Origin of the sequence: Simplicispira metamorpha (assembly GCF_004341365.1) — a bacterium.
GTDB lineage: Bacteria > Pseudomonadota > Gammaproteobacteria > Burkholderiales > Burkholderiaceae_C > Simplicispira > Simplicispira metamorpha.
In genome coordinates, this window is sequence record NZ_SLXH01000008.1 from 1 (window position 1) to 57,671 (window position 57,671).

Sequence of the window (57,671 nt, forward strand, 5' to 3'; positions counted from 1 at the left end):
ATTTGCAGAAATCGCCCAAAAAGGTGCAGCAGTTTTTTGGGAAGGATTCTGTCAAATATGCCGCTTGATTCAAGTTGTTTTATTTCTAGTCAATAATTTATTGGGCTCCAAAAGTGGCATTGATGAGTTAAAGACGCTTTTTGATCTGTATCAACAAGGCGCACTGACAGCCGAAGAGTTCAAAGATATGAAACAGCATTTGTTGCGCTCTCTTCGCTCCACGCCGAGTGGTTGCTAAATTTATAAAAAATTCGCTGTATTTTTTCTTCCCTAACCTGAAAGGTTTATATGCCCCTTCCCCTCATTATTGGAGTTGCAGCTCTTGCTACTGCTGCTTTTGGTGCCAAAAAAGGTTATGACGGCTACCAAAAGCATTCGGAGGCTGATGATATTGTAAAAGAAGCCAAGTCTCGTTATGACCGGAAGAGAAATTCTTTTGATGGAAAAGAGAAAGAAACTACACTTGCTCTTGATTTGCTGGGGAAAAAAGAATTAGAAATCGGTCAAAGTATTGGTAAATTTAAAATCTTGGCTGATGCACTTTTGAAGCAACTAAATTCGGGTAGAAAAAATAAGCTGGACATTAGCATTCCAAAGCATAAATTGCAAAAAATCGAGGATTACAGTTACACCGCTGTTGGTGTCATGGGTACCGCTATGGGCGCTGGTGCTGCGGGTGCGGCTGCTGGTTTTGCCATTTATGGCGGTGTGATGGCGCTTGGCGCGGCCTCCACTGGTACAGCTATCTCTGCTTTGTCTGGCGCAGCAGCAACCAAGGCTACATTGGCTGCGCTGGGGGGTGGGTCACTGGCCACTGGTGGCCTTGGGATTGCTGGTGGCACAGCCATTTTGGGAGCAGCGGTGGCTGCACCTGTTTTGGCAATTGCGGGTTGGGCTTATGACAGCCATGGTGAGGAAGCGCTGAGAAATGCACGCAAGGCGAATGGTGAGGTCAACGTTGCGATTGAGAAAATGGACAGGGCCTCTCAGCAGCTTGAAGACACTATAGATTATTCGCAAAAAATCAAGCGATCGCTCAATTCTATTTTTGGTCAATTCCAACAATATTTTGATGAACTTAAGAATATAAATGCTTTTATTGAGGATATTAAGGGTCGAAATGTTGATGTGAATTCTGAGATGGATAAACTTGGTGGTAATGCTGTTCGTGTAATTGAAGATGGTTATGCGTTAGCATCTATCTTGGTTGATGTCATTACTACTCCGTTATTTACGCTTAAGAAAATTAATAATGAAGTGGTGCGTAATAGGGATGGTGTGCCCGAAATGGAGAAGGATGCTGATGGTTCTATGATTCTTAATGATGCGGAACTGGAGGCTGCTTTGCGTAAGGCTAAAAATGAAGCTAATGATATAGGGGATGTTAGGTAATTTATTGGTGGTGTCGCCTAAAGATGGCGGCACTTTTTTAGTGTTTTTAAAAAATTTTGGAAAATATGCAAGCTGCTACTAATTATCCTTGGGCTAAAGAGCTTGAGAAAACTGTAATCAATAGTTTGACGACAACTTTTGGGTTGGATTTTCTTCTTTTTAAGGATAAGGTTGGTGGTGATGTTGATACCATCCAAAATGCTCGAAAAAATATTTATGCAACAGATGCGTCCCAGCAAAAATATGAGCAACGCGGTGACTACGACAGAACTGCTTATGACTCTCATAAAAATTTCATAGAAACAGGCCGCCGAGAAAAAGCGGCACATCAAAGTGGAAATTTGCATGATGCCTATCGCAACCAATCGATGGGTTTAAATGAAAGACGTGACCTTGATCACGTTATTTCAGCTAAAGAAATTCACGATGACCGTGGTCGGGTGCTGGCTGGGTTGGATGGCGCTGAGTTGGCAAACCAAAGCAGTAATCTGCAGAGTACACATTTCAGCATCAATAGATCAAAGCAAGCAACTTGCTGTGATGATTTTCTTAATGAATTGCCTGGAAAAATTGAAATATATGAAAATAATTTAAAAAAAGACCAGGAGAGGCTCAAGAATCTTCCTCGAGATACTCCTGCGCAGCGTGATAAAGCCGACAGGCTTGAGTCTGATATTCGCAAGGCTAAAATAAAGATTGATGCATTAAAATCAATCGATGTGGAAGAGATGCGAAAAAAAGATGAAGAAGCACGTGGTAAATATGACTCCGATATCAATAAAAATTATTATAGCGGAAGCAGGTTCATGGTAAGTACGGCTAGTGCGGCAGGTATCTCTGGATTGAAAATGGGTACGCGCCAAATGTTGGGCCTGATAATGACTGAGATTTGGTTTGAATTGCGAGATCAAATCCCGAAAATTCTTGAAAACCTCAAGCAAAAGTTCAGTTTCGATAAATTTATGGAGCACATCAAGAATGCCTTGCAAGGCATTTGGCATCGTGTGCAAAAAAGGTTTAATGATTTTCTAGTAGCATTCAAAGATGGTGCCTTTGCTGGCATCATGTCGAGTGTTGCGACGACTATCTTTAATATCTTTGCTACAGCTCAAAAAATGGCCATTAAGATCATTCGGGAGATCTGGGGGCAATTGGTTAAAGCATTTAAGTTGATATTATTTAATCCTGATAGACTTGGTTTCGTCGATTTGTGTCGTGCGGTGGTCGGAATTCTCTCTGCTGCTGCAGGAGTTGCAGTAGGGTCGCTAGTTCACGCACAATTAGTTCCAATGCTCAGTTTTCCATTTGGTGCTGAATTGGCAGCATTCGCTGGTGCATTGATTACGGGTATTATCACACTGGGGCTTACCTATTTTTTGCTGCATAGTGAAATGGCAAAAAAGATGTGGGATTTTGCCGAGTCCATAATGCCGCATGCTGGCACTGTGAAAAAATACCAGGCCATCAATGCTGAGCTTGATCGATACCTGACTGAGCTGACGCGCATAGAATTTAACCTAGACCCAGAAGAGCTAGCTGTCTTCTCGCACGATTTGGCATCCTGCACAGATGAAGTGCAACGTGGTCTGGTTATTAAGGAAGAAATCACCCGACGTGGTATTGAGCTGCCTTATGAAATAGGCAATCCTGCAAGTACGCGCAAATGGCTTGCGTCATTGGTCAAGTGAAAATATCGGCGCGTGCCCCGTTCCCCTGCACTCAATGCGGCCTGTGTTGCCAGCATGTTTACCTTGCCGAGGAAACACAGTTTCTGGATCGCGGTGATGGAACGTGCAAGCACTACGACATGGAAGGCAAGTCCTGCGCCATTTACGAAGAACGGCCAGATATTTGTCGCGTGGATCGGATGTACGCGCTGCGCTATGCACACAAGTACACATGGGACGAATTCATCGCTTTGAACCTTCAAGTGTGTATCAGCCTTGAAGAGCTATCAAATAAATAGCTGCTTACGCTTGCTGCATAAGGGGTAGAGGCTGTTTTCGCTTGAATTTTTTCCCGTCATGCTGGCGGTGATGATGAACCACCCCGCCCGTTTTGGGGGTAAGCCGTTTCTTCCTATGGTGAAGGATTAAAAATGGCTCTAGAGCGTGTTATGAACTTCTGTGCAAGTCATTGATTTTATTGAAGAATTCCACGATTTCCACTTTTGAAAAAACGTGCGTAAGTGCTTATCACAAAAGAGAATTTTTCAAAGTTCATAACACGCTCTAGCCCTTACGTAGCAAGCGCAAGAAGCTATCAAAAAAGAAGCTGCTGCGCACCGTCTGCCTCCTTACGCTCCATCCCTTTCCCTGCCTCTGGAACTCGCCCATGCCCCACCCGCATCCCCTCCCGCCCGGATTCATTGTTTTGCACGGTAACCGCGCGGAAGACCTGGCGCAGACCCTCATCGCCTGGCTGGGCCGCCACCCGCTGCAGCCCCTCGAAGAAGAGGTGGTGCTGGTGCAGAGCAGCGGCATGGCCGAGTGGCTGAAGATGGAGATGGCGCGCCAGGCCGGGGTGTGCGCTGCGGCGCGGGTGGAGCTGCCGGGGCGTTTTGTCTGGCGCGCCTACCGCCAGGTGCTGGGTGCAGGCGCGGTGCCCCGCGAGTCGCCGCTGGACAAGCTGCCCATGACCTGGCGGCTGATGCAGCTGTTGCCCGGCGTGCTGGCGCAGCCGGTGTTTGCGCCCATGGCCCAGTACCTGCGGCCTACCGCCCAGACCGCTGAATGGGCCAGCGAACCAGCATCCATCGCCCCCGACACCGCCCGCCAACTGCAACTGGCTGCCCAGCTGGCCGACCTGTTCGACCAGTACCAGAACTACCGCGCCGACTGGCTACAGGCCTGGGCCGCCGGGCACGACACCGTCACCACCCCCGCTGGCCAGCCCCAGGCCCTGGCGGACGACCAGCGCTGGCAGCCTGCACTGTGGCGCGCGGTGCTGGAGAGCCTGCCGCCCGAGCAGCGCAGCGCCACCCGCCCCGACCTGCACCGCCAGGCGCTGGCGCGCTTGCAGGGCGACGAGGACTTTGCGGGCCGGGTGCCGCGCCGCCTGGTGGTGTTTGGCATGAGCCACATCCCCGGCGCCTACCTGGAGCTGCTGGCCGCGCTGGCGCCGCACAGCCAGGTGATTCTGGCCGTGCCCAACCCCTGCCGTTTTTACTGGGGCGACATCATCGAAGGCCGCGAGCTGTTCCGGATGGAGCGCCGCCGCCACCACCCGCGCACAGGCAGCCCCAGTGCGCCGCCCGCCTGGGAAGACATGCACCTGCACGCCCACCCGCTGCTGGCCGCCTGGGGCCGCCAGGGGCGCGACTTTGTGCGCCAGCTTGATGCCTTTGACGATGCCGCCGCCACAGCACAACGCTTTCCGCTGCTCAAAATCGACCTGTTTGGCGAGGCCCCCGAAACGGCAGACACGCCCCTGCTCACCCGCGTACAGCAGCGTATCCGCGACCTGGAGCCGCTGGCGGTGCGCCACGACGATGCACCGCTGGCGCGTGACGACCGCTCCGTGGTGTTCCATGTGGCGCACAGCCCGGTGCGCGAGCTGGAGGTGCTGCAAGACCAGCTGCTGGCCCTGCTGGCCCAGCCCGGTCTGGCCCCGCGCGACATCGTCGTCATGGTGCCCGACGTACAAAGCATGGCCCCGGCCATTCGCGCCGTATTCGGCCAGTACCCGCGCCACGATGCGCGCTTTATCCCCTTCGATATTGCTGATCTGAGCGCCAAGGCCAGCAGCCCGGTCATCGTGGCGCTGGAATGGTTGCTGCGCCTGCCCACGCAGCGCTGCGGCCTGAGCGAGCTGGTGGATTTGCTGGAAGTGCCCGCCATTGCCCGGCGCTTTGGCATCGCCGCCGACCAACTGCCGCAGCTCACGCAGTGGATGGGCGGTGCGGGCATCCGCTGGGGGCTGCACGCCCAGCAGCGCGCGCAACTGGGCCTGGCGGAATGTGGCGAGCAAAACAGCGCCTGGTTTGGGCTGCAGCGCATGCTGCTGGCCTATGCCGCCGGGGCGCTTGACGATGCGCCCGCTGCCGCCGCAGGCTGGCAGGGCATAGAGCCTTACACCGAAGTGGGTGGCCTGGATGCCGCCGTGGCGGGCAGCCTGGCCCACCTGCTGCACACACTCGATGGTTGGTGGCAGCGCAGCCAGCAGCAGGCCACGCCCGAGCAGTGGCGCGACCACGCCCAGTGGCTGCTGGGCGCGTTGCTGCGCAGCACCGATGAGGCCGATGCCCAGGCCCTGGCCGCACTCCACGACGGCCTGGCGCGCTGGCTGCGCGCCTGCGAACAGGCCGGGTTTGCACAAGCCGTGCCGCTGGCCGCGCTGCGCCACGGCTGGATGGACGCCTTGCAGCAGCCCAGCCTCGACCAGCGCTTCAGGGCGGGTGGCGTGACCTTTTGCACGCTGATGCCCATGCGCGCGATCCCGTTCGAGGTGGTGTGCCTGCTGGGCATGAACGATGGCGACTACCCCCGCCGCGCACCGCGCAGCGACTTCGACCTGATGAACCAGCGCGGCATGTTCCGCCCCGGCGACCGCTCGCGCCAACACGACGACCGCCAGCTCATGCTCGAAGCCCTGCTGTCGGCGCGGCGCGTGCTGTATGTGAGCTGGACGGGCCGCAGCGTGCGCGACAACAGCGACCAGCCGCCCTCGGTGCTGGTGTCGCAGCTGCGCGACTACATCGCCGCCGCCTGGGGCGACGAGGCCGTGGCCTGCCGCACCACCGAGCACCCGCTGCAACCCTTCAGCCGCCGCTACTTCGAGGCCGCCTCGCCGCTGCGCACCTACGCCCGCGAGTGGCGCAGCGTGCATGGTGTGCTGGACGAGCCCTTGGCGATTGCGCCCCACGATGGCACACAAGGCGCCTCCGTGGTCTTGGCCGATGACAGCGCCCCGCTGGATATGGAGCGGCTGGTGCGGTTCTTGCGCAACCCGGTCAAGGCGTTTTTCAAGGAGCGTTTGGGCGTGGGCTTCTGGAATCCTGAAGACGAGCCGGGCGATACCGAAGCCTTTGCCTTTGACGGTCTGGAAAACTACCAGCTCGTTGCCGCGCAGCTACAGCACTGGCCCGCGCCGCCGCAGTGCGATGCAGCGCAGCTCCAGTCGCTGGTGGCCAGTCGGCTCGGTGCCCTGCAACGCGCGGGCGATTTGCCCATGGCCGGTCTGGGCACCCGCAAGAAACAGGAGCTGCAAGCCACCCTGACTGCCATGGCCAGTGCCTGGGCCGCGCTGGGCCAGGCGTTTGGCCAGCGCACCGAGCGCATCGCCGTGCAGCACCAATCCCAAGGCGTGGTGTTGCGCGACTGGATTGATGGTGTGTACCAGCGCCAGGCAAACGCTGCCCCGGAGGCAGTCCAGGCCGCCGGGGCCAGCCAGCGCGCCTGGGTGCAACTGCAGCCCAGCAAAGTCAGCGCCAAGGGCAAGCCCCGGCCCGACAAGCTGCTGGCGCCCTGGGTGCGCACGCTGCTGGCCGCCGCTGCCGGGCAGCCCTTGCAGGGCTGCGTGGTGGGGCAGGATGCGGTGCTGCACATCCAGCCCATGTCTCCAGCGCAAGCCACCGAGAGCCTGAACACCTTGTGCGCGCTGTGGCAGCTGGGCCAGCAAGCGCCCTTGCCCTTGCCCCTGAACACCGCGCTGGAGATGGCCACCATCACTGCTTTGACCCCGCCCGCCGAGCAGGAAAAAGCCTATGACCAGGCCCAGGCCGCCTACGAAGGCAGCGACTACAGCGACAGCCAGCAACGGGCCGAAGTGCGCGAGATGTGCCTGGCGCGCACCTTTGCCGACTTTGACGCGCTGTGCGCCGCCCGCGCCCCCGATGGCCTGGGGCTGGCAGATTGGGCGCCGCAGGTGTATGGCCCGCTGCTGCAATGGGCCAGAGAGTGCATCACCGTGCAACCGCATGCCCCCGAGGCAGATGCCGACGCCGCACCAGCCCCCGAGGCCGACGCCGCAGCGCCCCCCGCCAAAGTCACAACCAAAGCAAAAACCAAAGCAAAAACCAAGGCCAACGCCGATGCCTGAGCGCACGCCCCTGACGACGGAACCGACCATGCCCGAAACACTGCACCCCCGAAGCTTCCCGCTGTGGGGCTCGCGCCTGATTGAAGCCAGCGCCGGTACCGGCAAAACCTGGACGATTGCCGCGCTGTACGTGCGCCTGGTGCTGGGCCACGGCGCGCCCGAGACGCGCTTTGCCCGGCCCCTGATGCCGCCCGACATTCTGGTGATGACCTTCACCCGCGCCGCCACGCGGGAGTTGTCCGACCGCATCCGAGCGCGCTTGCTGGAGGCCACCCGGTGTTTTCGCGGCGAGGCCGTGCCGCACGAGGCCGACCACTACCTGCAACACCTGCTGGCCGATTACGCCGACCCTGCCGCGCGCCAGCAGGCCGCCTGGCGCCTGGCCATGGCCGCTGAGGGCATGGACGACGCCAGCATCCACACCATTGACGCCTGGTGCCAGCGCATGCTGCGCGAGCACGCTTTTGACAGCGCCAGCCTGTTTGAAGAGGAGCTGGTGGCCGACGAAGAAGCCTTGCTCGCCCAGGCTGTGCAAGATTACTGGCGCCAGCAGTGCTACGGCCTGTCTGCCGACTCGCTGGCGCAGGTGCTGGGCGTCTGGCGCAGTGTGGATGCCTTGCTCAATGACGTGAAAGCGCTGCGGGGCAAAGTGCCGCAGGGCGAGGGCGCTGCGCTCAGTGTGGTGGAAGCGATGGCGCAGGCCCACAGCGAGCACCAACGGCAGTTGGATGTGCTGCGCAGTGACTGGAGTCGGCGGGTGGTGGCAATGCGCGGTTTTGTCAATGCGCAAACCCCACCGGCAGCCCACGGCTGGGCAGCCGGATTTCCTATGGCAAACCTCAATCGCTGGCTGGATACGCTACAGAACTGGACTGAAGGCAAGGACAAGGACGGCGAGAAGCCGACGCCTGTAGTGCTTGACCTGGGTAAGGGCTGGCAGCGCCTCACGCTGGCCGGGCTGGCAGCGATGCGCCAAGCCGGGGCCGGGCCTATCCCGTTCACGCAAGACGAGCAGGAGGCCTTCAATGCCTTCGCCACCCTGCAAATCGCCCTGCAAAACCTGCCCCAGCCCAGCGCCACCGCCCGCCGCCACGCCGCCGCCAGCGTGGCGCAGCGCCTGCGCCAGCTCAAGCAGCAGCAGGGCACGTTCGGTTTTGCCGACATGCTTGAGCGCCTGGACGCCGCGCTGCACAGCGCCAGCGGCGAGCGCCTGCGCGATCGCATTGCTGCCCAATACCCGGTGGCGCTGATTGACGAGTTCCAGGACACCGCGCCCCTCCAGTACCGCATCTTTGACCAGATTTACCGCACACCAGACAACGACCCCGAGCGCGCTTTGCTGCTGATTGGCGACCCCAAACAGTCCATTTACGGTTTTCGTGGTGCGGACATTTACAGCTACCTGCAAGCGCGCCGTGCCACCGCAGGGCGGCACTATGCGCTGTCGGTCAATTACCGCTCTACCCATGCGCTGGTGCAGGCCGTCAACCACAGCTTTTTGCAGGCCGAGGCGCGGCCACCGCAGCAGGGGCAGCCCGGCGGCGCCTTCCAGTTTGCCGCCAGCGATGGCAGCAACCCCTTGCCCTTTGTGGAAGTGGCAGCCCACGGGCGCCAGGAGCAATGGGTGGGTGCGGGCGCCGCCATGCCCGCCATCACGCTGGTGCATGACCTGGAGATGCAAAGTGCGGGCCACACGCGCTACGCCTTTGCCCAGCGCTGCGCCGAGCAAATCGTTGTGTGGCTGAACGATCCGACCAACGGTTTTCAAGAGGAAGGCAAGCCGCTGGAGCGCCTGCGCCCGCAGGACATTGCCATCCTGGTGCGCACCGGCACCGAGGCCGCTGCCATGCGCCGCGCCCTGCAAAAGCGCAACGTGGCATCGGTGTATTTGTCGGACAAGGATTCGGTGTTCCAGAGCGACGAGGCCCGCGACCTGGTGCATTGGCTGCGCGCCGTGGCCGCCCCGCAAGACGCTACCTTGGTGCGCGCCGCGCTGGCGCTGGCCAGCGTGGGGCTGGCGCTGGACGTGCTGGCGCGGCTGGCCACGCAAGACGATTGGTTTGACGAGCAGGCCGACACCCTGCGCGCGCTGCGGCAGGTCTGGGCCAGCCAGGGCGTGCTGGCCATGCTGCGCCAGACCATCCACCGCTTCGGGCTGGCTGCGCGCTGGCTGCAACGCGATGGCGGCGAGCGCAGCCTGACCAATTACCTGCACCTGGCCGAACTGCTGCAACACGCCAGCGCCGATTTGGAGGGCGAGCAAGCCCTCATCCGCTGGCTGATGAACCAGATTGCTGAAAACGCCGAGCAAAGCGACGAGCAGGTGGTGCGCCTGGAAAGCGATGCCGACCTGATCAAGATCGTCACCATCCACAAAAGCAAGGGGTTGGAATACCCGGTGGTGTGCCTGCCGTTTGCCAGCAGTTTCCGGGGGTTTGACAAGCGCTATGTCACATCGGCCCTGCTGCCCACGGCGGGAGGCGAGCGCGAGCTGGTGCTGGACATGAACGACGAGGCCCAGACCCGCTACGAACAAGAGCGCTTGCGCGACGACCTGCGCCTGCTCTATGTGGCCATGACCCGGCCCCGCCATGCGCTGTGGCTGGGCTTTGCGGCGGTCAAGGTGGGCAACGGCAAGGCGTGCCAGACCCACCACAGCGCCATCGGCTACCTGCTGGGTGGGGCCGCCCCGCGTGAGGCAGCCGATTGGCTGGTGCCCTTGCAGGCGCTGGCCAGCGCGGGTACGGGCATCGTGCTGCACAGTGCCGCCGCCCATACCAGCGTGACCCGTCTGGCGCCGCGTGGCCACCCAGCCGCTTTGCAAGAGGTGCCCGATTACCGCGCCGACTTTGATCGCCACTGGGGCATTGCCAGCTACTCGCGCCTGACCCGTGACCTGAAGAGCCCACCGCAAACGCTGGCGCAAAGCAGCCTTGCCACGCCACCACCCGCATGGCCTGCCCATGCGCTCTCGCCCCTGCACGTGCTGCGCCCTGCGGACGATGAAGCGCTGCCCGATGGGGAGGCCGGGGAGGGCACCACGCCCGCGCTGCCCGCTGCCACCGCAGGCGCAGGCCATGCCGCCACGCCGATCTGGCACCACTTCCAGCGCGGGCCGCTCACGGGCAACTGGCTGCACCAGCAACTTGACTGGCTGGCTGACCAGGGCTTTGCCCTGCGCGGCAACGAGCGCCTGCAACAGCGCCTGCAAGCGCGCTGCGAGCAGGGCGGCTACCAGGAGTCGGCCCCCGCGCTGGTCGCCTGGCTGACCGACGTGGCCCACGCACCGCTGCCCGGTCTGGGCGTGGCGCTGGCCGATCTGCCCACCGCGCGCTCTGAAATGGAGTTCTGGCTGCCCGCACGCCAGATTGACACCGCCGCCATCGACACCCTGTGCCGTGATTACCTGCTGCAAGGGGCAGAGCGCCCGCGCCTGCAAACCAGCACGCTGCACGGCATGTTGATGGGCTTTATCGATTTGGTGTTCGAGCACGAAGGGCGCTATTGGGTGCTGGACTACAAATCCAACGCCCTGGGCGCCGACGACAGCGCTTACGACGGCCACGGCCTGCGCGCCGCCATGGCCACGCACCGCTACGACGTGCAGGCCGCCGTGTATGTGCTGGCGCTGCACCGGCTGCTGCAAGCCCGCCTGGGGAGCGCTTACGACCCCGAGACGCAATTGGGCGGCGCGGTGTATTTCTTCCTGCGCGGCCTCCACGGCCCGGCGGGGGGCGTTTACACCCTGACCTTGCCAACGCAGGCCTTGGGCGCACTCGACGCCATGCTCGAACCCTCCCCTGAACCCATAGCCTGAACCCTGTCGCTGGAGCCCTTGCCGATGAATCCCACCCTCCACACCCTGCGCGACTGGTCAGAGCAGGGCTGGCTGCGCCGCCTGGACAGTGCCATGGCCGATTTTGTGGCGCAGCACGATCCACAGGCCGAGCCCGCCTTGCTGGTGGCCACCGCCTTGCTGGCCCACATGGAAGGCCGGGGCCATGTCTGCCTGCCGCTGGCCGATCTGGTGCGCCAACCGCACAGCGCACTGGCCTGGACCGCCCAGGCCAGCGAGGCCCTGGGCACCTTCTGGCCCAGTCTGCCTCCAGAGCCTGCGGCATGGGTGCAAGCCTTGCAGCGCAGCCCCGTCGTGCGCTGTGTGGCCGATGGCAATGCCCCGCCCGACACCGGCCAGCCGCTGGTGTTGGGTGGTACGCCAGAGGCGCCGCTGCTCTACCTGCGCCGCTATTGGGTGTATGAGCAGCAGGTGGCGCAGGCGGTGGGCCAGCGCGCCGCCGTAGCGCAAGCGGTGGACGAGCGCGCCGCCCGCGACTGGCTGAACCTGCTGTTTCCGAAGCCGTCCGCCAACAATGCTGCTTCGCCGCCGCCCGTGCCCGATTGGCAAAAAATTGCCTGCGCCCTGGCCCTGCGCAGCCGCCTCACCGTCATCACGGGCGGGCCGGGCACTGGCAAAACCTATACCGCCGCGCGCCTGCTGGCACTGCTGCTGGCCACCAGCCCCGACCCTGCCCAGCTGCGCGTGGCGCTGGCCGCCCCCACCGGCAAGGCAGCGGCGCGCCTGCGCCAGTCGATTGACCAATCGCTGGCCAGCCTGCAAGCGAGCCTGCAAGGCGCCATTGACCTGCACGCCCTGGCCGAGCGCATCGGCAAGGCCCGCACCCTGCATTCGCTGCTGGGCATGCACCAGGGCAGCCGCCAGTTCCAGCACAACGCCCAGCACCCGCTGGATGTGGACGTGCTCATCGTCGATGAAACCTCCATGGTGCATTTGGAGATGATGGCCGCACTGCTGCAAGCCATGCCGCCCCAGGCCACGCTGATTTTGCTGGGCGACAAAGACCAGCTGGCCTCGGTGGAAGCGGGCTCGGTGCTGGGCGATTTGTGCGCCCACGCCCAGGACACGCGCTACCACCCCGCCACCTGCGACTACCTGCGCGCTGTGGCGGGCGAGGCATTGAGCGCATCGGCCACGCCCGGCAGTGCGCTGGACCAGCAAACCGTGATGCTGCGCCACAGCCGCCGCTTTGGCACCGACATTGGCGCCCTGGCCAAGGCCGTTAACGCTGGCGCTGCTTTTGCCATCCAGACCACGCCAGATGTGCCCTGGGGCGCCTACGACTTGCTCCAGCGCGGCACCCGGCAAGCGCTGGCGGCTGGCACTTGGGCGCCACCCGCACAGGTCGCCCAAGTTCCAGTGGCCACCGACCTGGCAGCCCAAAAAACAGCGCCCCAGGCGAAGGCTAAAGCGTCTGCCCGTGCGCGCCCAGCTGCCGCAGTGCAGGCACCCGATGCGCCCGCGCCAGCCCCCGAGGCCCCCGGCAGCGCAGCCCCTGCGGCGGGCAAGGTGTATTTGCTGCCCACCCCCGTACTGCCCGAGGCCGTGGTGCAACTGGCCCTGCATGGCCGCGCGCTGGCCCCGGCCTGTTATGGCGACTACCTGCGCGCCATGCAACATGGCATGAAGGCGCGGCCCGTACCCGCAGCCCCGGCGACCAACGCCGCCCCGCCCGACGCGGCCAGCGCGGCCCAGACCAGTGCCGTGGATGCCCACACCGCCTGGGTCAAAACCGTGCTGCAAGCGTTTGACCGTTTCCGCATCCTGTGCGCCGTTCACGACGGCCCCTGGGGCGACCGCGCCATGAACCAGCAGGTGCAAAACGCACTGGCCCGCACTGGCCTGCTGCAGCCCCAAGGCGAATGGTTTGCGGGCCGCCCCATCATGGTCACGCGCAACGACAAGGCGCTGGGCGTGTTCAACGGCGACGTGGGCGTGGTGCTGCCCGCGCCCGAGGGCAAAAAAAACCTGCGTGCGTATTTTCTCGATGGCGAGCAGTTGCGCAGCGTCTCGGTCAGCCGCCTGGCGCATGTCGAAACCGCCTTTGCCATGACCATCCACAAAAGCCAGGGCTCGGAGTTTTTCCATACCGTGGTGGTGCTGCCCGACGCCGGGGGCGATCTGCTCACGCGCGAGCTGGTCTATACCGGCATCACCCGCGCCAAGGAGTTCTTGACGCTGGTCGAACCCCGCCCGGGCTTGCTGGGAACGGCCATGGCGCAGCAGGTCAAGCGGGCCAGTGGTTTATCAATCAAATAGGCTTGTAACGCTTTCTGGGTGGGCGCAAGCAGCTATTGATTTAATAGCTTCAACATACGGGAGAGGGCCTGCGCTACCATCGCCGCATGGCTCTTCCTGACCCCGCTACCACCCCCGCCGCAGCCACCCACGCCGCCTTGCCCCTGGACGCGCAAGGCATTCTGGAGCTGGCGGCGCGCTCCATGTTCCAGCTGTTTTCCAGCGTCAGCCAGGGCATGTTTCTGGTGGACCACAGTGGCCGCATCGTCTGGGTCAACGAGGGCTACCGGCGCTTTTTGCCCGACCTGGGCGTGGGCTCGGTCGAGCAGTTTCTGGGCCGCATGGTCGAAGAGGTGATTCCCAACACCCAGATGCGCAGCGTGCTCGACACCGGCAAACCCGTGTTGATTGACCTGCTCACCAACCAGGCGGGCACCTTTGTGGTCAGCCGCATTCCGCTGCGCGACGAGGCCCAGCAGGTCATTGGCGCCATCGGCATCGTGCTGTTTGACCACCCCGAAACCACGCTGCAACCCCTGATCAGCAAGTTTGCGCTGCTCCAGCGCGACCTGGACGACGCCCGGCGCGAGCTGGCCGTGCAGCGCGGCCGCCAGATCAGCGGCGCCGGCAGCGGCGTGCGCCGGGCCAAATACACCTTTGCCAGCTTTGTCGGCTCCAGCCCCGCCGCCGCCGAGGTCAAGCGCCAGGCGCGCCGGGCGGCCCAGTCGTCCAGCCCGGTGCTGCTGCTGGGCGAGACGGGCACGGGCAAAGAGCTGCTGGCGCACGCCATCCACGCCACCTCGGCGCGCTCGGGCGGGCCGTTTGTCAGCGTCAACATTGCCGCCGTACCCGACACCTTGCTGGAGGCCGAGTTTTTTGGCGTGGCCCCCGGCGCCTACACCGGTGCCGACCGCAAAGGGCGCGATGGCAAATTCAAGCTGGCCGACGGCGGCACGCTGTTCCTCGACGAGATTGGCGATATGCCACCCAGCCTGCAAGCCAAGCTGCTGCGCGCGCTGCAAGAGGGCGAGATCGAGCCGCTGGGCTCCAACCAGCTGGTGCCGTTTGACGTGCGCGTGGTGGCGGCCACCTCGCGCGACCTGACCGCGCTGGTGCGCGAGGGCAAGTTCCGCGAGGACTTGTTCTACCGCCTGCATGTGCTGCCCCTGCGCGTGCCGCCCCTGCGCGAGCGGCGCAGCGACATCCCGGCGCTGGTCGAGGTGCTGGGCGAAGACCTGGCCCTGCGCAACGGCAGCGCCCCGCCCGAGCTGCTGCCCGACGCCCTGGCACTGCTGATGGCCCAGCCCTGGCGCGGCAACATCCGCGAGCTGCGCAACGTGCTGGAGCAGGCCGCCATGCGCAGCGACTCCGACACCATCGACGCCGCCCAGCTCACCCGCATCCTGCGCGAAACGGGCGTAGAGCCCGCCGCCCCCGAGCCCGATGCGCCCGCGCTACAGCCCGGCGCGCAGGCCCAGGGCGATTTGCTGCGCCCCCTGGCCCAGCAGGTGGCCGAGCTGGAGCGCCGCGCCATCGCCGCCGCCCTGGCCGCCCACGGCGGCAACAAGCAGGCCACTGCACGCCAGCTGGGCATATCACGCGCCACGCTGTACGCACGTATGGAAAACCCTGCGTAAAACTTGAACGGGTGTCTGCATGGCAGACAGTGGCGATGTCTGTTTTCTGGACACATGGTGCGTTGATCGATCCAGAGGTTCATTGGTTTTTCCAATGTAATCAATGGCTTGTGCGATGTTCGGCAGGATTTTTGGGCTGGCACGGACTGTGCAATGTTCAGTCACCACCACAGGAGACACATCCATGCAACGTCGCACATTGGTCGCACTGGCCGCTTTGGCCGCCACCGTTTCGGCACCGGCCTTCGCCCAGTCGGGTGAAATCCGCATTGCCCACATCTACAGCAAGACTGGCCCGCTGGAGGCCTACGGCAAGCAGACGCAAACCGGCCTGATGATGGGCCTGCAATACGCCACCGGCGGCACCATGCAGGTCAACGGCAAAAAAATCGTGGTCATCGAGAAAGACGACCAAGGCAAGCCCGACCTGGGCAAGAGCCTGCTGGCCACCGCCTACTCCGATGACAAGGCCGATCTGGCCGTGGGGCCGACGTCCTCGGGCGTGGCGCTGGCGCTGTTGCCGGTGGCCGAGGAGTACAAGAAGATTTTGCTGGTCGAGCCCGCCGTGGCCGACTCGATTACCGGCGACAAGTGGAACAAATACATCTTCCGCACGGGCCGCAACAGCAGCCAGGACGCCATCAGCAACGCCGTGGCGCTGGACAAACCCGGCGTTCACATCGCCACGCTGGGCCAGGACTACGCTTTTGGCCGCGACGGCGTCAAGGCGTTCAAAGAGGCCATCAAGAAGGCCAAAATTGTCCACGAAGAGTATTTGCCCACCACCACCACCGACTTCACCGCCGGGGCGCAGCGCCTGATCGACAAGCTCAAGGACTTGCCCGGGCGCAAGGTGATCTGGATTGTCTGGGCCGGGGCGGGCAACCCGTTCAAGATTGCCGACCTGGACTTGAAGCGCTACGGCATCGAGATTGCCACCGGCGGCAACATCCTGCCGGCCATGGCCAGCTACAAAAACTTCCCCGGCATGGAAGGCGCCACCTACTACTACTTCGGCATTCCGAAGAACCCGGTCAACGATGCGCTGGTGGCCGCGCACTACCAGCAGTTCAAGACGCCGCCCGACTTCTTCACGGCGGGCGGCTTTACCTCGGCCATGGCGCTGGTCACAGCCCTGAAAAAAACCGGCGGCGACACCAAAACCAACACGCTCATCAAGACCATGGAAGGCATGAGCTTTGACACGCCCAAGGGCACCATGACCTTCCGGCGCGAAGACCACCAGGCCATGCAGAGCATGTACCACTTCAAGATCAAGGTGGACCCGGCCTTCAGCTGGGGTGTGCCCGAGCTGGTGCGCGAGATCAAGCCCGAAGAGATGAACATCCCGATCCGCAACGCGCGCTGAGGCGGCGGCTACCCCATGCTTGCAACCCAGGACCTGACCATCCGCTTTGGCGGCCACGTGGCGGTGAATGCCGTGAGCTGCGCTTTTGCGCCGGGCACGCTCACCGCCATCGTTGGCCCCAACGGCGCGGGCAAGACCACGTACTTCAACCTGATCTCGGGCCAGCTCAAGGCCAGCGCTGGCTCGGTGCGGCTGGGCGGGCGCGAGCTGACGGGGCTATCGGCATCGGCGCGCACCCGGGCAGGGCTGGGGCGGGCGTTTCAGCTCACCAACCTGTTCCCCAACCTGAGCGTGCTGGAGAACGTGCGCCTGGCCGTGCAGGCCACGCAAGCGGGCAAACACCACCGTGGCCTGAACCTGTGGAGCATCTGGAGCGACCACCGCCAGCTCACCGAGCGGGCAGAAGAAATCCTGCACGCCGTGGCCATGCAAGAGCGGCGCGACACCCCCGTGGCCAGCTTGCCCCATGGCGACCAGCGCAAGCTGGAAGTGGCCCTCTTGATGGCGCTGGAGCCGCAGGTCTATATGTTTGATGAACCCACCGCCGGCATGAGCCACGACGAGGCGCCCGTGATCCTGAACCTGATCCGCGCGCTGAAACAAGACAAAAGCAAAACCATCTTGCTGGTCGAGCACAAGATGGACGTGGTGCGCGAGCTGGCCGACCGCATCATCGTGCTGACCAACGGCACGCTGGTGGCCGATGGCGCGCCCGCTGAGGTGATTGCCTCGCCCGTGGTGCAAGAGGCTTATCTGGGCGTGGCCAAGGAGGCCGCATGAGCATCGCTGTCATGACCGCCACTGGTGCGCCGCAGCGGGCTGTGGGGCCAGCGCAGCCCGTGGCCAGTGCGCAACCCTTGCTGCAATTGCAGGGCGTACACACGCACATTGGCGCATACCACATCCTGCACGGCGTGGATTTGGCCGTGCCCCAGGGCGAGCTGACCATGCTGCTGGGCCGCAACGGCGCGGGCAAGACCACCACGCTGCGCACCATCATGGGCCTGTGGCAGGCATCGCAGGGCCGCATCACCTTTGCCGGGCGCGACATCACGCGGCTGCACACGCCGCACATCGCCCACCTGAACATTGCCTACGTGCCCGAGAACATGGGCATCTTTGCCGACCTGACGGTGAAAGAAAACATGCTGCTGGCCGCCCGCCAGGCGCGCAATGTGGCGCAGATGGATACGGCGCGGCTGGAATGGATTTTCAAGCTGTTCCCGGCGGTAGAGAAGTTCTGGAACCACCCGGCGGGCAAGCTCAGTGGCGGGCAAAAGCAGATGCTGGCCGTGAGCCGCGCCATCGTCGAGCCGCGCGACCTGCTCATCATCGACGAGCCCAGCAAGGGCCTGGCGCCGGTGATGGTCAACAACATGATCGACGCCTTTGGCCAGCTCAAGAAAAGCGGCGTCACGCTGCTGCTGGTGGAGCAGAACATCCACTTTGCCAAGCAGCTGGGCGACAGCGTGGCCGTGATGGACAACGGCCGCGTGGTACACGCCGGCAGCATGGCCGCGCTGGCGCAGGACGAGGCCTTGCAGCGCCAGCTACTGGGGTTGGCACTGTGACGCACCATTTCAAGCCAAATCAGGCTCCAGCCCTTATGCAGTGCGCGCTGGCAGCTATCAAAAACAAAGCACACTGGCCCACCCACCCCACCGTGAGAGGAAGCACCGCATGAGCACCCGCGATCTGGACTGGAAGCCGCTGGCGCTGGTGCCGCTGCTATCGCTCATCGTGCTGCCCTTCATCGGCTCGCCCAGCACCTGGCTGACGCTGACGGTGGCGGGGCTGGCCATGGGCATGATCATTTTCATCATCGCCTCGGGGCTGACGCTGGTGTTCGGGCTGATGGACGTGCTCAACTTTGGCCACGGCGTGTTCATTGCGCTGGGCGCGTTTGTGGCCACCAGCGTGCTGGGCGCCATGGGCGACTGGACACAGAGCGCGCAGCTGTGGCGCAACCTGGTGGCGGTGCTGCCCGCCATGCTGGTGGCCATGGCGGTGGCGGGCGCCGTGGGCCTGGCGTTCGAGCGCTTTATCGTGCGGCCTGTGTACGGCCAGCACTTGAAGCAAATCCTCATCACCATGGGCGGCATGATCATTGGCGAGGAGCTGATCAAGGTGATCTGGGGGCCGCAGCAAATCCCGCTGCCACTGCCCGAGGGCATGCGCGGCGCCGTACTGGTGGGCGACGCTGCCATCGAGAAATACCGCCTGGTGGCAGTGGCAGTGGGCCTGCTGGTGTTTGGCGTGCTGGCCTATGTGCTCTCGCGCACCAAGGTGGGCCTGCTGATCCGCGCCGGCGTGCAAGACCGCGAGATGGTCGAAAGCCTGGGCTACCGCATCCGGCGGCTGTTTGTGGGCGTGTTTGTGGTGGGCAGTGCGCTGGCGGGCCTGGGCGGCGTGATGTGGGGGCTGTACCAGCAAAACGTGGTGCCGCAAATGGGCGCGCAGGTCAACGTGCTGATCTTTATCGTCATCATCATCGGCGGGCTGGGCAGCACGGGCGGGGCGCTGATTGGTGCGCTCTTGGTGGGGCTGATGGCCAACTACACCGGCTTTTTGCTGCCCAAAGTGGCGCTGTTTTCCAACATTGCGCTGATGGTGGCCATCTTGCTGTGGCGCCCGCAGGGCATCTATCCGGTGGCCAACCGCTGAACAGGAGCCTGACATGCTGAACCGACTCCTCTCGGGCGACTACCCGCGCAGCAAGCTGCTGGCGGCGGTGTTGCTGGCGATTTTTTTCGCTCTGGCGCTGGCGCCGTTTCTGTTTCCGGGCGTCAAGGCGCTGTCGGTGGCGGCCAAGGTGCTGATTTTTGTGGTGCTGGTGGCCAGCTTCGATTTGCTGCTGGGCTATACCGGCATCGTCAGCTTTGCGCACACCATGTTTTTTGGCATTGGCGCCTATGGCATTGCCGTGGCCACCACGCGCCTGGGGCCAACCTGGACGGCGCTGGGCGTGGGCCTGGGTGGGGCGCTGCTCTTGTCGCTGCTGCTGTCGCTGGCGGTGGGGCTGTTCTCGCTGCGGGTGCGGGCCATCTTTTTTGCCATGATCACGCTGGCCGTGGCCTCGGCGTTCCAGACGCTGGCCTCGCAGCTGTCGGACATCACCGGCGGCGAGGACGGCCTGACCTTCAAGGTGCCCGCCGTCTTGTCGCCCAGCTTTGAGCCGTTTGACGAGCCGTTTCTGGGCGTGGCCATCGATGGGCGGCTGATCTGCTACTACCTGCTGTTTGTGCTGGCCGTGGCGCTGGTGCTGGCGCTGCTGCGCATCGTCAACTCGCCCTTTGGCCGGGTGCTGCAAGCCATCCGCGAGAACGAGTTCCGCGCCGAGGCCATCGGCTACCGCGTGGTGGTGTACCGCACCACATCCAGCGTGCTGTCGGCGCTGTTTGCCACCATGGCCGGGGCCATGCTGGCGCTGTGGCTGCGCTACAACGGGCCGGACACCTCGCTCAGCTTTGAAATCATGATGGACTGCCTGCTCATCGTGGTCATTGGCGGCATGGGCACCATATACGGATCGGTCATTGGTGCGGTGCTGTTTCTGGTAGCGCAAAGCTATTTGCAGGATTTGCTGCGGCTGGGCAGCGAGGCGGCGGCCAGCCTGCCGTGGCTGTCGGCGCTGCTCTCGCCCGACCGCTGGCTGCTGTGGCTGGGCGTACTGTTTGTTCTCTCGGTGTACTACTTTCCCACCGGCGTGGTGGGGCGCTTGCGCATGGGGGCGCTGCGCCGGGCGGGTTGACAGTTTTTGGCTGGCGCTGTGGCCCGGGGCGCCGGGCGTGGCACTGGCCCCGTATTGCTGCCGTGCCTCTGCCGCATTTTTGCTACCGCTTTTTCACCTTCAAGGGGCTTTGCCATGTCTCCTGCATCGCGCTATATCACCTGCGCTGGCTACGAAATCCATGTCACCGAATGGGGCGCGCCCGACGCTCCGGCGGTGATTGCCTGGCACGGCCTGGCGCGCACTGGGCGCGATATGGACGAGCTGGCCGCGCACCTGGCCGCGCAGGGCTGGCGCGTGGTGTGCCCCGACACCCTGGGCCGGGGCCTGAGCCAGTGGGGCCGCGATCCGCTGCACGAATACTGCCTGCGCTTTTACGCCCGCCTGGCCGCTGACTTGTTCGATCAGCTGGGCATTGCGAGCGCGCACTGGGTGGGCACCTCCATGGGCGGCGCCATTGGCACCGTGTGCGCCTCGGGCCTGTTTGCGCCGCAGCTCAAGGGCCGCATCCAGAGCCTGGTGCTCAACGACAACGCGCCCGAGCTGTCGGCACTGGCGCTGGAGCGCATCAAGGCCTATGCGGGCCAGCCCCCGGCCTTTGATACCGTGACCGAGCTGGAAGCATTTTTTCGCCAGGTGTACCGGCCCTACGGCTGGCTCAGCGATGCGCAGTGGCGCCGCCTGACCGAAACCTCCACCCGGCGCTTGGGCGATGGCCGCGTCACGCCGCACTACGACCCGGCCATGGTGCAGCAGTTCACGCACCACGCAGACGATTACCTGATTTGGGAGCACTACGACGCCCTCGACATCCCCGTGCTGTGCCTGCGCGGTGCCGAGTCCGATCTGGTGCTGCCCGATACCGTGGCCGCCATGCACCAGCGCGGCCCCGGCGCGCGCGGCCTGCTGCAAGTGATCGAGGTGCCCGGCTGCGGCCACGCCCCCGCGCTGAACGTGCCCGAGCAGCTGGCCTGGGTGGCGGGGTTTTTGCAGCGCAGCGCAGCGCCGGGTGAGGGTGGGGGATGCGGCTCTTTGCTACTAAAATAAGAGCTTTTAACGCTGGTGTTGATTGGTTGAGAGGGCAAAAAGGTTGTGCCAGCCAGGCGCTGACCATGCCCGGTGCCAACGGCATGGGCTCTGCACACCATGATGGTTTCTACACACCTGGTCACCGGCTTTTTTGCGGGTGCCGGGCTGGTCAGTTTTTTGCATTTGCACGATATGGCGGCCGTGGGGTTGCTCATCGGCGCCACCGGGGGCGCGTTGTTGCCCGACATTGACCACCCCAAAAGCTGGCTGGGGCGGCGCATTCCGTTCATTTCCATGCCGATTGCGGCCGTGTTTGGCCACCGGGGCATCACGCACAGCCTGCTGGCGGTGGTGGGCCTGGCGCTGGCGCTGCGCTACGGCCTCGCGCAATGGCAATTGGTGGGCACTGGGTGGGCTTTGGTGGCGGTGGGCGTGGCGGCGGGCTACCTCAGCCACATCGCGGGCGACTTTGTCACCCACGGCGGTGTGCCCTTGCTGTGGCCGGTGAAGCGGCGTTTTTCATCCCCGCTGACGTTTTTGACGGGTGGCGCCTTCGAGCGCTTGCTGGGCTTTGCCCTGGCGCTGGGCGCCGGGTGGGTCTTGCTGGAGCATTTCGCCCCCGAGGTGCTGGATTACGTCCTGAAACACACGCTGACCGTGCTGCGCAGCTTGGCCACCTTCGCCGTGCGCGCCATCGGCGCCGTGTGATCCTGGCGTGGCGCCAACGCGCCCAGCCACCAGCGTACAGCGCAAGGCGCGGGCCGCACACCTTGCCAGGGCCAGAGGCCGCGCTGCCGCCTGCCAGCGCGTGCCCTCAGCCTCTCTCAATCGGGCATAGAGCAGTGTCCGCCCGCCGCCGCCTGGCCTGAGCCTGCGGCGATCAGCGGGGGCTCGTTGCGCAAGTCCACGGGCTCAGAGTGCTGGAAGTCCCAGGCCAGAAAGCCCAGCAGCAGCAACCAGAACGCGCTGCGCAAAATCAGGGTGGTGTTCATTGGCAAAGTCTCCTGCGCAGTTCAGAAATGGAAATGGCGGCGCACGCGCAGCCCAATCAGCGTGCCGCCAAAGGCCAGGGGCACCCAGATCCAGCCGTGGATGCTGCCGGTGGCAATGCCGCTGAGCATGGCGCCCACGTTGCAGCCAAAGGCCAGGCGCGAGCTGTAGCCCATCAGCAGCCCGGCGGCCATGCCCACCAGCCATTGCTGGCCCGTCAGGGGCTTGCTGGTTTCGGTTTTCTTGGCGGCCACCCACAGCGCACCGCCCAGGATGCCGATGTTGGTGATGCTGGTCACGTCCAGCAGCACGGTTTGCGTGATGCGCTGGGCGTTGCCCGGCTGGCTCCAGAACCAGTTGGCGCTGGGGTCAAACGCGCCCACGCCCTGGGCGATTTTTGCGGCCCACAGACCAAAACCATAGACCACGCCCCAGGGCTGGCCCGCCAGCAGCAGGTTGGCCGTGGCCAGCAGCGCCAGCGCGATGGCGCCCACCACCCAGCGTTTGTCCCACAGCGGGTGGGCGTTGCCCGCCCAGCGGCGCACGCCCCAGCCCACCAGCGCCAGCGCCACCAGCGTGGCCGCCAGCGCAGGCATCCAGCCCCAGGTGCTGACCAGGCCCACGGGCTCGGTTTTGCCCAGCGCCAGCCAGCCGTCCAGATGCACCGAGCCCAAAAAGCTGCCCAGCGCAAACACCGGCAAGATCGCCATGTTCAGCGGAATGCCCAGCCCGGCCTTGTACAGCGTGCCCGAGCCGCAGCCGTCGGCAATCTGCATGCTCAGCCCGAAAAAGAAGGCGCCAATCAGCAGGCTGACGCTGGGTGGCCCGAGGGCCGCCGTGAGTTCCGGGAACAGGCCCAGCAGCGGCATGGCCAGCACGGAGGCCAGCGCCAGCAGCAGCAACTGGCCCATCACGCCGCGCGCATCGCGCTGCTCGACCAGCATGCGCCAGCCAGTGGTAAAGCCAAAGCGCGCACCGGCCAGGGCCGCGCCCAGGCCAATGCCCACCAGAAACAACAGGCCCTGGCGAGCCGACACGCTCCAGACCAGAAACACAGCAAAAGCCGCCAGGGCCAATACCAGGGGTAAACGCTTCATCGCACCGCGTCCTTCATCAAATAGGGAAACTCAAAAAGCCAACGCCCCGGCCAGAGTGGACGGGGCGGCGCCTGGAAGAAAGTGAAGCGGCTTATTTGAACAGCGATTTGAGCTGCTGCATGCGGCCTGGCACGTTGTCCATGGGCAGGTGGCTGGCGTCTTGCGTCCAGTCCACCATGGAGCCCGCGTAGAGCTTCACGTTCTTCTGGCCCAGCACTTCGGATTGGGCAAACCAGTTGGTCGCGGCCCAGTGGCCGGTGTTGCAAAAGGCCACGGTTTCCGTTTCGGGTTGCTTGCCCAGCGGGGTGCTGGCGGCGGCCTTTTGCGCTTCGGGCACCGACATCATGGCCGTGCTGCCGGGGGCAAACCAGCGCGAATGCTCGACGTTGACCGCGCCCTTGAGCGTGCCCGCCTGCTTGGCGGCGGCGTGTTTGGTCTCGCCCTGGAAGAAGGCTGCGGGCCGGGCATCGACCAGCAGCGCGTTGCCGGACTTGACCTTCTCGGCCACCTCATCGCGGGTGGCGATGTAGCGCTTGTCCAGTGTGGGTGTGAACTTGGAAGCGGTGATTTGCGGCACCACGTTGTCTTGCGGCAGCTTGGCGCTGGCCCAGGCCTGCATGCCGCCGTTGAGCACCGACAGCTGCTGCACGCCCAGCACCTTCAGCGTCCAGTACACGCGGGCGGCGCTGCCAAAGTCGGTGGTGTCGGCGCCGCTGGAGACGACGACGGCGTGGCTGTCCGGATTCAATCCCAGGCTTTGCACCAGTTGCGTGAGCTGGGGCAGGGCGGGCAGGTCGCCGGGGTTGCTGGCCGGGCCGCGCCATTGGCCGTAGGGCGCCGAGACGGCCCCGGGGATGTGGCTCTCGGCATACGCCTTGGGCTCGCGGATATCGATGATGCGCACTTGCGGCGCCTTGGCCTGCGCTTGCAGATCGGCCGGGCTGAGCAGGGGCTGGGCGGCAAACGCGCTGCTGGCCGCCGTGATGGCAAAGGCGAACTGGAGGATTTTTTTCATGGGGGTTCCTGGGTAAAGCGCCACCGGGCAGCGCAACAATGGGTGCGATTGTGGCCGGGTAAGTCCCCATTCCCAACCATCTTTATTTTGGTTGCTTGTTCGTTTTGGTAATAAACAAGGCGGGTCTTGTGTCTTGGGTGCATTTGGGCGTGCTGCACGGCGCTGTTGCGCTGGTGGCGCCCGGGGGCTTTGCCGCAGGGCGCAGGCCGTGTCGCTCCGCCTTGGCTACAGTGCCGCGCCGGGCCATTGCTTGTCCACCGTCCATATTCTTGGGAGTTTTCCATGCGCATGCGCAAAAAAGCCGACCTGCCGCACAAGGCCTGCGCCACCTGTGGCCTGCCGTTTGCCTGGCGCAAAAAATGGGAAAAAGTCTGGGACGAGGTGCGCTACTGCTCTGACCGCTGCCGCAGCGCGCGCGGTGGTGCCAGCGCTGGCGCCAGCACCAGTCCAACCGCCAGCCACAGCGTTGACACCAGCGCCAGCCATGGCGCGGCCCGCAGCGCCCGGCCTGCATCCACCACCAAAAAATCGTCGCGATGAGCACCACCCTTTACTGGCTGCGCCACGACCTGCGCCTGCACGACAACCCCGCGCTGGCGCTGGCCTGCCGGGGTGCCGAGCAGCTGCTGCCGGTGTTTGTCCACCCGCCGCAAGACGAGGCCAGTCCTTGGGGCTTTGCCCGCGTGGGCGCGCACCGCCGGGCTTTTCTGGCCCAGGCGCTGGCCGATTTGCGCGCCAATCTGCAAGCGCGCGGCAGTGACCTGCTCGAATGCACCGGCGCGCCGCAGATGGTGCTGCCCGCCATCGCCCAGGCGCTGGGCGCGGCGCGCATCGTTTGCGAAGACATCGCCGCGCCCTACGAGCAGGCCGAAGTGGCCGCCCTGCGCGCCGCCGGCCTGGCGGTGCAGACCGTGTGGCAATCGAGCCTGCTGTGCCCTGCCGATTTGCCCTTTGCCATCGATGCGCTGCCGCAGGTGTTCACGCAGTTTCGCCAGGCCGTGGAGCGCGCCGCAGTGCAGCCGCCCGCGCCGTTGCCCACGCCGCAGGCGCTGCCACCGCTGCCGTCCGGGATGGATTTAGGGTCAAAACAGGCTCCAGCCCTTATCCAGAAAGCGCTAGCAGCTATCAAACCAGAAGCAAATGTGGCGCCCAACCAGGCGCTGGCTGCCGGTGCAGCAGATGTTGGCTCAAAACAGCCTCCAGCCCCCGTACAGAAAGCGCAAGCAGCTATCAAAACAGGAGTTGATGCGGCGCCGCTGCACGATCCGCGCTCGTCCTTCCCCTACGCCACGCCTGCCTGCCACGGCGGCGAAACCGCCGCGCTGATTCACTTGCGCCAGTACCTGGCGCGCAAGCTGCCACACAGCTACAAGCAAACGCGCAACGGTTTGATGGGGCTGGACTACTCCAGCAAGTTCTCGTCCTGGCTGGCCACCGGGGCGCTGTCGGCCCGGCAGGTGATGGCCGAGCTGCGTGCCTTTGAAGACCAGCACGGCGCCAACGATGGCACGTACTGGCTGTGGTTCGAGCTGCTGTGGCGCGACCATTTCCGCTTGCTGCACCTGCAACACGGCGCCGCGCTGTACCGCGCCCTGGGCTTGGGCGCTGCGCCGCTGCCGCCGCACCACGCTGCCGGTTTTGCCGTTTGGCGCCGGGGCGACACCGGCCAAAGCCTGGTCGATGCTGGCATGCGCGAGCTGGCCGCCACCGGGTATCTGAGCAACCGCCTGCGCCAAATCGTGGCCAGCTACCTGCTGCACGACCTGGGCGGCGACTGGCGCGCTGGTGCCGCCTGGTTCGAGGCCCAGCTGCTGGACTACGACACCTACAGCAACCAGGGCAACTGGCTGTACGTGGCCGGGCGCGGCACCGACCCGCGCGGCGGGCGCCGCTTCAACCCCGACAAGCAGACCCACGACCACGATGCCGATGGCCAGTACCGCCGCCTGTGGGGCACGGCATGAGCGCCGCTGCCTGCGCCCGCCCAGCGCCTGCCCAGCGGCCACCGAGCTCCCTGGCCGCGCATCTTTTGAATCTTCTTTTGTCTGGAGCCCTGCGCCATGCAATCCCTTCCTGACGGTTACCGCGCCCTGGTCATTGGCCACACCGGCGCCATCGGCAGCGCGCTGCTGCACAACCTGCAAGCCGACCCGCGCTGCGCCCTGGCCCTGGGCGTAGGCCGCCGCAGCGACCCGGCCATCGACTTGGCCGACGAAGCCAGCGTGGCCCGCGCCGCGGCCCAACTGCGCGCGCAGGGGCCGTTCCACTGCATCATCCACGCCGCCGGGGTGCTGCACACGCCGCAATTTCAGCCCGAGAAGCGCCTGGCGCAGCTGAACTACGCGCAGCTGGAGGCCACCTTCCGCGCCAACACCTTTGGCCCCGCGCTGGTGTTGGCGCACTTCGCGCCCTTGCTTGCCCGCCACGAACGCAGCGTGCTGGCCGTGCTCTCGGCCAAGGTGGGCAGCATTGGCGACAACCGCCTGGGGGGCTGGTACAGCTACCGCGCCTCCAAGGCCGCGCTGAACATGCTGCTCAAAACCGCCGCCATCGAAGTGGCCCGCAGCCACCCGCGCGCCACCCTGGTAGCGCTGCACCCCGGCACCGTGGATTCGGCCCTGTCGGCCCCCTTCAACGGCGCCGCCATAGGCCGATCCCCGATGGACGCCGCCACCGACCTGCTGCGCGTGCTCGACAGCTTGCGTCCCGAAGACACGGGGAGTTTTTATGCCTACAGCGGCGAGCGGCTGCCGTGGTGAAGGCGCTCTGGAGCGAGAAAGAACCATGATCGACCACCTGCGCGCCCTGCGCCTGTTCACCCGCATCGTGGAGCTGGGCAGCTTCAGCCGGGCGGCTGAGCAGCTGGGGCTGAACCGGGCTGCGGCCACGCACAGCATCCAGCAGCTGGAGCGCCACCTGGGCGTGCGCCTGCTGGCGCGCACCACCCGGCAGGTCACGCCCACGGTGGAGGGCGCTGCGTACTACGAGCGCTGCGTGGCCATCCTGGCCGATCTGGACGAGGCCGATGCGCAGTTCACCCAGGCAGCGCGGGTGCCGGAGGGGCGCATCCGGCTCGATTTGTCGGCTGCCATGTTCCGCAACGTGCTGGCGCCGGCGCTGCCGGAGTTCAGTGCGCGCTACCCGCAGATACGGCTGGAAGTGAGCGTGACCGACCGGCCCATCGACCTGGTGCGTGAGGGCGTGGACTGCGTGCTGCGCGCGGGCGATTTGCGCGATGTGCCTCTGGTGGCGCGCCGCCTGGCCCACCTGCCCCAGGTGACCTGCGCCAGTGCCGAGTACCTGGCCCGCCACGGCAACCCCTACACGCTGGACGCGCTGGCCCAGCACCACGCGGTGGACTACCTCTCGGCAGCTACGGGCAGGCCGGTGCCGCTGGAGTTTGTGGTGGATGGCAAGCTGCTCACGCGCAAGCTGCCCGCGCGCATCGCCGTCAACAACGGTGACAGCTACATCAGCGCCTGCGTGGCGGGTTTTGGCCTGATCCAGACGCCGTATGCCTTTGTGGCCCCGCTGCTGGCGCAGGGCGTGTTGTGCGAGCTGCTGCCTGCACAGCGCCCGCCGCTGTTGCCGCTGAGCGTGCTCTACCCGCCCAACCGGCAATTGCCCGCGCGGGTGCGGGTGTTCATCGATTGGCTGCTGGCGCTGTTTGCCCGCCCCGACGGGCCAGGCCGCTCGCCGCCGTAGCCAGGAGCGCCGCCAGCCGCTGGCGCTGCGCCGGACAAAGCGGGGTGGCGCAGGGGGCAAGGCACGGGCCAGGCCAGCGCGGGCGGTTTCAGTCCTTGTTGGCCAGGGCGACGAAGTCGGCTTTTTCCATCAGCCACGACACGGCAAAGCCCGCCACCAGCCCCCAGAATGCGGCGCCGATGTTCCAGACGCCCAGGTCGGCCACCGTGACCAGCAGGCTGATCAGCGCCCCCAGCGTGAAGCGGCCACTGCCGAACGAGGCCACAAACGCCCCTTGCAGCACGCGCAGCATGGCCAGGCCGCCCAGCACCATGATGAATTCTTTGGGCGTGGCCAGCATCAGGCCGGTGAAGGTGGGCGCCATCAGGCCAAAGGTCAGGGCGAGTGCGCCAAAGGTCAGCGCGGCGGTGTACTGGCGCTCGCGGGTGCCCGACGAGGTCATCAGCGCATTACTCGGGCCGGTGAGGCAGGTGCTGACCGAGCCTACAGCGGCGCTCAGGAACGAGCCAATGCCGCAAGCGACGGCAATCGCGTTCACGGGCGGCTCATGCCCGGCGGCTTTGAGTACCGCCACGCCCTGGCCGTTTTGCACCACCAGCACCGTGATGGCCAATGGCACCACCAGCTCCACCAGCGCCGCCACCGACCACACCGGCGCCTGCACCACGGGCTGCGCAAAGGTCAGGCTGCCCAGCAAGTCGGGGTTGACCTGCCCGCCCAGCGCCACCGCCACGGCGCCCACCAGCAGCGCGCCAATCAGCGGTGGCAGCCGCTTGCCCAGCGCAGGCAGGGCCGACAGCAGCACAAACGCCACCACCATGGGCGCGGCAATGGTGAGGTTGCTGTGCAGGGCGCGCACCAGATCCAGGCCAAAGCGCAAAAACACCCCGGCCACCATGCCCATCACGATGGGCATGGGCAGCAGCGCCATGATGCGCTTGACCCAGCCGCTCAGCCCCAGCACCAGCACCAGGGCGCTGGTGGCATAAAAGGCGCCCAGCACCTCGGCAAAGCTCAGGTGTTGCAGCGCCGGGCCGACCAGCACCGTGCCCGGAATCGTCCAGGCAAAGCCCAGCGGCGTGCGGTAGCGCAGCGTCATGGTCAGCGTGACCAGACCGTTCATGAAGAACGCGCCAAACACCCACGAGGCCAGCTCCGCCTGCGACAGCCCGCCGCGCACGCCCACCGACAAAATGATGGCCAGCGGCCCCGTGGCAGAAAAGATGAAGGCAATCAGGCCGTTGGTGGCGTAGCCGGGGCCCAAGTCGGCCCAGATGTGGCGCCAACGGGGCAAGGGCAGGGTGGGGTGTTCAAGGGACATGGGGCGTACCGATGGCGAGGGGCGTGTGGCAAACAACGGGCGCGGCACCCGACCCTGCCAGGGGCCCTGCACCGCAAGAGCACAAATTATCGGGATTTGCCTGTGCTGAATAAACACGCAAAAACACCAGCTACTTTTTGTTCTGAAGAAACAATCGGGTGCTGAAAGGGGGGCTGACAAGCGCAGATGGGCACAAGCCCAAGCTGGTTGTCTGGCGTGCCGCCTGTGCGCTGCGGTGGCAGCCTGTACAGTCCGGCGTTCCATTTCTGCGCTACCAAGATTACCTATGAAACACCACGATGCCCACTGCATGGGGGCTTTTGTGCCCCGCGTTGTTCTGGCCCGCAGGGGCGGTGTGAGCGGAGGTGCAGCGTGATTTTTGGCTACACCGAGGCGCAGATTTCCGGCTTCTTCCTCACCTACGGGGTGGGCGCCTTCATGCTGTTTATGCTGTTCATCATCGGGCAGCTGGCCTGGCAGTCCAAGGCGGGAAAGTTTGGCGCCTTGGTGATTTTTTTGGGGCTGGGCCTGGGCATGTTGGGCTTTGCCGCCAAGTTCGTCATCCAGTGGTGGCTGGAGCGTTAGGTTGAAATAGTGCTATTGAAAATATAGCTGCAAGTGCTTATTGGGTAAGCGCCATAGCCACTTTTTATGGTTTTTTTACTGGTGTGCGGCAGTGTCTTGCGGCGGCGGTTTTGGTGCGCCTTCGGTGCTGGGCAGGGGCGGCAAGTCGGGCAGGGTGGCCAGGCGCTGGGCGGCCTTGAAACCTTGCTCCACGGCGCGGCGCAGGTCACTCAGGCGGGCCAGCCAGTCGTACACCGCGTTCACGTCCACCGCACCGCCAGCGCCCGCGTGCAAGAGGGCGGCTTTGGCGGCCTGGTAGCTGTCTTCAAAGGCGTCGCGCGCCTCGCTGGCCAGCCAGGTGCCGGTTTGCGCCTGGTTTTCGCTTTGGGGATCGGCCATCGTAAAAAACGCCAGTGCGCTGGTAAACACCGGCACCACGCAGGCCACGATGTCGGCGCTGGGCGAAGAGGTGGTGTCCGCCCCAGCGGCATGGTCGGGCGCGGCAGCCTCGGGTGCGCTGGCTGGCAGCAGCATGTGTTGCAGCGCGCCGGGCAGCAGCAACAGCGGGGCTGCTGGTGCCGCAGCAGGCGCAGGCCGGGGCGTGTGGCTGCCTTGCACGCCGACGTGGTGCATGACGCGCGCCAGGGTGTCAAAGTGGGTGGCAATGCGCAGCAGCTCGGGCAGCTGCCGGGCCACGTCCTGGGGCATGGGGCGGCGGCTGAGTTCACTGACGAACTGGCCAATGGCCAGCTGCAAATGCTCTACCGTCCCCAGCTGGCGGGCCAGGCGGGCGTCGGACTGGGGCGGTGCGGGTGCCCAGGGCAGGGCCTGCGGGTTCAGGCGTGCGGCGTCGCTGGCCAGCGCCAGCGCCAGGTGGCCCATGCGCGCCAGTTCGCGGCGCAGTGCCTGCAAGGCCAGGCCGGGCACGGCGGCGACGTTGCGGTCGAGGTAGCGCGGGCGGCCCACGTCCTCATCGGCCTGGCCAAAGCGCGCCAGCAACCAGCGCACCAGCGGCCCCGATAGCGGCCACATCAGCAGCACCCCCAGCGCATTGAACGCCGTGTGAAAAATCACCAGCTGCGTCACCACATCGCCACTGCCCGTGGCCCACACGCCCACCGTGTGGATCAGCCACAGCAGCGGTGACAACATGGCCATGGCCACGATGGCCGTGACCACGTTGAAGAACACATGCGCCGCCGCCAGCCGCCGCGCGTTCGACGTAGCGCCAATGGCCGCCAGAATGCCCGTGAGCGTGGTGCCCACGTTGGCGCCAATCACCATGGCCGCGCCCACCTGCACCGACATCATGCCGCCCGCCACGGCGGTCAGCACCAGCGTCAGCGTGGCCGAGGAGGCTTGCAGCACGATGGTCAGCAGCAGGCCCACGCCCACGGCCATGGCCAGACCGGGCAGGTCGTTGCCCAGTGCGGGCAGGGCGGTGGTGGTGCCGGAGAAGCCGTTTTTGAGGATGTCGATGCCCAGAAACATCACGCCAAAACCTGCCAGCGCCGTGCCCAGGCCGCCCCGGCGCGTGCCCTCACCCGTGAGCTTGAGCGCCATGCCCACACCGACAAACGGCAGGGCAAAGGCGTCGATCTTCATCTTGAAGCCAATCCAGGCCACCAGCCAGCCCGTGACCGAGGAGCCCAGGTTGGAGCCAAACACCACCCACAGCGCCGAAGAAAACGTCAGCAACCCGGCGTTGACAAAACCAATCGCCGCCACCGTCATGGCGGTGGACGATTGCAGCAGCGCCGTCAGCAGCACGCCCGTGATCAGCCCGTGCAGGCGCGTGCGCGTCCAAGCGGCCAGAATGCGCTCCAGCGCCCGGCCCGCCGCCATCTTCAGGCCGTCGGTGAGCATGGTCATGCCCACCAGAAACAGGCCCACCCCGCCCAGCAGCGTGATGGCCATGGCGGTGGCGGTGGGTGCGGCGGACATGGTCAGTGCCCTCCCACATCACGCCCGGCGCGCCCGCTGCGCCCACCGCGCGTGCGGTCCGCCAGCTGGCAGGCACGGCGAAAGGCGCGCAGGGTGTGCTCGGCCCGGCCCAGCACGCTGCCGGGCTCGCCCGTGGCCACGCCGTCGGGCCCCAGGCCCGGTGCCTGGCCCGTGAGCAACGCAATGCCTTCACTGGCGTGGTGGGCGGTGTAGATGTGAAAGCGCCCCTGCGCCACGGCGCTGACAATGTGCGGCGCCAGCATCAGCTGCTGTTGGTTGCGCGCCGGGATCAAGGCGCCCTGCGTACCATCCAGCCCTGCCGCCTCGCAGGCGTTGAACCAGCCCTCGATTTTTTCGTTGATACCACCCACCGGCAGCACCTGGCCGTGCTGGTTGAGTGCGCCCGTCACGGCAATGCCCTGCGCCAGCGGCAAGCCCGACAGCGCTGACAGCAGCGCATACAGCTCCGCACACGAGGCCGAGTCGCCCTCCACCCCGCTGTATTCCTGCTCGAACACCACCGAGGCATTCAGCGCCAGCGGCGCGATGTGGCCAAACAGGGCGGTGAGGTAGCTGTGCAGTATCAGCACGCCCTTGTCGTGGATGGGGCCGGACATTTCCACCTCGCGCTCGATGTTCAGCAGCCCCTCGTGCCCGGCAAAGGCGCGCGCCGTGATGCGCACCGGAAAGCCAAAGCGGTAGTCGCCCAGGTCGATTTGCGTCAGCGCGTTGATCTGGCCGATGTGCGCGCCGTGCAGTGTCAGCAGCCGCTCGCCGTCGGCAATGGATTCGTGCAGGCGCTGCTCGGGGTAGTTGTGGCGCAGCATGCGCGCTTGCAGGGCGGCTTCGATGTCGCCGGGCTCGACCAGCGCACCAGCGCGCGCACGGCACAGCGCGGCGCTCTCGATGGCCAGTGCTTCGGTGTGGGCAAACAGGGCGCTTTGGCGGGTCTGGTCGTCGGCCTCGCGGTGGCTTTGCTCCAGCATGCGTGCCACGGCGGCGGCAGAAAAATGCGGCAGGCCCCGCCTGTGTACGGTCTGGGCGATGAACACGGCGGTGGTCTGGCGCGTTTGCGCCGTGGCCCGGAAGGATTCGGCAAAGTCCACCTTGACCCGAAAACGCCGCGCCACTTCGGGGTCGGCTTCTTGCAGGGCGTAATACTCTTCCACTGAGCCGATCAGCACGATCTTGACCTGGATGTCCACCGCCTCGGGTTGCAGCGCCACGGTGGCCATGGGGCCGTGGGCGGCGCCGGGCTCTTCGATTTGCAGGCGGTTGCAGCGCAAAAAGCGCCGCAGCCGCTCCCACAGGCCCTCGTCGCCCAGCAGGTCGCGCAGGTGCAGCATCAAAAAGCCCCCGTGTGCTTTGAGCAGGCTGCCCGCGTGGATGCTGGTGAAGTCGGCCACCAGCATGTCGGCGTCGGCCTGGTACTCGATGCTGCCCAGCAGGCTGCGCGTTTGCGGGTTGTCTTCGATGATGACGGGGGCGCAAGTCAGGCCCGCGTTGTCCACCACCAGGTGGGCCTGGCAGCGTGCCAGCAGGTCGTCCTGGGCGTCTTTGCGTTCGTCTTCGGCGCCGCTGTTGTCGCTGGCGTCGCCCGCCACAAACAGGTGCAGGTGCTCCAGCAGCTGGGTTTGCACCTGGGCCAGCCAGGGCGCCAGGGCGCCGCTGTCCTGCGCCTGTGGGCTCAGGCTGGCGCGCACGCCCTGCAAGGCCTGTGCTACCAGCGGCTGGGCAAACTGGCGGCGCAGTTGCTCCAGTGCGGCGTCGCGCTCGCGTTCCAGCGGGCGCGTGGCTTCCAGAAAGCGGGCGATTTCGCTGCGCAGCGTTTGCTCGGCGGCGTCGATTTCGGCGCGGCGCTCGCGGCCCAGGGCGTGGGCCTCGGCTTCGGTCAGCGGGTGGCCTTTGGTGCCGATCAGCGTAAAGACCATGTGCCCGTCCTCGCGCGAGAGGCGAAAGTGCAGCTTCTCGGCCAGTGCGTCCAGTGTGGCAAAGGCGGCGGCTTCGTCGCGCTGGTAGGTTTTTTCGATGCGATCGCTCTCGGCGCGGTAGTCAGCGGCGGCCAGGCGTTTGGCCAGATCGGTGGGCAGGGCGCGCATGGCCTGCTCCATGCCCTGGCGCAGCAGGCGGCCCTGGCCGGCGGGCAGACGCAGGGCGCGCGGGCGCTCGGGGGTGTCGAAGTGGTGCAAATAGCACAGGTCGGGCGGCACCGGGCGCTGGGCGGCGGCGGCCTGCATGGCCTGGCGCAAGAGCGAGGTGCGGCCACTGCCGACTTCGCCCAGCACGAACAGGTGGTAGTCGGGCTGATCCATCTCCAGGCCAAAGCGGGCGGCCACCTGGGCGCGCTCCTGGCCAATCCAGGGCAGGGGCAGGCCTTGCAGCGCCTCTGTGCTCGCAAAACCCAGCGTGTCGGGGGGGATGGTCAGGCGCAGCTGGTGGGGGGCAAGGGCGGTGGCGGGCATGGATTAGTTTGGTATAAAAAATGGCTCTGGCCCTTATTGGATGGGCGCGAGCAGCTATCAATTTTGAGTTTTAACCGGAAGTGGCTGTGGGCGCAAGCGGGCTTGTGCGGGGCGCTGGGCATTGGGCCAGGACAGTCAGCGTGGTGTGGTGACCCCGTCCCGCTGGCTGGCGGGGCGTTGGCTGCGTGCCGACACCGGCGCGCGCCGTGCGGCCACGGCACCCTTCGGGACTGGTTTCAGTGCGCCACGGGGCAGGCGCCTGCGGGGGCGCCGCCTGCCCGGGCGTGTGCCTGGGCATCGGCCAGCGCGGCAGCATCGGGCAGCTGGGTGGGCCAGCCGCCCAGGTGCTGCTGGGCGATGCGGCTGAGCGCGGTGATCCACAGGTTGCTGTCGTTCAGGCAGGGGATGTAGTGAAACTCTTTGCCCCCCGCGTGCAAAAAGGCTTCGCGCGCTTCCTGGTTGATTTCTTCCAGCGTTTCCAGGCAGTCGCCGGTGAAGCCGGGGCAGATGACATCGACGCGGCCCACGCCCGCCTGGCCCATCTCGATCAGCGTGGGCTCGGTGTAGGGCTGCAGCCACTTGGCCTTGCCAAAGCGCGACTGGAAGGTGACTTGGTAGTCGTCTTTTTGCAGGCCCAGGCGCTGGGCCAGCAGGCGCGCGGTTTTGTGGCTCTCGCAGTGGTAGGGGTCGCCCAGGTGCAGGGTGCGCTCGGGCACGCCGTGAAAGCTCATCACCAGCTTGTCGGGCGGGCCGTGGTGCTTCCAGTGGGTCTGGATGGTGGCGGCCAGGGCGTTGATGTAGCCGGGGTCGTCGTGGTAGTGGTTGACAAAGCGCAGCTCGGGCACGTTGCGCGTGCGTGCAGCCCAGGTGTAGACGGCATCGAACACGCTGGCCGTGGTGGTGCCCGAATACTGCGGGTACAGCGGCAGGATCAGGATGCGCGTGGCGCCCTCGGCCTTGAGGGCGTCGAGCTGGCTGGCAATGGAGGGGTTGCCGTAGCGCATGGCGTGGCGCACCAGCACCTGGTGGCCTGCCTCGCCCAGCCAGCCGCGCAGCAGCGTGGCCTGTTTGCTTGTCCAGACGGCCAGCGGCGAGCCTTCAGGCGTCCAGATACTGGCGTATTTGGCGGCCGACTTGGCTGGGCGCGTGCGCAGGATGATGCCGTGCAGGATCAGCCACCACAGCGGCTTGGGGATTTCCACCACGCGCTGGTCCGACAAAAACTGCCCCAGGTAGCGGCGCAGTGCGGGGGCGGTGGGGGCGTCGGGCGTGCCCAGGTTGCACAGCAAAATGGCCGTGCGCGGGGCCTGGCCGTGGGTGTAGGCGGGTTCGGGTTGAAAAGGCATGAGGGGCATTCTCGCCCAAGGTGTATTCGGATTGGCTGCACACCCGCCTGCAAATTCACGGAATGGCGCATTTGCATTGCCGTTACCCTCGCTTCTATGAAACCAACCCAACCACAAGATCAAAGCCACCTGAAATGGGTGGCTGATTTCATCTGGAACATTGCCGACGACCGCCTGCGCGACGTGTATGTGCGCGGCAAGTACCGTGACGTGATCCTGCCCTTCACAGTGCTGCGGCGACTGGATGCGGTGCTGGAGTCCACCAAACAAGCGGTTTTGGAGCGCAAGAAATTTCTGAACACGCACGGCGTGGCCGAGCAGGACGGCGCCCTGCGCATGGCTGCCGGGCAGGCCTTTTACAACACCTCTGAATCCACGCTTGAAAAGCTCAAGACCAGCACAGCAGGCCAGCGCCTGCGCGATGACTTCATCGACTACCTGAATGGCTTTTCGCCCAACGTCCAGGAAATCCTGACCAAATTCAAATTCCGCGACCAGATTCAAACGCTGGTCGATGCCCACATTCTGGGTTTTCTGATCAACGATTTTCTTGACCCCGACATCAACCTATCACCACTGCCGATCAAAGATGCCGATGGCCGCGTCCGCCTGCCCGCGCTCGACAACCATGGCATGGGCACGGTGTTTGAGGAACTGATCCGCCGCTTCAACGAGGAAAACAATGAAGAGGCTGGCGAGCATTTCACGCCGCGTGACGTGGTACAGCTCATGGCCAAGTTGCTGTTTCTGCCGATTGAAAACCAGATTCAATCGGGCGGTTACACCTTGTACGACGGCAGTTGTGGCACCGGCGGTATGTTGACGGTGGCCGAAGAGGCCTTGCAGGCATTGGCCACCAGTCACCACAAAGAAGTCTCGATTCACCTGTTCGGCCAGGAGATCAACCCCGAAACTTACGCCATCTGCAAGGCCGACCTGTTGCTCAAAGGCGAAGGCGAGGAGGCCGAGAACATCGTCGGTGGTGCAGACAAATCCACGCTGTCAGCCGATGCGTTCAAGGCGCATGAGTTCGACTTCATGCTCTCTAATCCACCCTACGGCAAGAGCTGGAAAACCGACCTCGAACGCATGGGCGGCAAACAGGGCTTGAACGACCCACGCTTTATCGTCAGCCACGGTGGCGACCCCGAATTCAAGCTCCTCACCCGCTCCAGCGATGGGCAACTCATGTTCTTGGTGAACAAGTTGCAAAAGATGAAGCACCACACGCCGCTGGGCAGCCGCATTGCGCTGGTACACAACGGCTCGGCGCTGTTCACGGGCGACGCGGGCCAGGGCGAGAGCAACATCCGCCGCTGGGTGCTGGAGAACGATTGGCTCGAAGCCATCATCGCCCTGCCGCTCAATATTTTCTACAACACCGGTATTGCAACCTATGTCTGGGTGCTCGCCAACAAAAAGGCTGCGCACCGCCAAGGCCGTGTGCAACTGATAGACGCCAGCCAGTGGTTTGGGCCGCTGCGGCGCAACCTGGGCAAAAAGAACTGCGAACTGGGCGATGCCGACATTGCCCGCATCCTCGACCTCTACCTCGGCGATGCACAGGGAACCGCCCAGTCCAAATGGTTCGACACCCAGGACTTCGGCTATTGGAAGATCACCGTAGATCGCCCGCTGCGCCTGAAAAGCCAACTTTCCGACGAGCGCATTGAGCCTCTGCGTTTTGCCTCTGGCGACGAAGCGCTGCGCGCCGAAATCTATGCCACCCACGGCGAGGCGCTCTATACCGAGTTCACTGCGCGCAAACCGACCATTGAGGCGTGGCTGAAAGGCGAGGACGAAAACGAGGACGACGACAGCGAAGACAGCGACAGCGCCGATGACGGGGAGGCGCCCGCCGCGCGCAAGGCCGTACCCGCCAAGCGTCGCAAGAAGCTGCTCGACGCATCAACCTGGCTGCGTGACAAAAGACTGATGGCGGTGGCGCAACGGGTGCAGCAGACACTGGGCAGCGCCATGTTCGACGACCACAATGCATTCCGCTCCCGCTTCGACGCCGCCCTGAAGGCGCAGGGCGACAAGCTCGGTGCGCCGGAGAAAAAAGCCATTTACAAAGCGGTGAGCTGGCGCGACGAGGCTGCACCGCCGGTGGTAGCCAAACGCAGCAAGCTCAAAGCGGGTGAGCACTTTGAACCTGGCTACGACGGCGCCTACCTGGAAACCGTGGGCAAAGACCGTTTCATGGTGGAGTACGAGCCCGACAGCGACCTGCGCGACACCGAGCAGGTGCCACTGAAAGAGCCGGGCGGCATCGACGCCTTTTTTGCCCGCGAAGTGCTACCGCACGCGCCGGACGCTTGGATCGCCACGGACAAAACCCAGATCGGCTACGAGATTTCGTTCGCCCGCTACTTCTACAAGCCCACGCCGCTGCGCACGCTGGCGGAAATCCGCGCCGACATTCTTGCGCTGGAGCAGCAGAGCGAAGGTTTGCTGCACAAGATCGTGGGGGGCGCGTGATGGCGGCAACGAGCACCTACTCGAACTACCAGCCAGTTCGTTCCCGCTGGGTTCCGTGTGTGCCGGATCACTGGCGGCTACTCCGTGCCAAGAACTTCTTGCGAGAAATAGACGACCGCTCAAAAACGGGCGAGGAAACTCTGCTGTCGATGCGTCAGCACCGTGGCTTGGTTCCGCACAACGATGTTTCGGTCAAGCGCATCGCCCCGGAGAATCTCATCGGTTACAAGAAGGCGCGACCAGACGAACTGGTGTTGAATCGGATGCAGGCTGGCAATGCAATGTTCTTCCGCAATCGCCTGTCCGGTTTAGTTAGCCCGGATTACGCGGTGTTTCGCCTGCTTCGTGACGACAGCCCCGAATACCTCGGTTATTTGTTCCGGTCGTGGCCGATACGCGGATTGTTCCGGTCTGAGTCGAAAGGTCTTGGAACGGGAACCTCAGGTTTTTTGCGGCTCTATTCAGACCGATTTGCTGCGCTCGAAATCCCATTGCCGCCACGCCCCGAGCAAGATCAGATCGTCGCCTACCTGCGCGCGCAGGACGCGCACATCGCCCGCTTTATCCAGGCCAAGCGTGAGTTGATCGCCCTGATGGCCGAGCAACGTGGCGTTCTTGCAGAGCAGGCCATTTCATCTTCGGAAACTCAACACCTTCGGCTTGACCGCGTCGTCTCGCTTTTGGCGACGCCCATCACCAGAGAGTCGGAAGTGACCTACATGCCGATTGGCATGTTCAACCGTGGTCGCGGCATTTTTCACAAGCCGCCCACCGAAGGGAAACACCTTGGGGATTCGACTTTTTTCCGCATCGAGAAAGGCTACCTGATGTTCAGCGGCCAGTTCGCTTGGGAAGGTGCTGTGGCCGTTGCCAGCGCCGAAGATGATGGGTGCATTGCATCCCATCGCTACCCGATTGCCAAATGCAAACGTGATGCCGTCACGCCTGAGTATCTCTACACGTTCTTCTTGAGCAAGGCTGGCGACCTGATTCTCAACCATCATTCACGCGGCGCTGCGGGGCGTAATCGCCCGCTGAATCCGCGCACGCTGTTGAAAGAGAAGGTTCCGGTTCCGCCGCTGCATCTGCAGCGCGAAGTTTCCAACTTCTACTACGAAGAACTATCGGTGCGCCGAGAGATAGAGAAGGAAATCGCCCTCATCCGCGAATACCGCGACTGCCTGATTGCCGATGTGGTCACCGGCCAAGTGGACGTGCGGGGCTGGCAGCCCGGCCCGGAGGACGTGGTGGACGACGCTGCGCTGGTGGCACTGGGCGGCGACGAAGACATCGACACCGAGACGGAGGACGGCGATGGCGAAGAAGACTGAGTCCGCTTTGGCCTCCAACGCGCTGCTTGCCGAACTGCGCGGCCTGATCGACACCGCCCGCCAGCACGTCGCCCAGACCGCCAATGCCACGCTGACCATGCTGTATTGGCGCATCGGCCTGCGCATTGGGGTGGAGTTGCTCCAGAAAGAGCGTGCGCCCTACGGGCAAGAGATTGTCTCCGCAGTGAGTAGAGAATTGACCCTGGCCTACGGCAAGGGCTTCACCGATCGCAACTTGTGGCACATGAAGCGATTTGCAGAGGTCTTCCCCGACGAGCAGATGGTTTCTACGCTGAGTGCGGTTTTGTCATGGACGCATTTCCGCCAACTCATCTATCTGGAGCGGCCTTTGCAGCGCGAGTTTTACGCCGAGATGTGCCGCATCGAACGCTGGAGCACGCGCACGCTGGAGCAGAAGATCGGCGGTATGTTGTACGAGCGCACGGCCATCTCAAAAAAGCCCGAAGCGGTCGTGGAGATGGAAATTGCCAAGCTGCGCGAGCAAGACCAGATCAGCGCCGACCTGGTGTTTCGTGACCCCTACCTGCTGGATTTTCTCGGCCTGCAAGGCGCGTACAGCGAGCGCGACCTGGAGTCTGCCATCCTGGCCGATATGGAACGCTTCCTGCTGGAAATGGGTGACGGCTTCTGTTTTGTGGCCCGACAAAAGCGCTTGGTCATTGGTGCGGACGATTTTTATATCGACTTGCTGTTCTACCACCGCAAGCTACGGCGATTGGTAGCTATTGAACTCAAGCTGGAGAGGTTCCAGGCGGCGCACAAGGGACAGATGGAGCTGTATCTGCGCTGGCTCAATCGCCATGAGCGGCAACCTGGTGAAGAAGAGCCTATTGGCCTGATTTTGTGCGCCAGCATCAACCGGGAAGAAGTCGAAGTGCTGCAACTGGACGGCTCCAGCATCCGCGTGGCCGAATACCTGACCGAACTGCCGCAGCGCGAGGCACTGCGCTCGCGTTTGCATCACGCCATCGCCGTGGCGCGTGAACGTGCCGCACCGGTGGCCTTATCGCGGCCCACGACAGCGACCCAACCCACGAATGCAGTGCCCAAACCCCGGCGCAGAAAAAAGGAAGGCAACGCATGAAGCCCACCGACACCAGTGAAAAAGGTCTGGAGCAGTTGATCGTGCGCCACCTGGCGGGCATCAGCGAGCAGCCGCAGGCCCAGGACTGGGCGGCGGGTGAAGTGGGGGCGATGTATGCGCCGGGCGGCTACGTACTGGGTCGGGCAAGCGACTACCACCGCGATGTGGCGCTGGATGTGGTGCAGTTGCTGGCGTTTCTGAAGGCGACGCAGTCCACCGTCGTCACTGAGCTGGAACTGGCCAACGAAGGCATCAAGCGCACCCAGTTCCTGCACCGCATCCAGGGCGAGATTGCCAAGCGCGGCGTGGTGGATGTGCTACGCAAGGGGGTCAGTCACGCAAATGGCGGTGGCACCGTACACGTCGATCTGTACAAGTTGCTGCCCACACCAGGCAATGCCAGCGCCTTTGAAAACTTCGGCAAGAACATCTTCAGCGTCACCCGGCAACTGCGCTACAGCAACGACGAATTGCAGCGTTCGCTGGATATGGTGATTTTCATCAACGGCTTGCCGGTATTGACCTTCGAGTTGAAGAACTCGCTGACCAAGCAAACCGTGGCCGATGCCGTCACGCAGTACCAGAGCGACCGCAATCCGAAAGAGTTGTTGTTTCAGCTCGGGCGCTGCGTGGCACACATGGCGGTGGACGATGCCGAGGTGCGTTTTTGCACGCACCTGACCGGCAAGACTTCGTGGTTTCTGCCCTTCAACCAGGGCTGGAACCACGGCGCAGGCAACCCGCCCAACCCGGACGGCTTAAAGACCGACTACCTGTGGAAGCAGGTGCTACAAAAGAACTCGTTGGCCAACATCATCGAGAACTTCACGCAGATAGTGGAAGAGGAAGACGAAAAGGGCAAAAAGCGTCGCAAGCAGGTGTTTCCACGGTTTCACCAACTGCGAACCGTCCGCACTTTGCTCTGTCTCTCCCGCGAGGATGGCGTCAGCAAGCGTTACCTGATCCAGCACTCGGCGGGCAGTGGCAAGAGCAACACCATTGCGTGGCTTGCACACCAGTTAGTGGAGCTCAAGACTGCTGCCGATGCGATGCTGCCTCAATTCGATTCGGTCATCGTCATTACTGACCGGCGTGCGCTGGACACCCAGATCGCCCGCACCATCAAGAGCTATGACCACGTGGCATCGATCTTCGGCCACTCAGAAGACGCCGCCGAGTTGCGCACCTTCCTGCGCAAGGGCAAGAAAATCATTGTGACGACGGTGCAGAAGTTCCCGTTCATCCTCGATGAACTGGACGACCTCGGCGGCAAGAGGTTCGCGCTGTTGATCGACGAGGCGCATTCCAGCCAGGGTGGCAAAACCACGGCCAAGATGCACATGGCTTTGTCGGGTGCGGCTGGGGACGGCGAGGATGGCGATGAATCCGTCGAGGACGCCGTCAACAAGCTGATTGAATCGCGCAAGATGCTGTCGAACGCCAGCTACTTTGCCTTCACGGCCACGCCGAAAAATCGCACGCTGGAGTTGTTTGGCGAGCGTTACGTGGAAGGCGGAGAAGTGCGCTACCGCTCGCCGCAAGAGCTGACCTACACCACCAAGCAGGCAATTCAGGAGGGCTTCATCCTCGACGTGGTTGCCAATTACACGCCGGTGGACAGCTTCTACCATGTCGCCAAGATCGTCGAAGACGACCCAGATTTCGACAAGGCCAAGGCGCTGAAGAAGATTCGCAACTACGTCGAATCCCACGACAAGGCCATCCGCAAGAAGGCTGAGATCATGGTCGATCACTTTGTGGCGCAGGTGGCAGACAAGCAAAAAGTTGGTGGCAAGGCCCGGGCGTTGATTGTCTGCAACGGCATTGCACGGGCCATCGACTATTACCGGGAGGTGTCAGATTACCTCCGCACGATCAAGAGCCCGTTCAAGGCCATCGTGGCGTACTCAGGCGATTTTGAAATTGGCGGCGCAAAAAAAACCGAGGCCGATCTGAATGATTTTCCGAGCAAGGACATTCCGGTCAAGCTCAAACAAGAGCCGTATCGCTTTCTGATCGTTGCCAACAAGTTCGTTACCGGTTTTGATGAACCGCTGCTGCACACGATGTACGTAGACAAGCCGTTGGCGGGTGTGCTGGCCGTGCAAACGCTCTCCCGGCTGAACCGCGCCCATCCGCAGAAGCGCGATACTTTTGTTCTGGACTTCGCCAACAACGCTGAAGCGGTGAAGGTAGCCTTCCAAGACTACTACCGCGCCACGATCCAAACCGGTGAAACCGATCCCAACAAGTTGCACGATCTGAAGAGCGATCTTGATGCCAAGCAGGTGTATAGCTGGCAGCAGGTTGAGGACTTGGTTGCCCTGTACGTTACCGGCGCAAACCGAGACAAGCTTGACCCCATCCTTGACGCCTGCGTTGCCGAATACATCGATAACTTGGATGAAGACGGCCAAGTTGAGTTCAAGGGCAAAGCCAAATCCTTCGTGCGCAGCTATGGCTTTCTTGGGGCAATCCTGACTTACGGTCACCCAGCGTGGGAGAAGCTTTCGATTTTTCTGAACTTCCTGATTCCAAAACTACCTGCTCCAAAAGAGGAAGACTTGTCCAAGGGCGTGCTGGAGGCCATTGACATGGAAAGCTACAGGGTGGAAGCGCAGGCGTCGCTGAAGATGACGATGGGCGATGCGGATGCCTTCATTGAACCGCCACCAACTGGCGGTGGTGGCGGTGGCGGCGACCCGGAAATTGACAAGCTATCCAACATCGTGAAGGCCTTCAACGACATGTTTGGCAACATTGCCTGGAAAGATGGCGACAAGATTCGCAAGGTCATCACCGAGGAAATTCCGGCACGGGTGGCACAGGACAGGGCTTATCAGAACGCAATGAAATTCACCCCGTCCACTGCCAAACTGGAGCACGACAAGGCGCTGAACCGTGTGGTGCTGGAGTTGATTGCCGACCACACAGAGTTGTTCAAGCAGTTCAGTGACAACCCCAGCTTTAAGCGCTGGATGACGGATATGGTTTTTGACTCAACTTATCACCCGGGATCGGTGCCACCCAGCACTTCAGAGCAGGCGGTGCGCCTGCGTGAAGTGGGGGGCAGTGCTGCTTAAATCAGCACGCCCGGTTGCTCGCCGCGCTCGTACACCACATGCGCGCGCCCGACGATCAGCGGGTCCAGCTTGCCGATGGTCTTGGGGTCTTTGTTGGTGTAGGGCAGTTTGTGCAGCACGTAGCGCATGGCGTTGAGGCGGGCGCGTTTTTTGCAGTCGCTTTTGACCACCGTCCAGGGCGAATCGGCGGTGTCGGTGCCAAAGAACATGGCTTCTTTGGCGCGGGTGTAGTCGTCCCACTTGTCCAGGCTGGCCAGGTCGATGGGGCTGAGCTTCCATTGCTTGAGCGGATGCACCTCGCGCTCCTTGAAGCGGCGGCGCTGCTCGGCCCGCCCCACCGAGAACCAGAACTTGACCAGGTGGATGCCGCTGCGCACCAGCGTGCGCTCGAATTCGGGCGTCTGGCGCATGAACTCGTGGTATTCGGCATCGGTGCAAAAGCCCATCACGCGCTCTACGCCAGCGCGGTTGTACCAGCTGCGGTCCAGCAGCACGATCTCGCCTGCGGTGGGCAGGTGCTGGATGTAGCGCTGAAAATACCACTGGCCGCGCTCGACTTCGCTGGGTTTTTCCAGTGCCACCACGCGCGCGCCGCGTGGGTTCAAGTGCTCCATGAAGCGCTTGATGGCACCGCCCTTGCCTGCGGCGTCGCGCCCCTCAAACAAAATCACCACGCGCTGGCCCGTCTCTTTGACCCAGGCTTGCAGCTTGAGCAATTCGACCTGCAATTGGTACTTTTGCGCCTCGTAGGTGGAGCGGCGCATCAGGTTTTTGTAGGGGTAGCCGCCCTCGCGCCAGTCCCGGGCGAGTTCATCGTCGGGGTGGTTTTTGTGAACGGGTTCGCTGGAGGCGTCAGAGGTGGCCCACAGGGCCTGGCGCAGTGCGGCCAGGTCGTCTTGCGAGGCGCCTTCCAGGGTGGCGCGCAGGGCGCTGGCGCGTTCTGCGGCGGGCAATGCCGTGTTGTCCAGCAGCCCCAGCACAGCCGCCAGCTGGTGGTTTTGTGCGGCCTGGGTGGCTTCCTGGGGAATATGGCGACCCACGGCGCTGGTGGTCAGGTGCGGGGCCGTGTCGCCCCGCAGCGCACGCCGGGGGGCTGCGGCGGTTTTGGCGGTTTTGGCAGATTTCGCGGGTTTGGCAGATGGGGCGCCAGGGGCCGAGGGCGAGACAACGCTTTGCAGGGCGTTGGGCGGGGTCGGCTCAGTGGCGTTGGCGGGGGAGGTGTTTTTATCGGTCATGCCAACATTCTGTCACCAGCGCAGCACCGGGTGCGCAGAAATCAAAGCCGACTTGGCCCCCGGTTTAGTGGCTGGCGTGGGCGTGGCCGGTGGCCTGCTCCCAGCGCGATTTGCAGGCGACGCAGTGCTGGGTTTGCGGCTCGATTTGCAGGCGCGCAAAGGGGATGTCGCAGCCGCATTCATCGCACAGGCCGTAACTGCCGTCGGCCAGGGCATCCAGGGCGCGGTTGATGCGGGCCAGGTCGGCGGCGTCGATGTCGGTCAGGGCCTGGTCGACCTCGCGGGCCACATTGCGTTGCACTACAGCCCCCTCGTCGGCGCTGGGAGGCGCGAGGTTCTCGCGGTTTTGCTGCATCTGGGCATGCAACTCGTCGCGGCGTGCCAGCAGCAGGGCCCGGAGTTCTTCTTTTTGGGCGGTGGTCAATGCGGCGGTCATGGTGTGCTCCTGGATTTTTGGTGGTTGAGAGAGCTGGCCCAGCGCACTGTGGTGGTGCGCTGGCCAGGTCTTTGCCATCGTAACGCTTGGGGGCTGCGCTATCCTGCAAAGACCAGTTTCCCTGCCGTTTTTGCCATGTCCCTTGATCTTTCTCGCATCCGTGCCATCACCCTTGACCTGGACGATACGCTGTGGCCCATCTGGCCCACCATTGCGCGCGCTGAAGTGGTGTTGCAAAACTGGCTGGGCGCGCACGCCCCGGCCACGCAGGCGCTGTGCCAGCAGCCGGGCGTGCTGCGCGCCATCCGTGAGCAGGTACACCACGAGTGCCCCGACCTGCTGCACGACATGAGTGCGCTGCGCCGCGAGTCCATTCGCCGCGCACTGCTGCGCGCGGGCGACGACCCGGCGCTGGCGCAAGACGCCTTTGAGGCGTTTTTTGCCGAGCGCCAGCGCGTCGAGCTGTTTGCCGATGCGCTGCCCGCGCTGGAGTACCTGAGCAGCCGTTTTCCGGTGGTGGCGCTGTCCAATGGCAACGCCGATGTGCAGCGTGTGGGGCTGGGGCGGTATTTTTATGCCTCGGTCAGTGCGCGCGAGGTGGGCGTGGCCAAGCCCGATGTGCGCATCTTTCAGCGCGGTGCGCAGGCGGCCGGGGTGCCCGCGCAGCAGGTGCTGCACATTGGCGACGATGCCCACCTCGATGGCGTAGGGGGCCTGCAAGCGGGCATGCAGGTGGCCTGGCTGAATCGCGCGGGCCACGATTGGGCACATGCGCCACACGCGCCGCACCTCACGGTGGCCGATCTGGGCGCGCTGTGCGCTTGTCTGGCCAAGGACGGATAGGGCTGCGTGGCGGGCCACAGTACGCTGCGCTTCGTGCTGCCGTGCTGCCGTGCTGCCGTGCTGCCGTGGTCTGCCTGATTTTGAGGTCAAATCAGGCTCAAAGCCTTGCCTGGTGTGCGCTAACAGCTATCGATTAAATAGCGTTTTAGGACTGTATCAGGCGCTGGAGGTGCCTTGGCCAGCGGCAGTGCCGCTGCGCACCGCGCCTTCGAGCGTGGCGGGGTAGGGGCCAGCGATGTAATCGCCGCAGGCCCACAGGCCCGGGGCGATGCGTGCGCCAGGGCGGCGCAGGCCGGGGGTGCAGGCAAAGGTGGCACGTTTTTCGACCACGGTTTGCACGGCTTGCAGGTCGTGCAGGCCCAGTTCTTCGCGGGCTTGCGCCAGCACCTGCTGTTCCAGCTGGGCGCGGTCGCCGTGGCTGGTGCTGGCCACAAAGGCCAGCAGGCCGGGCGGGTCGCCCAGCTGGCCACGGTCAAACACAAACTGGGCCGGGCCGGTGGCGGGGCTGCGCAGCGCCACCATGGGGCGTGCCAGCAAGTGCTTGCCGGGCGCGGGCACCGGGCCTTGGGCATAGACGGTGGCAATGGCCTCAAAGTGCAGCGCCTCGGCGCAGGCTGCCCAGTCGCACAGCGGCACGGCCATGGCCACGGGCGCGGTTTGCGCGCACTGCGACACGATGCGCGCGGCCTCGGTGCTGGAGGCGGCCAGCACCACGGCGTCAAAACGCTGGCCATCAACCAGCCAGCAGCCGCTGTGCGGCATGGCCGTGACCGAGCGCACGCGCACGCCCGTGCGCACCACCGAACCCTGGCCGCGCAGCCAGCGCGCAGCCGCCTCCGGAAACAGCTCGCTCAGGTTGGTGCGCGGCAGCAACAGGTTGGAGCCGCCGCGTCCGCTGAACAGGCTGTCTTGCAGCACGCGCAAAAAGACCTGGCCGCTGGCCTGGTCGGCGGGGGTGTTGAGCGCAGCCACGCACAGCGGATCAATGAACTCTTGCAGCAGTTTGGGCGGCAGCGCCGCACACAAATCGGCCACCGACTGGTGCTGCGCGCAGGTAAAGCGTGCCCGCTGCCAGCCAAAAGCCACACGCAACAGCGCCAGCCGCTCGCGCCAGCGCCAGCCGTGCGCACGGGCAATGCCGATGGCGGCGTCCCAGGGCGGTGGCAGGTCGGGCCATTGCAAGCCGCTGCCATCGGCAAAGCGCAGCGCCAGCGGCAGGCGCAGCAGGGCGGTGTCAGGGTTGATGCCCACCTGGCGCATCAGGCGCAGCGATTCGGTGTAGGCGCCGATGAGGATGTGCTGGCCGTTGTCCAGCACCAGCTCTTGCCCATCCACACCGGTGGCCAAAATGGCCCGGGCGCGCCCACCCAGGGCGCGGGCTGCTTCAAAAACAGTAGCATGGTGCCCGGCTTGCACAGTGGCCACCGCAGCGGCCATGCCCGCCCACCCTGCCCCGACGATGGCTATGCGGCGCATGGGTCAGAAAAGGGCAGGGCGCCCGGCGCAGTGGGCTACCGTGGGGGCGAGGTTTCGCCGCCGGGCCGCCTCAAGGCGAAATGCAGCCCCCTTGGGGGGCAGGGCGCCACACGCAGTGGGCCACCGTGGGGGCGATCTCATAGGCGCCCCAGGGCCTGCACCTTCCAGGCCAGCCAGAATTTGCGCAGCGGCGTCAGGCTCACGCGCTGGTGCAGCACCTGGAAGTTGTCGCGCTCGATCTCGCGCAGCAGGGTGCGGTAGATGCTGGCCATCATCAGGCCGGGTTTTTGTGCGCGCCGGTCGGCAGCAGGCAACAGGGCCAGCGCTTCGTCGTAGAGCTGGTGCGCGCGTTCGGCCTGAAAACGCATCAGCGCGGTAAAGCGATCAGAGTATTCGCGCTTGAGAATTTCGTGCGCCTTGACGTCGAACTTTTGCAGCTCGTTGACGGGCAGGTAGATGCGCCCGCGCAGTGCGTCTTCGCCCACGTCGCGCAGGATGTTGGTCAGTTGCAGCGCCTGGCCCAGGCGGTGGGCGTATTGCGTGGTGGCCGGGTCGGTTTGGCCAAAAATCTGCGCTGCCACCTCGCCCACCACGCCAGCGACCAGGTGGCAGTAGCGTTGCAGGCCGGGGTAGTCGAGGTAGCGTGTTTGCTCCAGATCCATCTGGCAGCCTTCAATGACGGCTTGCAGGTGGCGTGGCTCTATGGCGTAGGCGCTGGTGTGCGGTATCAGTGCCTGCATGACCGGGTGTGTGGGCGTGCCCGCAAAGGCCTTGGTCACCTCGCTCTGCCACCAGGCCAGTTTGCTGCGGGCCACGCTGGGGTCGGAGACTTCATCGACCACGTCGTCCACCTCGCGGCAAAACGCATAAAAGGCCGTGATGGCTGCGCGCCGGGGCCGGGGCAGGAACAGAAAGGCGTAATAGAAGCTGCTGCCCGAGGCGGCGGCTTTTTGTTGGACGTACTGTTCCGGATTCATGGGGCGCGATTGTCCCATGGCAGGTGCGCTGCTTCGCGGAACGGGCCATGGCAAATGTGCTTTTCACCCTTTTGTGTCCTGATGTGAGCGCTATGATTCCCGCGTCCGAACAACAAGAGGCCCCCCATGCTGAACAACCTGCGCATCACACAGCGTTTTGTCGTCGTGCTTTTGGCGTATTGGATATCTTTCACGGCAGTGGTGGCGGTCAGTCTCTGGGGGCTGGTGTCGGCCCGTGACAGCCTCAAGACGGTGCACACCGAGGCCATGCACTGGGCGCTGCTGGCCGAAGAAAACATACAAATCCAGTTGCAAACGCGCATGCAGGTGTTGCTGGCCTTTCAGCACGCGCCCGACAGCCCTCTGGCGGCTGTCCATTCCCACCCCACCAGCCTGCACCTGCAAACCATTGCCGATAACCAGGCGCGGGCTGCCGTGCTGAACAAAGAGATCGAAGCCGGCGCAGCCACCGATGCCCGGGCGCAGCAGTTGCTCCAGACCCAGCAGGGCCTGCGCAACGCCTGGCGCGACAAGTTGCGCCCCACCCTCGACGCCATCAAGGCAGAAGATTTCAATCCGCAGGTGATGGAACGCTTCCTGGAAGCCAGCCGCACCGAGGGCGAGGCCCTGATCAAGTCCATGGCCGCGTTCCGCGACTACCAGGTTTCGCGCGCTGATGCGGCCTACCAGGACGCCGAGCACCGCTACAACATCGCCCTGCTGGTGTTTGTGCTGACCACGGTGCTGGGCGGTGTTCCGGCCTCGGTGCTGTCGCTGACGCTGCTGTCGCGCCTGCGCTCGGGTTTTCGCCAGGCCGGTGAGGCCACGGCGGCCATTGCCAACAGCGATTTGTCGCAGTCGGTGGTTTGCAGCGGCAGCGATGAAATCGCCTCCCTGCTCGGCCAGGTTGAAGCCATGCGCACCAATCTGCACAACGCCATCGGCCAGGTGCGCGGTGGTGCCGACGCCATTGCCGGTGCGGCCTCCGAAGTGGCCACGGGCACGCAGGATTTGTCCGATCGCACCGAGGCGCAGGCCAGCTCGCTGGAACAGACGGCATCGGCCACCGAGCAGCTCTCGGGCACGGTGCAGCACAACGCCGACAGCGCCAACCAGGCCAACCAGCTGGCCGTGGCCGCCACCGGCGTGGCCGAGCGCGGCGGGGCTGTGGTGGCGCAGGTGGTGGACACCATGGAGGCCATCAACGCTTCCTCGCGCAAGATCGTGGACATCATCAGCGTGATCGACGGCATTGCATTCCAGACCAACATCCTCGCCCTGAACGCTGCCGTCGAGGCCGCGCGCGCGGGTGAGCAGGGCCGGGGCTTTGCCGTGGTGGCCTCTGAGGTGCGCAGCCTGGCCCAGCGCAGTGCCGAAGCGGCCAAAGAGGTGCGTGCCCTCATCACCAACTCCGTGGACAAGGTGGGCGTGGGCAGCCAGCAGGTGGCCCAGGCCGGCGCCACCATGCAGGAGATCGTGACGGGCATCCAGCGCGTGGCTGACATCGTGGGCGAGATCGCCTCGGCCAGCCGTGAGCAGTCTTCTGGCCTGGCGCAGATCAACCAGGCGGTGGCGGACCTGGACGGTGTGACGCAGCAAAACGCCGCACTGGTAGAGCAGACCTCTGCCGCCTCCAGCGCCTTGCAGGAGCAGTCGCGCCAGCTCGCTGGTCTGGCCGCTTCATTTACTTTGCAGTCTGGCAGCAGACCGCAGGCGATAGCCCCGCAGCGCAAGCGCGCCCCCCAGGCGCTGACCCACTCATAAGAAATCAGAGAGACATATGTCCGCAATCCACTTTCCCGGCATTACGTTCAATGAAGCCGATGGCCAGATTTTGCTGGTTTCGCAGCCTGTGCAGGGGCGCGCTGCCATGGACGCTGCCACCTTGCACCAACTGCTGGTGCAAGAAGGCTACGGCGATTGCCGGCTCGATGCCGAGGCCATCGCCAGCGCGGCCGAGATGTGCAATGTGCAGCAGGAGCCTTTTGGTATCCAGCTGGCGCAGCGCCTGGACGCCGAGTACCAGGTTCACACCAGTTCCGATGGCATGACGGCCACGCTCAGCATCATCCCGCCCGTGGGTGGCAAGCCTGCTGCGCCAGAACAGGCCTTGCAGGCCCTGACCCTGGCCGGTGTGGTGTTTGGCATTGACCAGACGGCCGTGTCGCAGGCCTGCCAGAAGGGCAGTTGCAGCCATGTCATCGTGGCCCGGGGGGTACATGCCCAGGATGGCGCAGACGCTGTCTTTGAAGACCTGGTGCCGCATACCGTGAATCGCGAGCCCACACTCGACGAGAACGGCCTGATCGACTACCGCGAACGCGGCGCCATCGAGACAGTGCAGCCCGGCGATGCGCTGATGCGGCGCACTCCGGCCACCGCAGGCATTGATGGCCACAGCGTCAAGGGCGGCGTGGTCAAGGCCCAGCCAGGCAAAGACCGGCACTTTGCCGCAGGCCTGAGCGGCGCTGAAGTCTCCAGCGACGACCCCTGCGTGCTGGTGGCCGCCGTCAGCGGGCAGCCGGTGCGGGTCGATTGCGGCGTGACGGTGGAGCCTGTGGTGCGCTTCAAAGAAGTCAACATGGCCACGGGCAACATCCACTTTGATGGCAACGTCCACGTTACGGGCGAGGTGGTGCAGGGCATGAAGGTGGTGGCCAGTGGCGACATCGTGGTCGATGGCATGGTGGACTCGGGCATGCTGGAAGCGGGCGGCAACATCCAGGTAGCGGGCGGGGTGATTGGCCGCTCTGCGCTGCGGGCCGGTGGCTCGGTGACAGTGCGGTTTGCCGAGGGCGTCAAAATCCATGCCGGCACCGTGATTGCCATCAAGGACATGGCCCTGGAGTGCGAGCTTGATTCGCTCAACCAGATCATTGTGGGCGCGGGCTCGCGCCAAAAGGGGCGTTTGATTGGAGGCGTGGCCACGGCAACCATGCTGGTGCGTGTGTCCACCCTGGGCTCGGACAAGGCGGGTGCCACCAAGGTGGTGCTGGGCGTGAACCGGGCGCTGGAAGAGCAGTACGCCGCCTTGCTCAAGCGCATCGACGAAGAAAAAGCCCAGGAGACGCGGCTGGAGCAACTGATCAAGCAACTCAAGGTGGCCGATCCCAAAGGCATTCTGGAGCGCGCCCGTGCCTCGTGGCAGCAGGCGGTGCTGGTGTGGGGCAAGTCCTTGAAAGAGCGCGAGGCGCTGGAAAAAGAGCTGGAGGCCACGCGCGCCGCGCGCCTGGAGGTGGCGGTGGGTACGGCGGGGGCGGTGGAGTTGTCGTTGTGCAAGCTCACGGCCCGCCTGCGCCGCGAGTTTGATCGCGGTGTGTTTGCCCTGGACGCTGGCGGTGATCTGGTGTTCACGGGCACGGATGGCACGCCGCAGTTGCTGGCGCGCCTGGCCTGAGCCTGCCAACAGCGTCTCGCACAGGCGCGTTCACATGCGCAGTGCGCGCGCCAGCATCAGCGGGCCGTCCCAGGCGCGGATACGGGGGCGGGTGTGCAGGCTGGCGCCGCGTGGCGCGTCTATCTTGTCGAGGATGCGCAAACCGCCTTGCACCACCAGGCGCAGCTCCCAGCCAGCGCGCCCGGGCAGGCGGTGTACCAGTTTTGCACCTTTTAGCATGGTGGCCCTTGCCCAGTCTGCGCTGGCAGCTATCAATTCAGTAGTATTTGGCGTGCTGTGCAGGGGCAATAAATCGGCGCGCTGCACGCCGTGGGTGGCGCAGTCGGCATCGGGCAGGTAAAAGCGCCCGCGCGGAATATCCACACTCAGGTCTTGCCAGAAGTTGATCAGTTGCAGCGCGGTGCAGATGGCGTCGCTCTCTTGCAGCGCCTCGGGGCTGTTCACGCCGTAGAGGTGCAGCAGCAGCCGCCCGACCGGGTTGGCCGAGCGGCGGCAGTAGTCCAGCAGCTCGGCGCGGTCGGCGTAGCCAGCGGCTGCGGCGGTTTTGCGCACGTCCTGGGCAAAGGCGCTGAGCAGGTCGTCCAGCAGCGGCACGGGCAACTGTGTCTGGCGCAGCACCGGTGCCAGCGGCACAAACACGCTGGCCCAGCGCGCCGAGGGTGCTGTGCCTGCGGCGATGGCGTGCAGGTCGGCACGGTAGGCGGCCAGGTCGGCCAGGCGCTGCGCGGTGCTGGCGTCGCCCTCGTCGGCCAGGTCGTCGGCGGTGCGCGCAAAGGCGTAAATGGCGGCGATGGGCGCGCGCAGGTGCGGCGGGCACAAGAGCGAGGCGACCGGAAAGTTCTCGTAGTGGGTGATGGGGGCGGGCTGGGTGTTCACGGTGTGGATTGTCGCTTGACAGCGCAGGCAGGTATCCTCTAGATTACTAACCAGTCAGTCAGTAATTTTTTCACCGGACTTTTTCATGCGCACTTTGATCGCACCGTGGCCCCGTTGTGGGGTTTTTTTTCTGTGTGCCGCAGCCGGTTGGCTGACCGGCTGTTCGCGGCCCGAGCCGCTGCCCGAGCCGGTGCGTGCAGTCAAACTGCTGACGGTGGGCGTGGGGGCATTGCAGTCGCAGGTGGAGTATGCGGGCGAGGTGCGTGCGCGTGTGGAGTCGCGCCTGGGCTTTCGGGTGGCGGGCAAGATCGTCCAGCGCCAGGCCGAGCTGGGCCAGCGGGTGCGGGCCGGTCAGGTGCTGGCGCAGCTCGATCCGCAGGATTACCAGTTGGCCGCGCAGGCCGCGCAGGCCCAGGTCAGCGCTGCGCAAACCCAGCGTGATCTGGCCGCAGCTGATTTGCAGCGCTATGCCGCCCTGAAAAACCAGAATTTCATCAGCGGCGCCGAGTTACAGCGCCGCGAGGCCACGCTCCAGGCCGCCCAGGCTGCGCTGGCGCAGGCGCGCGCGCAGTCGTCGGCCCAGGGCAACCAGGCGCAGTACACGCGGCTGCTGGCCGATGTGGCGGGCGTGGTCACGGCCATTGAAGCCGAGCCCGGCCAGGTGGTGGCGGCGGGCACGCCGGTGGTGCGCATTGCCCAGGACGGTGCGCGCGATGTGGTGTTTGCCGTGCCCGAGGACAAAGTGGCGCAGATACAGGTGGGCCAGGCCGTGGGCGTGCGCGCCTGGGCAGGCGGTGCGCCGCTGCAAGGGCGGGTGCGTGAGGTGGCCGCCAGCGCCGATCCGGTGACGCGCACCTTTGCCGTCAAAGTGGGCATAGACGCCGCCACGGCACCCGCGTTGGGGGCCACGGTGTACGTCACGCCGCAGGTGCTCAGCCATGTGGGCATACCGGCCATCACGCTGCCCACCACGGCGCTGCGCCAGCAGGGCCAGGGCACGGCGGTGTGGGTGTACGACCCGGCCACCAGTACCGTGCGCTCGCAGGATGTGCAAATCGCCACGGCCGATGGCAACGCCGCCGTGGTGGCTGCGGGCCTGGCGCCGGGCATGCAGGTGGTGGCCACGGGCGTGCATGTGCTCTCGCCGGGGCAGAAGGTGACGGTATATGAGCAAAAATGGGCTCAAACGCCCGCCAGTGCAGCGCAAGCAGCTCCTGAAAAAGTAGCACCCAAAGACCTGACCCTTGCGCCTGCTGCGGCCTCTGGTGCCATCCCCGCTGCTTCCCAGCCGTGAGCCGACCATGACGCCAGTGCAACCAAAACCGGGTTTCAACCTTTCCAAATGGGCGCTCGACCATCCGGCCCTGACGCGCTACCTGATGGTGGTGCTCTTGCTGATGGGCGTGGGGGCCTATTTCCAGCTGGGGCAGGATGAAGACCCGCCGTTCACCTTCCGTGCCATGGTGGTGCGCACCTACTGGCCCGGCGCCACTGCGCAGCAGGTGGCCGAGCAGGTCACCGACAAGATCGAACGCACGCTGCAAGAGGTGCCTTACGCCGACAAAATCCGCAGCTATTCCAAGCCGGGCGAGTCGCAAATCATCTTTCAGATCAAAGACTCCTCTAAGGCCAGCGAGGTGGCCAACGTCTGGTATGCCGTGCGCAAAAAGGTGGGCGATATGCGCTACACCTTGCCCCAGGGCGTGCAGGGGCCGTTCTTCAATGACGACTTTGGCGACGTCTACGGCGTCATCTACGCGCTGGAGGCCGACGGCTTCAGCAACGCCGAGCTGAAAAACTTTGCCGACGATGTGCGCCAGCAGCTGCTGCGCGTGCCCGATGTGGCCAAGGTCGAGCTGTTTGGCGTGCAGGATGAGAAGCTGTTTGTCGAAATCTCGCAAAAGCGCCTCGCGCAGCTGGGTCTGGACATGAACCAGGTGCTGGCACAGTTGGGCCAGCAAAACGCGGTCGAAAACGCTGGCGCCGTGCAGACGCCACAAGATGTGGTGCAGGTGCGCGTAGGGGGGCAGTTCAATGCCATTGACGAGCTGCGCGCCATGCCGATTCGCGGTGCCTCGGGGCGCCAGCTGCGCCTGTCGGACATTGCCGAGGTGCAGCGCGGCTATGTGGATCCACCCAACGTCAAGGTGCGCCACCAGGGCCAGGAGGTGATTGCGCTGGGCGTTTCCATGGCCAAGGGCGGCGACATCATTGCCCTGGGCAAGGCGCTGCACGCCACCACCGATCGCATCGCCAAGCAATTGCCCGCCGGTGTGCGGTTGGTCAACGTGCAAGACCAGCCCAAGGCGGTAGCCAGTTCGGTCAATGAGTTTGTCAAAGTGCTGATCGAGGCCGTGGTGATTGTGCTGGCCGTGAGTTTCCTGGCCCTGGGCTTGCACCAGCGCAGCGGCCACCACCCTTGGTACAAGCGCTGGTACATCGACCCCCGACCCGGGCTGGTGGTGGGCATCACCATTCCGCTGGTGCTGGCGGTGACGTTTCTGGCCATGTGGTACTGGGGCATTGGCCTGCACAAAATCTCGCTGGGCTCGCTGATCATCGCCCTGGGCCTGCTGGTGGACGACGCCATCATTGCCGTCGAGATGATGGTGCGCAAGATGGAAGAGGGCTACGACAAGGTGCGCGCCGCCACCTTTGCCTACGAGATCACGGCCATCCCGATGCTGACGGGCACCTTGATCACAGCAGCGGGCTTTTTGCCCATCGGCATCGCCAAATCGGTCACGGGCGAATACACCTTTGCCATCTTTGCCGTGACGGTGATTGCGCTGGTGCTGTCGTGGATTGTGTCGGTGTATTTTGTGCCCTACCTGGGGACGCTGCTGCTCAAAACGCCCGCCCACGTGCAGTTGCTGCCCGCCGGCCCGGGCGTGGCCGATGGCATCACCGCCGACCCGCACGAGGTGTTTGACAGCCCGTTCTACACCGCCTTTCGCCGCGCAGTGCATTGGTGCGTGGAGCACCGCTGGATCACCATCGGCGTCACGGTGCTGATTTTTGCGCTGGGCATTGTCGGCATGGGCCGGGTGCAGCAGCAGTTCTTCCCGGATTCGAGCCGGCCTGAAATTCTGGTGGATGTGTGGTTTCCGGAGGGCACATCGTTTGCGGGCAACGAGGAGGTCACGCGCCGCGTGGAAGCGCGCCTGCGCGCCGAGCCGGGCGTGGCCAGCGTGAGCACCTGGGTGGGTTCGGGCGTGCCGCGTTTTTACCTGCCGCTGGACCAGGTGTTTCCGCAGACCAACGTGTCGCAGTTCATCGTGCTGTCGCAGGATTTGGCGGTGCGCGAGGCGCTGCGCGTCAAGCTGCCTGCGCTGCTGGCCACGGAATTTCCCGAGGTGCGTGGCCGCGTCAAGCTGCTGCCCAACGGGCCACCAGTGCCGTACCCGGTGCAATTTCGCGTGGTGGGCACCGACCCGACCGTGCTGCGTGCGCGGGCCGATGAAGTCAAAGAGGCGCTGCGCGCTGCGCCACAAATGCGCGGCGTGAACGACAACTGGAACGAGTCGGTCAAGGTGCTGCGCCTGGAGATTGACCAGGCCAAGGCGCGTGCGCTGGGCGTGAGCAGCCAGTCGATTGCCCAGGCCTCCAAGGTGATGCAGTCGGGCGCCCAAGTGGGGCAGTACCGCGAGGGCGACAAGCTCATCGACATCGTGCTGCGCCAGCCTGAGCACGAGCGCCGCTTTATCACCGACATTGCCAATGCCTACCTGCCTACGGCCTCGGGCCAGTCCATTCCACTGACGCAGATTGCCAAGCCGGTATTCACCTGGGAGCCGGGGGTGATGTGGCGCGAAAACCGCGATTACGCCATCACGGTGCAAGGCGATGTGGTCGAGGGCCTGCAAGGCGCCACGGTGACGCAGGCGCTGTTGCCGCAACTGCGCCAGATTGAGGCCGCCTGGCATAACGCTGGCCAGAACGCCTACCGCATTGAGGTGGCAGGGGCGGTGGAGGAAAGCTCCAAGGGCTCGTCGTCGATTGCGGCGGGCGTGCCCATCATGCTGTTCATCACCTTCACGCTGCTGATGCTGCAATTGCACAGCTTCAGCCGCGCCATGCTGGTGTTTTTGACCGGCCCGCTGGGCATTGCCGGAGTGGCGGGTGCGCTGCTGCTGCTGAACCGGCCTTTCGGCTTTGTGGCGCTGCTGGGCGTGATTGCACTGATGGGCATGATCCAGCGCAATTCAGTGATTTTGATTGACCAGATCGAGCAAGACCGCGCGCGCGGTGTGCCCGCCTGGGACGCCATCGTTGAGTCGGCAGTGCGCCGCCTGCGCCCCATTGTGTTGACAGCTGCAGCGGCAGTGCTGGCCATGATTCCGCTCTCACGCAGCGTGTTCTGGGGCCCCATGGCCGTGGCCATCATGGGCGGGCTGGTGGTGGCGACGGTACTGACCTTGCTGGCGCTGCCTGCCATGTATGCCGCCTGGTTCCGGGTGCGCCGACCACCACCTGAAGTACCAGGTGGCTGCTAATGGCTCTGCAACAGGTTAAAATCGAAAGTTGACCAGTTTCATGCGGGCGGCAAATTGACCCTTGCCGCCTGTTTGTTTGAAGACTGCGCGGGTGGCGAAATTGGTAGACGCACCAGGTTTAGGTCCTGACGGTAGCAATACTGTGGGGGTTCGAGTCCCCCCCCGCGCACCACCCATGTGAGACCTTGCCGCATACAGCGC

General features: G+C 64.3%; 41 protein-coding genes and 1 tRNA gene. 30 read left to right on the plus strand and 12 right to left on the minus strand.

From position 1 onward, the window contains the following. The 15 genes from EV674_RS05785 to EV674_RS05855 all read left to right on the plus strand — a co-directional run. A partial coding sequence (locus EV674_RS05785; protein WP_132750380.1) for an SHOCT domain-containing protein occupies positions 1-238 on the plus strand: 238 nt, incomplete at its 5' end. 50 nt (positions 239-288) lie between these two features. Further along, positions 289-1,392, plus strand: coding sequence for a chemotaxis protein (locus tag EV674_RS05790; RefSeq protein ID WP_119012530.1), 1,104 nt, complete (start codon positions 289-291; stop codon positions 1,390-1,392). Between the two features lie 65 nt (positions 1,393-1,457). Next, positions 1,458-3,080, plus strand: a complete 1,623-nt coding sequence (locus tag EV674_RS05795; protein ID WP_119012529.1) for a hypothetical protein — start codon at positions 1,458-1,460, stop codon at positions 3,078-3,080. Continuing rightward, entirely contained in the window at positions 3,056-3,358 is a 303-nt protein-coding gene (locus EV674_RS05800) for a YkgJ family cysteine cluster protein (RefSeq protein WP_119012528.1), read from the plus strand. The genes EV674_RS05795 and EV674_RS05800 overlap by 25 nt, the downstream gene beginning before the upstream one ends. Positions 3,359-3,726: 368 nt before the next feature. Then, positions 3,727-7,431 carry an exodeoxyribonuclease V subunit gamma gene (gene recC, locus EV674_RS05805; RefSeq protein ID WP_119012527.1) on the plus strand — a complete coding sequence of 1,235 codons (3,705 nt, stop codon included), beginning with the start codon at positions 3,727-3,729 and terminating at the stop codon, positions 7,429-7,431. Positions 7,432-7,459: 28 nt separating this feature from the next. Then, positions 7,460-11,248, plus strand: a complete 3,789-nt coding sequence (gene recB / locus EV674_RS05810; RefSeq protein ID WP_157983668.1) for an exodeoxyribonuclease V subunit beta — start codon at positions 7,460-7,462, stop codon at positions 11,246-11,248. A gap of 24 nt (positions 11,249-11,272) precedes the next feature. Next, positions 11,273-13,546: an exodeoxyribonuclease V subunit alpha gene (recD, locus tag EV674_RS17710; RefSeq protein ID WP_241524887.1), complete on the plus strand. Its 2,274-nt coding sequence runs from the start codon at positions 11,273-11,275 to the stop codon at positions 13,544-13,546. Positions 13,547-13,632: 86 nt separating this feature from the next. Further along, positions 13,633-15,162, plus strand: coding sequence for a sigma-54 interaction domain-containing protein (locus EV674_RS05820; protein ID WP_119012525.1), 1,530 nt, complete (start codon positions 13,633-13,635; stop codon positions 15,160-15,162). A 184-nt stretch (positions 15,163-15,346) separates the two neighbouring features. Beyond that, positions 15,347-16,531 (plus strand): substrate-binding domain-containing protein, encoded by a 1,185-nt coding sequence (locus EV674_RS05825; protein WP_119012524.1) that lies wholly within the window; start codon positions 15,347-15,349, stop codon positions 16,529-16,531. A 15-nt stretch (positions 16,532-16,546) separates the two neighbouring features. Continuing rightward, entirely contained in the window at positions 16,547-17,311 is a 765-nt protein-coding gene (locus tag EV674_RS05830; RefSeq protein WP_119012523.1) for an ABC transporter ATP-binding protein, read from the plus strand. Positions 17,312-17,322: 11 nt separating this feature from the next. Next, the gene (locus tag EV674_RS05835; RefSeq protein ID WP_119012542.1) at positions 17,323-18,102 is read left to right on the plus strand and encodes an ABC transporter ATP-binding protein; all 780 of its coding nucleotides are present in this window, start codon (positions 17,323-17,325) and stop codon (positions 18,100-18,102) included. A 109-nt stretch (positions 18,103-18,211) separates the two neighbouring features. Further along, the gene (locus tag EV674_RS05840; protein WP_119012522.1) at positions 18,212-19,195 is read left to right on the plus strand and encodes a branched-chain amino acid ABC transporter permease; all 984 of its coding nucleotides are present in this window, start codon (positions 18,212-18,214) and stop codon (positions 19,193-19,195) included. A 13-nt stretch (positions 19,196-19,208) separates the two neighbouring features. Beyond that, entirely contained in the window at positions 19,209-20,282 is a 1,074-nt protein-coding gene (locus tag EV674_RS05845) for a branched-chain amino acid ABC transporter permease (protein WP_119012521.1), read from the plus strand. Between the two features lie 114 nt (positions 20,283-20,396). Then, the gene (locus EV674_RS05850) at positions 20,397-21,308 is read left to right on the plus strand and encodes an alpha/beta fold hydrolase (RefSeq protein WP_119012520.1); all 912 of its coding nucleotides are present in this window, start codon (positions 20,397-20,399) and stop codon (positions 21,306-21,308) included. A gap of 102 nt (positions 21,309-21,410) precedes the next feature. Next, positions 21,411-21,998: a metal-dependent hydrolase gene (locus tag EV674_RS05855; protein ID WP_157983667.1), complete on the plus strand. Its 588-nt coding sequence runs from the start codon at positions 21,411-21,413 to the stop codon at positions 21,996-21,998. Positions 21,999-22,114: 116 nt separating this feature from the next. Here the strand turns inward: EV674_RS05855 and EV674_RS17350 are convergent, their stop codons facing one another. The 3 genes from EV674_RS17350 to EV674_RS05865 form a co-directional block, all read right to left on the minus strand. After that, on the minus strand, positions 22,115-22,282 hold the full coding sequence (locus EV674_RS17350; RefSeq protein ID WP_165887071.1) for a hypothetical protein: 168 nt from the start codon (positions 22,280-22,282) through the stop codon (positions 22,115-22,117). A 21-nt stretch (positions 22,283-22,303) separates the two neighbouring features. Next, complete coding sequence (locus tag EV674_RS05860; RefSeq protein WP_119012518.1) at positions 22,304-23,377, minus strand: YeeE/YedE thiosulfate transporter family protein; 1,074 nt, start codon at positions 23,375-23,377, stop codon at positions 22,304-22,306. Between the two features lie 91 nt (positions 23,378-23,468). Further along, entirely contained in the window at positions 23,469-24,392 is a 924-nt protein-coding gene (locus EV674_RS05865; protein WP_119012517.1) for a sulfurtransferase, read from the minus strand. A 282-nt stretch (positions 24,393-24,674) separates the two neighbouring features. Between EV674_RS05865 and EV674_RS17995 the strand changes: the two genes are divergently transcribed. The 4 genes from EV674_RS17995 to EV674_RS05885 all read left to right on the plus strand — a co-directional run bounded on the left by EV674_RS17995 (position 24,675) and on the right by EV674_RS05885 (position 28,097). Further along, positions 24,675-24,932, plus strand: a complete 258-nt coding sequence (locus tag EV674_RS17995; protein WP_119012516.1) for a DUF2256 domain-containing protein — start codon at positions 24,675-24,677, stop codon at positions 24,930-24,932. Continuing rightward, positions 24,929-26,356 carry a DASH family cryptochrome gene (locus EV674_RS05875; RefSeq protein WP_119012515.1) on the plus strand — a complete coding sequence of 476 codons (1,428 nt, stop codon included), beginning with the start codon at positions 24,929-24,931 and terminating at the stop codon, positions 26,354-26,356. The genes EV674_RS17995 and EV674_RS05875 overlap by 4 nt, the downstream gene beginning before the upstream one ends. Positions 26,357-26,452: 96 nt before the next feature. Continuing rightward, positions 26,453-27,151, plus strand: a complete 699-nt coding sequence (locus tag EV674_RS05880) for an SDR family NAD(P)-dependent oxidoreductase (protein ID WP_119012514.1) — start codon at positions 26,453-26,455, stop codon at positions 27,149-27,151. Continuing rightward, complete coding sequence (locus EV674_RS05885) at positions 27,120-28,097, plus strand: LysR family transcriptional regulator (protein WP_341539454.1); 978 nt, start codon at positions 27,120-27,122, stop codon at positions 28,095-28,097. Before EV674_RS05880 ends, EV674_RS05885 begins: the two co-directional genes overlap by 32 nt. A gap of 88 nt (positions 28,098-28,185) precedes the next feature. Here the strand turns inward: EV674_RS05885 and EV674_RS05890 are convergent, their stop codons facing one another. Continuing rightward, positions 28,186-29,418: a benzoate/H(+) symporter BenE family transporter gene (locus EV674_RS05890; protein WP_119012513.1), complete on the minus strand. Its 1,233-nt coding sequence runs from the start codon at positions 29,416-29,418 to the stop codon at positions 28,186-28,188. Between the two features lie 372 nt (positions 29,419-29,790). On the opposite strand from EV674_RS05890, the gene EV674_RS05895 reads away from it, so the two are divergent. After that, positions 29,791-30,003 carry a DUF2788 domain-containing protein gene (locus tag EV674_RS05895; RefSeq protein ID WP_119012512.1) on the plus strand — a complete coding sequence of 71 codons (213 nt, stop codon included), beginning with the start codon at positions 29,791-29,793 and terminating at the stop codon, positions 30,001-30,003. Positions 30,004-30,078: 75 nt separating this feature from the next. Here the strand turns inward: EV674_RS05895 and EV674_RS05900 are convergent, their stop codons facing one another. The 3 genes from EV674_RS05900 to hemH all read right to left on the minus strand — a co-directional run bounded on the left by EV674_RS05900 (position 30,079) and on the right by hemH (position 35,734). Then, positions 30,079-31,926, minus strand: a complete 1,848-nt coding sequence (locus EV674_RS05900; RefSeq protein WP_119012511.1) for a Na/Pi cotransporter family protein — start codon at positions 31,924-31,926, stop codon at positions 30,079-30,081. 2 nt (positions 31,927-31,928) lie between these two features. Then, on the minus strand, positions 31,929-34,388 hold the full coding sequence (locus tag EV674_RS05905) for a Lon protease family protein (protein ID WP_119012510.1): 2,460 nt from the start codon (positions 34,386-34,388) through the stop codon (positions 31,929-31,931). A 236-nt stretch (positions 34,389-34,624) separates the two neighbouring features. Further along, entirely contained in the window at positions 34,625-35,734 is a 1,110-nt protein-coding gene (gene hemH, locus EV674_RS05910; RefSeq protein ID WP_119012509.1) for a ferrochelatase, read from the minus strand. Between the two features lie 96 nt (positions 35,735-35,830). Between hemH and EV674_RS05915 the strand changes: the two genes are divergently transcribed. From EV674_RS05915 to EV674_RS05930, 4 genes are all read left to right on the plus strand, one after another. Continuing rightward, positions 35,831-38,215 carry a type I restriction-modification system subunit M gene (locus EV674_RS05915; protein WP_119012508.1) on the plus strand — a complete coding sequence of 795 codons (2,385 nt, stop codon included), beginning with the start codon at positions 35,831-35,833 and terminating at the stop codon, positions 38,213-38,215. Positions 38,216-38,313: 98 nt separating this feature from the next. Further along, on the plus strand, positions 38,314-39,546 hold the full coding sequence (locus EV674_RS17720; protein ID WP_241524885.1) for a restriction endonuclease subunit S: 1,233 nt from the start codon (positions 38,314-38,316) through the stop codon (positions 39,544-39,546). After that, complete coding sequence (locus EV674_RS05925) at positions 39,530-40,651, plus strand: PDDEXK nuclease domain-containing protein (RefSeq protein ID WP_119012506.1); 1,122 nt, start codon at positions 39,530-39,532, stop codon at positions 40,649-40,651. The genes EV674_RS17720 and EV674_RS05925 overlap by 17 nt, the downstream gene beginning before the upstream one ends. Then, complete coding sequence (locus tag EV674_RS05930) at positions 40,648-43,734, plus strand: type I restriction endonuclease subunit R (protein WP_119012505.1); 3,087 nt, start codon at positions 40,648-40,650, stop codon at positions 43,732-43,734. The genes EV674_RS05925 and EV674_RS05930 overlap by 4 nt, the downstream gene beginning before the upstream one ends. On the opposite strand, the gene ppk2 is transcribed toward EV674_RS05930, so the two are convergent. Together ppk2 and EV674_RS05940 are read right to left on the minus strand one after the other, a co-directional pair. After that, positions 43,731-44,969, minus strand: a complete 1,239-nt coding sequence (ppk2, locus tag EV674_RS05935; RefSeq protein WP_119012504.1) for a polyphosphate kinase 2 — start codon at positions 44,967-44,969, stop codon at positions 43,731-43,733. The two genes, EV674_RS05930 and ppk2, sit on opposite strands and share 4 nt — an antisense overlap. Before the next feature lie 64 nt (positions 44,970-45,033). Then, positions 45,034-45,405: a TraR/DksA family transcriptional regulator gene (locus EV674_RS05940; RefSeq protein ID WP_157983666.1), complete on the minus strand. Its 372-nt coding sequence runs from the start codon at positions 45,403-45,405 to the stop codon at positions 45,034-45,036. A 135-nt stretch (positions 45,406-45,540) separates the two neighbouring features. Between EV674_RS05940 and EV674_RS05945 the strand changes: the two genes are divergently transcribed. Then, positions 45,541-46,248 carry an HAD family hydrolase gene (locus tag EV674_RS05945; protein ID WP_119012502.1) on the plus strand — a complete coding sequence of 236 codons (708 nt, stop codon included), beginning with the start codon at positions 45,541-45,543 and terminating at the stop codon, positions 46,246-46,248. 156 nt (positions 46,249-46,404) lie between these two features. Here the strand turns inward: EV674_RS05945 and hpnE are convergent, their stop codons facing one another. Together hpnE and hpnD are read right to left on the minus strand one after the other, a co-directional pair. After that, complete coding sequence (hpnE, locus tag EV674_RS05950; protein WP_119012501.1) at positions 46,405-47,724, minus strand: hydroxysqualene dehydroxylase HpnE; 1,320 nt, start codon at positions 47,722-47,724, stop codon at positions 46,405-46,407. Between the two features lie 137 nt (positions 47,725-47,861). Then, entirely contained in the window at positions 47,862-48,701 is an 840-nt protein-coding gene (gene hpnD, locus EV674_RS05955) for a presqualene diphosphate synthase HpnD (protein ID WP_119012540.1), read from the minus strand. 126 nt (positions 48,702-48,827) lie between these two features. Between hpnD and EV674_RS05960 the strand changes: the two genes are divergently transcribed. Both EV674_RS05960 and EV674_RS05965 read left to right on the plus strand, forming a co-directional pair. After that, positions 48,828-50,465: a methyl-accepting chemotaxis protein gene (locus EV674_RS05960; RefSeq protein WP_119012500.1), complete on the plus strand. Its 1,638-nt coding sequence runs from the start codon at positions 48,828-48,830 to the stop codon at positions 50,463-50,465. A gap of 16 nt (positions 50,466-50,481) precedes the next feature. Next, entirely contained in the window at positions 50,482-52,098 is a 1,617-nt protein-coding gene (locus EV674_RS05965; protein ID WP_119012499.1) for a FapA family protein, read from the plus strand. A gap of 30 nt (positions 52,099-52,128) precedes the next feature. On the opposite strand, the gene hpnC is transcribed toward EV674_RS05965, so the two are convergent. Continuing rightward, positions 52,129-52,974, minus strand: a complete 846-nt coding sequence (gene hpnC / locus EV674_RS05970; protein ID WP_241524884.1) for a squalene synthase HpnC — start codon at positions 52,972-52,974, stop codon at positions 52,129-52,131. 85 nt (positions 52,975-53,059) lie between these two features. On the opposite strand from hpnC, the gene EV674_RS05975 reads away from it, so the two are divergent. From EV674_RS05975 to EV674_RS05985, 3 genes are all read left to right on the plus strand, one after another. Then, positions 53,060-54,268, plus strand: coding sequence for an efflux RND transporter periplasmic adaptor subunit (locus EV674_RS05975; protein ID WP_119012498.1), 1,209 nt, complete (start codon positions 53,060-53,062; stop codon positions 54,266-54,268). Between the two features lie 7 nt (positions 54,269-54,275). Beyond that, on the plus strand, positions 54,276-57,470 hold the full coding sequence (locus tag EV674_RS05980) for an efflux RND transporter permease subunit (RefSeq protein WP_119012497.1): 3,195 nt from the start codon (positions 54,276-54,278) through the stop codon (positions 57,468-57,470). Between the two features lie 85 nt (positions 57,471-57,555). Continuing rightward, positions 57,556-57,642: transfer RNA gene (locus tag EV674_RS05985), tRNA-Leu, on the plus strand. Positions 57,643-57,671: the final 29 nt, after the last annotated feature.

What these genes read in the sequence shown, in the direction of transcription:
- EV674_RS05790 (WP_119012530.1), top strand. Translation starts at nt 289, where the DNA reads ATGCCCCTTCCCCTCATTATTGGAGTTGCAGCTCTTGCTACTGCTGCT.
- EV674_RS05795 (WP_119012529.1), top strand. Translation starts at nt 1,458, where the DNA reads ATGCAAGCTGCTACTAATTATCCTTGGGCTAAAGAGCTTGAGAAAACT.
- EV674_RS05800 (WP_119012528.1), top strand. Translation starts at nt 3,056, where the DNA reads ATGGCTTGCGTCATTGGTCAAGTGAAAATATCGGCGCGTGCCCCGTTC.
- recC (WP_119012527.1), top strand. Translation starts at nt 3,727, where the DNA reads ATGCCCCACCCGCATCCCCTCCCGCCCGGATTCATTGTTTTGCACGGT.
- recB (WP_157983668.1), top strand. Translation starts at nt 7,460, where the DNA reads ATGCCCGAAACACTGCACCCCCGAAGCTTCCCGCTGTGGGGCTCGCGC.
- recD (WP_241524887.1), top strand. Translation starts at nt 11,273, where the DNA reads ATGAATCCCACCCTCCACACCCTGCGCGACTGGTCAGAGCAGGGCTGG.
- EV674_RS05820 (WP_119012525.1), top strand. Translation starts at nt 13,633, where the DNA reads ATGGCTCTTCCTGACCCCGCTACCACCCCCGCCGCAGCCACCCACGCC.
- EV674_RS05825 (WP_119012524.1), top strand. Translation starts at nt 15,347, where the DNA reads ATGCAACGTCGCACATTGGTCGCACTGGCCGCTTTGGCCGCCACCGTT.
- EV674_RS05830 (WP_119012523.1), top strand. Translation starts at nt 16,547, where the DNA reads ATGCTTGCAACCCAGGACCTGACCATCCGCTTTGGCGGCCACGTGGCG.
- EV674_RS05835 (WP_119012542.1), top strand. Translation starts at nt 17,323, where the DNA reads ATGACCGCCACTGGTGCGCCGCAGCGGGCTGTGGGGCCAGCGCAGCCC.
- EV674_RS05840 (WP_119012522.1), top strand. Translation starts at nt 18,212, where the DNA reads ATGAGCACCCGCGATCTGGACTGGAAGCCGCTGGCGCTGGTGCCGCTG.
- EV674_RS05845 (WP_119012521.1), top strand. Translation starts at nt 19,209, where the DNA reads ATGCTGAACCGACTCCTCTCGGGCGACTACCCGCGCAGCAAGCTGCTG.
- EV674_RS05850 (WP_119012520.1), top strand. Translation starts at nt 20,397, where the DNA reads ATGTCTCCTGCATCGCGCTATATCACCTGCGCTGGCTACGAAATCCAT.
- EV674_RS05855 (WP_157983667.1), top strand. Translation starts at nt 21,411, where the DNA reads ATGGTTTCTACACACCTGGTCACCGGCTTTTTTGCGGGTGCCGGGCTG.
- EV674_RS17350 (WP_165887071.1), bottom strand. Translation starts at nt 22,282, where the DNA reads ATGAACACCACCCTGATTTTGCGCAGCGCGTTCTGGTTGCTGCTGCTG.
- EV674_RS05860 (WP_119012518.1), bottom strand. Translation starts at nt 23,377, where the DNA reads ATGAAGCGTTTACCCCTGGTATTGGCCCTGGCGGCTTTTGCTGTGTTT.
- EV674_RS05865 (WP_119012517.1), bottom strand. Translation starts at nt 24,392, where the DNA reads ATGAAAAAAATCCTCCAGTTCGCCTTTGCCATCACGGCGGCCAGCAGC.
- EV674_RS17995 (WP_119012516.1), top strand. Translation starts at nt 24,675, where the DNA reads ATGCGCATGCGCAAAAAAGCCGACCTGCCGCACAAGGCCTGCGCCACC.
- EV674_RS05875 (WP_119012515.1), top strand. Translation starts at nt 24,929, where the DNA reads ATGAGCACCACCCTTTACTGGCTGCGCCACGACCTGCGCCTGCACGAC.
- EV674_RS05880 (WP_119012514.1), top strand. Translation starts at nt 26,453, where the DNA reads ATGCAATCCCTTCCTGACGGTTACCGCGCCCTGGTCATTGGCCACACC.
- EV674_RS05885 (WP_341539454.1), top strand. Translation starts at nt 27,120, where the DNA reads ATGCCTACAGCGGCGAGCGGCTGCCGTGGTGAAGGCGCTCTGGAGCGA.
- EV674_RS05890 (WP_119012513.1), bottom strand. Translation starts at nt 29,418, where the DNA reads ATGTCCCTTGAACACCCCACCCTGCCCTTGCCCCGTTGGCGCCACATC.
- EV674_RS05900 (WP_119012511.1), bottom strand. Translation starts at nt 31,926, where the DNA reads ATGTCCGCCGCACCCACCGCCACCGCCATGGCCATCACGCTGCTGGGC.
- EV674_RS05905 (WP_119012510.1), bottom strand. Translation starts at nt 34,388, where the DNA reads ATGCCCGCCACCGCCCTTGCCCCCCACCAGCTGCGCCTGACCATCCCC.
- hemH (WP_119012509.1), bottom strand. Translation starts at nt 35,734, where the DNA reads ATGCCTTTTCAACCCGAACCCGCCTACACCCACGGCCAGGCCCCGCGC.
- EV674_RS05915 (WP_119012508.1), top strand. Translation starts at nt 35,831, where the DNA reads ATGAAACCAACCCAACCACAAGATCAAAGCCACCTGAAATGGGTGGCT.
- EV674_RS05925 (WP_119012506.1), top strand. Translation starts at nt 39,530, where the DNA reads ATGGCGAAGAAGACTGAGTCCGCTTTGGCCTCCAACGCGCTGCTTGCC.
- EV674_RS05930 (WP_119012505.1), top strand. Translation starts at nt 40,648, where the DNA reads ATGAAGCCCACCGACACCAGTGAAAAAGGTCTGGAGCAGTTGATCGTG.
- ppk2 (WP_119012504.1), bottom strand. Translation starts at nt 44,969, where the DNA reads ATGACCGATAAAAACACCTCCCCCGCCAACGCCACTGAGCCGACCCCG.
- EV674_RS05940 (WP_157983666.1), bottom strand. Translation starts at nt 45,405, where the DNA reads ATGACCGCCGCATTGACCACCGCCCAAAAAGAAGAACTCCGGGCCCTG.
- EV674_RS05945 (WP_119012502.1), top strand. Translation starts at nt 45,541, where the DNA reads ATGTCCCTTGATCTTTCTCGCATCCGTGCCATCACCCTTGACCTGGAC.
- hpnE (WP_119012501.1), bottom strand. Translation starts at nt 47,724, where the DNA reads ATGCGCCGCATAGCCATCGTCGGGGCAGGGTGGGCGGGCATGGCCGCT.
- hpnD (WP_119012540.1), bottom strand. Translation starts at nt 48,701, where the DNA reads ATGAATCCGGAACAGTACGTCCAACAAAAAGCCGCCGCCTCGGGCAGC.
- EV674_RS05960 (WP_119012500.1), top strand. Translation starts at nt 48,828, where the DNA reads ATGCTGAACAACCTGCGCATCACACAGCGTTTTGTCGTCGTGCTTTTG.
- EV674_RS05965 (WP_119012499.1), top strand. Translation starts at nt 50,482, where the DNA reads ATGTCCGCAATCCACTTTCCCGGCATTACGTTCAATGAAGCCGATGGC.
- EV674_RS05975 (WP_119012498.1), top strand. Translation starts at nt 53,060, where the DNA reads ATGCGCACTTTGATCGCACCGTGGCCCCGTTGTGGGGTTTTTTTTCTG.
- EV674_RS05980 (WP_119012497.1), top strand. Translation starts at nt 54,276, where the DNA reads ATGACGCCAGTGCAACCAAAACCGGGTTTCAACCTTTCCAAATGGGCG.